Origin of the sequence: Paraburkholderia sp. (assembly GCF_036488505.1) — a bacterium.
Classification (GTDB): domain Bacteria; phylum Pseudomonadota; class Gammaproteobacteria; order Burkholderiales; family Burkholderiaceae; genus Paraburkholderia.
This window is the reverse complement of the sequence record NZ_DASXHN010000210.1, coordinates 1-42,685: the sequence shown is the minus strand read 5'-3', so window position 1 is coordinate 42,685 and position 42,685 is coordinate 1. Positions and strand designations below refer to the sequence as shown.

Below are 42,685 nucleotides of genomic sequence, written 5' to 3'. Positions count from 1 at the left end.
GTCGTTCTTCATTTCGACGAGACGCTTGGCCTTCTCGATCACCATTTCGGCGACTTGCACGTGACGGGCGGCGGGTTCGTCGAAGGTCGAGGCGATCACTTCGCCGGCCACCGAGCGCTGCATTTCCGTCACTTCTTCCGGGCGTTCGTCGATCAGCAACACAAACAGAATGACGTCCGGATGGTTCTGCTTATCGCATGGGCGATATGCTGAAGCATCACGGTCTTGCCGGATTTCGGCGAAGCGACCAGCAGGCCGCGCTGGCCCTTGCCGATCGGCGCGATCATGTCGACGATGCGGCCCGTCACGTTTTCTTCGCCGCGCATTTCACGTTCGAGCAGCAGCACCTTGTTCGGGTGTAGCGGCGTCAGGTTTTCGAACATGATCTTGTGCTTCGAAGCCTCCGGCGGCTGGCCGTTGACTTTGTCCACCTTCACCAGTGCGAAATAGCGTTCGCCGTCTTTTGGCGTGCGCACCTCGCCTTCGATCGTGTCGCCCGTGTGCAGATTGAAACGGCGGATTTGCGACGGGCTGATATAGATGTCATCCGTGCTGGCGAGGTAGGAGGTTTCCGGCGAACGCAGGAAACCGAAGCCGTCTGGCAGCACTTCGAGCGTGCCGTCGCCGAAGATCGTGTCGCCAGCTTTGGCGCGTTTTTTTAGAATGGCAAACATCAGTTCCTGCTTGCGCAGGCGGTTCGCGCTTTCGATCTCGAGGCCATTGGCCATCTCGATCAATTCGGACACGTGCAGAGTCTTTAGCTCGGATAAATGCATACGGAGAACCCGCAGGAGAAGGTGCGACGAAATGGAATCTGGGAGGAGGGTGAGCGGAACGCTCAAAGACTTACACGTCTCTTCGACGTTTTGCGGATTCTAGCATAGCACACGCCAATTTCCGCCAGTGCGGCGGCGCGGCATCTTTATAGTAAAGCGTGTTGCCGACTGACAACACGCTTTTCGGCGAGCGCGGCTACTTCGTTCAGCTTGCGGCGCCCGGGGCGACGCGTTTGCAGGTCGCGCTGGATCCGCAACCGCCACAGCGCGTATTACAGATTGCCGTCAAGGAACGCGGTGAGCTGCGACTTCGACAATGCGCCGACTTTCTGTGCTGCAACGGCGCCGTTCTTGAACAGGATCAGCGTCGGGATGCCGCGCACGCCGAACTTGACCGGCGTCGACTGATGTTCGTCAACATTGATTTTCGCGACTTGCAGGCGATCCGCATAATCCTTCGCGACTTCGTCGAGGATCGGCGCGATCATCTTGCACGGACCGCACCACTCAGCCCAGAAATCGAGCAGCACGGGTTTGTCGGATTTCACGACGTCCTGTTCGAACGATGCGTCGCTAATATGCTTGATTTGTTCGCTCATTTATGAATACCTCTATTGGTTCGAGGCCCGCCTGAATTGCTCGCCACGATACATCAAAAACCGGGAAAAATTCCGTTCGCTTCCGCGCCCGGGAGCCCTGCCTCGCATGCCGCGTAGATCCCGAAAGAGCACGGATTTTCGCGGAATACGGCAGAAAGGCCCGCGTTTGCGGATCGTTCAGCAGTCAGTGTAGCTTAATTCGCTATGCGTTGCCGATGGGCGATAGTACTCGTCAAGGCAGTGGGGCCAATGGCTGCGGGTCAAGCACCGCCCGGTTTCCGTCTCGTCGTGACGCCGCGATGAGGCAAACATGGTGGCGGCTACGGTGAACTCAAGTGCCACGCCCAGTAGCCGCCGAAGTGCCCATGTTTATATCGGTGTGAAGAAGGCGAGAAGCAGGCGAGAAGTGGCCCCCGACGCTGGATCCGGCGTCGGACGCGCCTGGCTCGCATTAACAGTCGCGCGCTCGATCGAGCGATGATAGAATCTTTCGCGACGGGCCTCCTCGCATGGAGGGATGGTCAACCTGGTCAGGTCGGGAACGAAGCAGCCACAGCCGTTTTCCACCAGTGCCGAGGGTCGGGCTCGTCACCTTCCTCTTTTCTCCGCTTTCCCCGCACGTACTCCCAGCTTCGCCATCTATCGCTCGTTGTGTTCGTCCGTAACATTGTCGCGGCTCGGTCGTGGGCGCCTGATCGTCTGATCCATTGCGAACCGGTTTTCGCGTGCTCCGGCAACGCTGCAGCGCGCGTTCGCACGCGATCCCGATTCGGTTTTTCGTCCCATTGTTACTGATACAATTTCCGGATGACCTATCAAGTTCTCGCACGCAAATGGCGGCCGAAGGATTTCGCTTCGCTCGTCGGACAGGAGCACGTGGTGCGCGCGCTCACCCATGCGCTCGACGGCGGCCGTCTGCATCATGCCTATCTGTTTACCGGTACGCGCGGCGTCGGCAAGACCACGCTGTCGCGCATCTTTGCGAAGGCGCTGAACTGCGAGACCGGGGTGACTTCCACGCCGTGCGGCGTGTGCCGTGCATGCCGCGAAATCGACGAAGGGCGCTTTGTCGATTATGTCGAGATGGACGCGGCGAGCAATCGCGGCGTCGATGAAATGGCCGCGCTGCTGGAACGCGCGGTGTACGCGCCGGTCGATGCGCGCTTCAAGGTCTACATGATCGACGAAGTGCACATGCTCACGAACCACGCGTTCAACGCGATGCTGAAGACGCTGGAAGAGCCGCCGCCGCACGTCAAATTCATTCTCGCGACCACCGATCCGCAGAAGATTCCGGTCACGGTGCTGTCGCGCTGTCTGCAATTCAATCTGAAGCAGATGCCGGCCGGTCATATCGTGTCGCATCTCGAGCGCATTCTCGGCGAAGAAAACGTGCCGTTCGACGCGCAGGCGCTGCGTCTGCTCGCGCGTGCGGCCGACGGCTCGATGCGCGATGCGCTGTCGTTGACCGATCAGGCGATCGCGTACTCGGCCAACCACGTGAGCGAGGACGCGGTGCGCGGCATGCTCGGCGCGCTCGATCAAAGTTATCTGATCCGTTTGCTCGACGCGCTCGCGCAGGGCGACGGCGCCGCGGTGCTCGCGGTCGCCGACGAGATGGCATTGCGCAGCCTGTCGTTCTCGACGGCACTGCAGGATCTCGCGAGCCTGCTGCACCGCATCGCATGGGCGCAATTCGCGCCGTCGTCGGTGCTCGACGAGTGGCCGGAAGCTGCCGATCTGCGCCGGTTCGCCGACACGATGAGTGCCGAGCAGGTGCAACTGTTCTATCAGATCGCGACGATCGGACGAAGCGAATTGGGTCTCGCACCTGATGAGTACGCTGGCTTCACGATGACGCTGCTGCGCATGCTCGCGTTCGAACCGGCGTCTACAGGCGGCGCCGGCGCGACCGGGGCGGGTTCGCAGGCAGGCGCGTCCGGGGCCGCGGCGAAGCGCTCCGGCGCGCCGACGGTCGCCGCGCTGCGGGCGCCGTCGGGGGCGTCGGCAACGGCCGCGCCGCTGCCGCCAGTCGTAGCCGCAGCCGCACGCGCCGCGGCGCCCGACGCTGGGCCGGTCGGTGCGCCGCAGGCTGGCGATGCGGGCGTGGAGAAGGGTAATACGCCGAAAGTCGCCGCGCCGGTTCCCCGGCCCGCGGCGCCCGCTCGCGCCGATGCAGTGCAAGATAACGCGAGGCCCGAAGCGGCACATGACGAGGCGGCCAGCGTCGACCAGGCGGCACCGGCAGCCGACGATGCGAAGCCGGCGAGCGCCGAGCGCCCGTTGGCTCCATGGGAAGACGCACCGGCAAGTGAAGGTACCGCCGTTGCCGGCGCGAACGGGCTTGTCGTGAACGAAACGGCCGATGTCGCGCCCGCAACTGAACTGGCGTCACCGGCAACCGCCCCACGCGCGACCACGAAGCAAGCCGTCGAATCGCTGGCGCAAGACCGGAAGCCGCCGTCACCAGGCGCCGCGCCGCTGGCCCTGCAGCAGGACGCGGCGCCGCAAGCCTCCCCCGCGCCGGCCCAGAGCGCCCCCGCTGCGCGCCGCGCAGGCGGCGCGAGTGCCGCACTCGACGTGTTACGCAACGCCGGGCTCAAAACGTCCCCCGACCGCGGCCGCACAAACGCCGCTGCAGCCGCCAAACCGCCAGCGCCCGCGGCGCCGATCCCCGCCGCCGCGCCGCGCGCGCTAGCCCCGATACCGACACCGGTGCCTGGCGCGCCGCGCCGCGCGCCGCAAGACCGGGCTGGCGCCGCCACGCCGCCATCCCCGGCACGCGGTGCGGACAGCAGCACGCAACACAACGGCTCGTCGATGCCGCCGTGGGACGACATGCCGCCCGACGACGACTACATGCCGCCCTCCGCCGCGGACGACGGCTACTTCGGCGCCCCGGACGATAACTTCGTACCGGTATTCGACCACGGTCCCGACGATGTCCGCATGGACGGGTCGGGCGCGGCAACCAGGCCGGCTGCCGCACCGGCACCGGTGCTCGACACCCGCCCGCTGCCGCCCGCGGTGCCGCTCGATCCGCTCGGCTTTACCGGCGACTGGCCCACGCTTGCCGTCGATCTGCCGTTGAAGGGCATTTCGTATCAGCTAGCGTTCAACAGCGAATTGATCGCGCTGGAAGGCAGTACGCTGAAGCTGAATGTGCCGGTGCCGCAATACGCGGAAACGTCGCAGGTCGCTAAACTGAAAGCAGCGCTCGTCGAACGGCTCGGCCAAAACGTCGACGTGCAGGTCGAGGTCGGCCCGGCACGCCGGACCGCCGCCGCCCACGATGCGGCGCTGCGCGCGCGGCGCCAGCAGGAAGCCGAGCGCGAGATCAACGCCGATCCGTTCGTGCAGTCGCTGATTCGCGAGTTCGGCGCGACCATCGTACGCGACTCGATTCGCCCGATTACCCCGGACGCCGCCCCGAACGGCGCGTCGCCGGCCCACTGATCCACCGGTTTGCGGCGCCATCGCGGCGCGGCGCCGGAATCGAGATATCACGCTATCCAGAAGGAGCACGTCCATGATGAAAGGCCAACTCGCCGGGCTGATGAAGCAAGCCCAGCAGATGCAGGAAAACATGAAGAAGATGCAGGAGCAACTCGCGCAGATCGAAGTCGAGGGGCAGTCCGGTGCGGGTCTCGTGAAAGTGACGATGACCTGCAAGAACGACGTGCGCCGCGTGTCGATCGATCCGAGCCTGCTTGCCGACGACAAGGAGATGCTCGAAGACCTGGTCGCCGCCGCGTTCAACGACGCCGTGCGCAAGGCCGAGGCGACCGCGCAGGAAAAAATGGGCGGCATGACGGCTGGCCTGCCGCTGCCGCCGGGCTTCAAGCTGCCGTTCTAAATCGGTAATGACGGCAAGCGCCGCGGCGGTCATCGCCACGGTGGGGGCTGCTACGCAACGCGCGCAGGCTGACCGCACCGAAAGTATCGCAAGCACCGAAGAACGTGCAGGCCGAACGTGAGAGTGCGGCAACCGCGCTCGAGCGGGCCGAGCACCGCAGTCTGGTCCAACTTGCCTACTCGAGCACCATCCACTTCGACGCCGATCCGCATGAAACAACCTTCCGCCCTGTCGGCGCTCGTCGAAGCGCTGCGCGCGCTGCCCGGTGTCGGGCCGAAGTCCGCGCAACGCATCGCGTATCACTTGATGCAGCACGATCGCGACGGCGCCGAAAAGCTCGGCCGCTCGCTGCTGTTCGCGACCGAGCATCTGCGCCACTGCGAAAAGTGCAACACGTTTACCGAAGCGCAGATCTGCGAGGTCTGCCTCGATGACGAGCGCGATCCGTCGCTGCTGTGCGTCGTCGAAACGCCAGCCGACCAGATCATGCTCGAACAGACGATGACCTATCGCGGTCTCTATTTCGTGCTGATGGGGCGGCTCAGTCCGCTCGATGGCATTGGCCCGAAGGAGATCCATTTCGACCGGCTCGTGAAGCGCGCGTCCGATGGCGTCGTCAAGGAAGTCGTGCTCGCGACCAACTTCACCAACGAAGGCGAGGCCACCGCGCATTACCTCGGGCAAACGCTCAAGGCGCGCGGGCTATCGGTGACGCGTCTCGCGCGCGGCGTGCCGGTGGGCGGTGAACTGGAGTATGTCGACGCGGGTACGATCGCGCGAGCGATGCTCGATCGCCGTTCGATGTAGCGCATGTAGCGCATGCAGCGCGCTTGCAGGTGTTTGACCGCGGGTGCGGGCGCTGCCGAACAGGGGCGGTGGCCCGTTTGCTCGGTCGGCACCGTCAGGCCCGTAATCAGCGTGCCGCAAACGCCGCCCCATACGCGAGAATGCCGGAGCGCCGCAAGGCGAGAGCGTCGTCGGTACTACAACAAGGGAGACACATGAGCGTCACCTCCGAATCAGGCGCGAGCGCCGCGCCGCAACCCGCACGCGGCCCGCTCGCCGGCGTCAAGGTGCTGGAACTCGGCACGCTGATCGCCGGACCGTTCGCCGCGCGTTTTCTCGGCGAATTCGGTGCCGACGTGATCAAGATCGAGGACCCCAAGGGCGGCGATCCGCTGCGCAAATGGCGCAAGCTCTATCCGGAAATTGGCGGCACGTCGCTGTGGTGGGCCGTACAGGCGCGCAACAAGAAATCCGTGACGATCAATCTGAAAGCCGACGAGGGCAAGGAGATCGTGCGGCGCCTCGCGAAAGAGGCCGATATCGTCGTCGAGAACTTCCGCCCCGGCCTGCTCGAGAAACTGGGCCTCGGCTATGACGTGCTGTCCGCCGACAATCCGGGCCTCGTGATGGTGCGTCTGTCCGGCTACGGGCAGACGGGCCCGTATCGCGACCGGCCGGGCTTTGGCGCGATCGCCGAATCGATGGGCGGTCTGCGCCATATCACCGGCTATCCGGATCTGCCGCCGCCGCGCATCGGCATTTCGATCGGCGATTCGATCGCCGCGCTGCACGGCGTGATCGGCGCGCTGATGGCGTTGCATCACAGGCAGGTGAGCGGCGGCAAGGGGCAGGTCGTTGACGTCGCGCTGTACGAGGCCGTCTTCAACATGATGGAAAGCGTGGTGCCCGAATATGGGGTGTACGGCATGGTGCGCGAGCGCACCGGCGCGTCGCTGCCGGGCATCGTGCCGTCGAATACCTATCCGTGCCGCGACGGCAGCATCGTGATCGGCGGCAATAGCGATCCGATTTTCAGGCGCCTGATGATCGCGATCGAGCGCGACGATCTCGCGAACGATCCGGCGCTCGCGCATAACGACGGCCGCGTGCCGCGCACTGAGGAAATCGACGCCGCGATCGCCGCGTGGCTTTCCACCCGTACGATCGACGAGGCGCTCGCGGTGCTCAATGCCGCCGACGTGCCGGTGGGCCGCATTTACAGCGTCGCGGACATGTTCACCGATCCGCAGTACCTCGCGAGGCAGATGATCCAGCGTTTCAAGTGGCAGGACGGCAACGAAATCACGCTGCCGGCGGTCACGCCGAAACTCTCGGCGACGCCCGGCGAGACTCGCTGGCTGGGCCCGGAACTGGGTGAACATACCGATGAAGTCCTTCAATCACTAGGTTATGATGCTGACGGCATCGCCAGGCTGCGCGCGCAACAGATCATCTGACGCGCCTGCGGCGCGCCGTGAGAAGCAGTGGTGGCGTGAAGAAAATACGACACGAAAAAGCGGGAAAAGCGCGGCGACGAAGCAAGAGGCGAGAGGCGCGAGCCACGCCGCGCGATAGCGCGCAACAGCGCCGCAAAAAAGCCGGACCACAAAATCTGGAGACAACAGACCATGCAACGCAGAACCTTCCTCGCCGGCGGCGCCGCGCTCGCAGGCGCCACGCTGACAGCCACCCCGTTCGCTTTCGCGCAGGGCAAACCCGAGACCACCAAGGTCGCGATCGCGGTCGGCGGCAAGAACCTGTTCTATTACCTGCCGCTCACGATCGCGGAGCGTCGCAACTACTTCAAGGACGAAGGGCTCGACGTCGAGATTTCCGATTTCGCCGGCGGCTCGCAGGCGCTGAAAGCCGCGGTCGGTGGCAGCGCCGATGTCGTCTCCGGCGCGTTCGAGCACACTCTCCTGTTGCAGGCACAAAAGCAGTTTTTCCGCGAATTCGTGTTGCAAGGTCGCGCGCCGCAGATCGTCCTCGCGGTGTCGAAGAAGACCATGCCGAACTACAAGTCGATTGCCGATCTGAAGGGCAAGAAGATCGGCGTGACCGCGCCGGGTTCATCGACGTCGATCATGGCGAGCTTCGTGCTCGCGAAAGCCGGCCTGAGTCCGAAGGACGTCGCGTTCATCGGCGTTGGCGCGGGCGCCGGCGCAATCGCCGCGCTGCAGTCCGGGCAGATCGACGCGATCGCCAACCTCGATCCGATCGTCACGCGCCTCGAACGCGCAGGCGACGTGCGCGTGGTGTCGGATACGCGCACGCTTGCCGATACCCGTAGCGTGTTCGGCGGCGATATGCCGGCCGGCTGCCTGTATGCGTCGCAGGCGTTCATCACAAAGAATCCGAACACCACCCAGGCGCTCACCAATGCGATGGTGCGCGCGCTGAAGTGGCTGCAGAACGCAAGCGGCAGCGAACTGATCAACACCGTGCCGGAGAGCTATCTGCTCGGCGACCGCGCACTCTATCTCGACGCGTGGCAGCACGTGCGCGAAGCGATGTCGCCGGACGGCATGATGCCCGCGGACGGCCCGGCGACGTCGCTCAAGACGCTGAAGGCCTTCGATCCGGTCATCCAGAACGCGCACATCGATCTGTCGAAGACTTGGACCAACGACTTCGTGAAGAAAGCGCTGGCGACCGTCAAGGCGTAGGCGCGCCAAGCGTAGCAGCCGGGACGCGGACAGCGAGCGCACAACGCGCCATGTCCGCGGCAACCGCGGCGGCCGCCATCACCTCATTACGCTTTCCCCCAACCCGATTCCCGAAGCGAGCCGAACGATGACCGTTGCTGCCCTGGCGCTCGAAAACATTACCTGCACGTTTGCCGCGCGCGATAACCGATCGCAGCGCTACACGGCGGTCCAGGACACGACGCTACGCATCGAGCCGGGCGAGTTCGTGTCGGTGGTCGGTCCGACCGGCTGTGGCAAGTCCACGTTGCTGAACGTCGGCGCGGGTTTGCTGCAACCGTCGGCGGGCTCGGTCAGCGTGTTCGGCGAGCGGCTCGATGGCCTGAATCGCCGCGCGGGCTACATGTTCCAGGCCGATGCGCTGATGCCGTGGCGCTCGGCGTTCGACAACGTGGTGGCCGGCCTGTCGTTTCGTCGCGTGCCGGCCGCCGAGGCGCGCGCGAAGGCGGACGAATGGCTCAAACGCGTCGGCCTTGGCGGCTTCGGCGACCGTTATCCGCATCAGCTATCGGGCGGCATGCGCAAGCGTGTCGCGATGGCGCAGACGCTGATTCTCGATCCCGACATCATCCTGATGGACGAGCCGTTTTCCGCACTCGATATCCAGACGCGTCAGCTGATGGAAAACGAACTGCTCGAGCTATGGGCCGCGAAGCGCAAGGCGGTGCTGTTCATCACGCACGATCTGGACGAAGCGATCGCGATGTCGGACCGCGTGGTGGTGCTGTCGGCGGGGCCGGCCACCCATCCGATGGGCGAATTCAGGATCGATTTGCCGCGCCCGCGCGACGTTGCGGAAATCCGCTCGCATCCGCGTTTCGTCGAGTTGCATGCGCAGATCTGGAGCGTGTTGCGCGATGAAGTGCTGAAGGGTTATCAGCAGCAATTGACCGCTGTTTAAGCGCGCCGCGCGGCGACGCATGCGCGGCAACAAGAAAACGCAAGAAGACGCAACAACCCGCGTTCAATCATCGACGAAGGCAAACCAAGTCATGTGGAAGACGTTGCGCCCGAGCCGGGCGAATCTGGTGATCTGGCAATGGCTGCTGCTCGTGCTGTGCTTCGTGCTGTGGTACGTGCTGACGAGCCCGACGCTGCTGCCGCCGTTCTATTTCGATGACCCGAACAAGGCGGCGTTCTTCTTCGGCGAACCGCAGAAGGTTCTGCAGCGCATCTGGGAGTGGTTCACGAGCGGCGAGATTTATCTGCATCTGTGGATCACGCTCGTCGAGACTTTGCTCGCGTTCGCGCTGGGCACGGCGCTAGGGCTCGGCTTCGGGCTGTGGCTCGCGCTCGCGCCGCTCGCCAGCGCGTTATTCGATCCGTACGTGAAGGCCGCGAACTCGATGCCGCGCGTGATTCTCGCGCCGATTTTCGGCGTGTGGTTCGGCCTTGGCATCTGGTCGAAGGTCGCGCTGGGCGTCACGCTCGTGTTCTTTATCGTGTTCTTCAACGTCTACCAAGGCGTGAAGGAAGTCAGTCCGGTCGTGCTCGCGAACGCGCGAATGCTCGGCGCGAACCGTAAGCAGCTGCTGCGCTTCGTGTATCTGCCGAGCGCGATGAGCTGGGTGTTTTCGAGCCTGCACACGTCGGTGGGCCTCGCGTTCGTCGGCTCGGTCGTGGGCGAGTATCTGGGCTCCGCGCGTGGGGTCGGTTATCTGATCCTGCAGGCCGAAGGCACATTCGATATCGACACCGTGTTCGCGGGGATTCTGGTGCTGACCGCGTTCGCCCTGGTTCTCGACGGGATCGTCGGAATGGCGGAGCGGCGCCTGATGAAGTGGCAGCCGCGCAGTGGCGATACCGAGAAGCTGTGAGTTTTCGTGGCTTGAACATGCACCGGGTGCGAGCGGCGCCTGCTCGCGACCGAGCGCGATAAAGCGCGCCGGGGTCGACACGACCTCAATCACACACGGCGCGGAGTCTGAAACACAGTTCAGGCTTCGCGCCGTTTTTGCCATCAAGGCGTCACCACCACCTTGCCGATCACGCGGCGCTCGGCCATGTCGCGCAATGCACGGCCCGTGTCGTCGAGCGAATAGCGCGCGGACACATAGGGTTTCAGTTTGCCTTCGCGAATCCATCCAACCATCTGGTCGAACGCCGCGTGATTGCGCTGCGGTTCGCGCTTCGCAAAGTCACCCCAGAACACGCCCACCACGCTTGCCCCTTTGAGCAGCATCAGATTGAGCGGCAGCTTCGGAATCTCGCCGTTCGCGAAGCCGACGACCAGATAGCGTCCGCGCCAGCCGATGCTGCGAAAGGCCGGCTCCGCATAGACGCCGCCGACCGGATCGTAAATGACGTCGGGGCCTTTGCCGTCGGTGAGCGCCTTGATGCGCTCGCGCAGATCCTGGGTGCTGTAGTTGATCGTCGCGTCGGCGCCGTGCTTCACGCAGATCGCGAGCTTTTGGTCGCTCGATGCCGCCGCGATCACGCGCGCGCCGAGCGCCTTGCCAATCTCGACGGCAGCAAGTCCGACGCCGCCGCCCGCGCCGAGCACGAGCATCGTTTCGCCGGGCTGCAATGCGCCGCGATCTATCACCGCGTGATGCGACGTCCCATACGCGAGCGTGAATGCAGCCGCGAGTTCGAATAGCACGTCGTCCTCGAGCGGCACGCAGGCCGATTCGGGCGCGAGTGCCTGTTCGGCGAAAGCGCCCGAACCGGTGAACGCGGCCACGCGCGAGCCCGGCCTGAACCGCGTGACGCCCGCGCCGACCGCGCGCACGATGCCCGCTGCTTCCGAACCGGGCGTGAACGGCAACGGCGGCTTGAACTGGTATTTGTTCTCGATGATCAGCACATCCGGAAAATTGACCGCCGCAGCTTTCACGTCGATCACGACGTGGCCAGGCGGCGCTTCCAGTTCCGGCAGGTTTTCGACGACCAGGCTCTCGGGCGGCCCGTATTGCTTGCAGCGAATCGCGCGCATCGTGTCTCCATTCGTTCAGGGTTTGGTAACGGGCAATGCGTAAAGTGGCTCGCACGACCGTGCCATTTTTGCGCTGCAGATCGCGCATCGGACGGCGATGCAGCGCGCTCTGCTTGCGACCGGTGTTGCACAGTGCATTGAAACACGATCTTGCGGCGGCTTTGCATCGCGTGTTGCATAACACGGCACCGCGCGACGCACTTGGGCGAGGCAGCTTCGTCGACGGCTCGCGCGGCATCCGCATAACGGACGCTCGGATCGTCGCAGGCATTTTCGTCCGTGAAAAATGCCTGCGTGCGCGCCGCTCGCGTCTGTCGCTGGCGCGCGCCGGCGGTGTCGTTCGCGTGCCATCTTTCCTCGGTTACAATCGCCGCATGCGAATCCTACTCAGCAATGACGACGGTTATCTGGCGCCGGGCCTGGCCGCGCTCTACGAAGCGCTCAAGCCAATCGCGGACGTCACCGTGATGGCTCCCGAACAGAACTGCAGCGGCGCGTCGAATTCCTTGACGCTGTCGCGTCCGCTATCGGTTCTGCGTTCTGCCAACGGCTTCTATTACGTGAACGGCACGCCGACCGATTCAGTGCACATTGCGCTGACCGGCATGCTCGACCACACGCCGGATCTGGTCGTGTCAGGCATCAACAATGGCCAGAACATGGGCGACGACACGCTGTACTCGGGCACCGTCGCGGCCGCCACGGAAGGCATCATGTTCGGTGTGCCGGCTATCGCGTTTTCGCTCGTCGATAAAGACTGGGTGCATCTGGAAGACGCGGCCCGTGTCGCCGCCGAAATCGTCTCGCATTATCTCGAGCGGCCGTTGCCGGGTCACCCGCTGCTCAATGTCAATATTCCTAACCTGCCGTACGAACAACTGCGCGAGTGGCAAATTACGCGCCTCGGCAAACGGCATCCATCGCAGCCGGTGATCCGCCAAACCAATCCGCGTGGCGAGCCGATCTACTGGATAGGCGCGTCGGGCAGCGCGCGTGATGCGAGCGAAGGCACCGATTTTTACGCGGTCGCCAACGGCACTGTGTCGATCACGCCGCTGCAACTCGACCTGACCTACACGCAAATGCTGCCCACGGCGCGCGACTGGCTGCGTGCGGGCAGCGGCGCTTCATGAGCGGCGAGCGCGCGAAGCGCTTTCCGCTCGGCCTCGAAGATCTGGTGCGAGAGCCACGTCGTCCCGAAGGCCGTCCCGGTGAAATGCGCGCGGCGGCGCTTGCCGCAAGCGCGGCGCTGAATACGCGCCAGCCGTCGATTAAACAGACGCAGGGCGGCGCGCAGGGCCGAACCCAGGCGAGGGCGCCCGCTGGCGTGCAGAACGCGGTGGCGGCGCGATCCCAGGCGATTCCCCAGGCGAAGGCTCAATACGGCTCCGCAAGCGGCTCATTGACTAGCGCCGCAGCGGCCGGTGCGATGCCACCAAGGCCGCAGGCGGCGCCGATTGCAAGACCATCGGGGCCAGCGGCGACAGCGGGCGCTATGCCTGCTGGCACGTCGGCGCGCCAAGCGGTCACGCAGGCGCCGAAGCCGTCAGTCAAGCTACCGGTCAAATCGATCAAGTCCGCGACGCATGGGCGAGTTCCGAGCGTGCGCGCCGCGCCATTGCCATTGCCATTGCAGCCGCAGTCTCAGCCGGGCGGCAAGCCGGCTTCGCGCGCGAACGATCGCGGCACCGCGACGAATGCCGCGTTGAGCGGCCTGATCAGCGGCTCGACGAGCGGCTCGACCAGCAACGCGTTGGCGCTCACCTCGGAACGGGTTCGCGAACGGATGGTCGAACGCCTGCGCTCGAATGGCGTGACCGATCAGCGCGTACTGAATGCGATGGCCGCCGTGCCACGCCATCTGTTCGTCGATCCGGGCCTCGCAGCCCAGGCTTACGAAGATGCGGCGTTGCCGATCGGCCATCACCAGACGATCTCGAAGCCGTCGGTGGTCGCGCGGATGATCGAGCTGGCGGCGGCCGGCCGCGAACTGAACAACGTGCTCGAAATCGGCACCGGTTGCGGTTATCAGGCGGCGGTGCTGAGCCGGGTCGCACGCGAGGTCTATTCGATCGAACGCATCAAGCCGCTGTCGGAGCGCGCGAAGACGAATCTGCGGCCACTGCGCATTCCGAACATCCGGCTGCATTACGGTGACGGGCGGCTCGGTTTGCCGTCGGCGGCGCCGTTCGATGCGATCGTAATCGCGGCCGCCGGGCTCGACGTGCCTCAGGCGCTGCTCGAACAACTTGCGGTCGGCGGACGTCTGGTCGCGCCGGTCGGCTCGCAGGAAGGACAAAGCCAGGTGCTGACGCTGGTCGAGCGGGTCGGGCCCGCGCAGTGGCGAGAGTCGCGGCTCGATCGCGTTTTCTTTGTACCCTTAAAATCCGGAGTGATTTGACACCGATGAGTATGTTGCGCGCGATGCAGAGAACCACCCCGAATTCCTCAATGACCGTAACCCAGCGCAGCGTGTCCGTGCTCGCCTTGTCCCTGTTGATGACGGCCTGTGCGTCCCGGCTCGACCAGGCGCCGGTCGTCGACCGCTCTACCGGCGGCACGCTCGCCACCGTGCCGGGCGCCGCGTCGGAACCCGCGGTGCCGCTCGGCCCGCCGCCGCCCGGCTACTATCGCGTGAAGCCGGGCGACACGCTGTACCGTATCGCGCTCGAGAATGGACAGAATTACCGCGACATTTCGGCGTGGAACAATCTGACCAACCCGAATCAGATCGAAGTCGATCAGTTGCTGCGCGTGGTGCCGCCAGGCGCGAATACCGCGGCAACGACGCCGGGTGTCGCGACCGCGCCGATCGGCCCGAACGGCACCGTGCAAAGCGCGCCGCTCGCCAATGCGCCGGCCGCGGTCGGCGCCGCGATGCCGCCGCTGTATGGCGCGGGCACCAATGGCAGCCCCGCAAATGGGCTGGCCAACGGCGCGGCGCCGGCCAATTCGGGCGCGGCGAGCGACACCGGCAGCGCCGCGGCGGGCAACGTCGCGTTCGCGTGGCCGGTGCGAGGTCCGTTGCTCAACACGTTCAACGACACGACCAATAAAGGCGTCAATATCGGCGGCTCGGCGGGCGAGGCGGTCAAGGCTTCGGCGGACGGCCGGGTCGTCTATGCCGGAAATGGGCTGCGTGGCTACGGCAATCTCATTATCATCAAGCATGATGCAACTTATCTCACCGCGTATGCACACAACCGCGCTTTGATGGTAAAAGAGGGGGACGCGGTAACGAAAGGTCAGAAAATCGCTGAGATGGGCAATAGTGATTCCGACCGCGTGATGTTGCATTTCGAAGTTCGCCGGCAGGGCAAACCTGTCGACCCACTGAAGTATTTGCCGCCGCAATAAGCGATACGACCATGCCGAAATCGAAGCGCCGCCCGCCGCAAGCCGAGTCTGAGACGATCAGCGAAGCCACGTCCGCCGCAGTGGACGAAAGCGGCGCTTCGGAAGTGGAAGAAGAGAGCGCCGAAGAGCGCGATCTCGACGAGCGTCAGGGCGGCCTCGAAGAAGGCGAAGCCCCTGAGGCCCGGGAGGGTGCCGCCGAGCCGGTTCCCGACGCCGACGATTTTCGCGCGCTTTTGCAAGCCGAACTCACGGCCGACACCATCCAGCATTATCTGAATCGCATCAGCGTGAAGCCGCTGCTCACCGTCGAGGAGGAGCAGAAGTATTCGCGCCTTGCCAAGGCGGGCGAGTTCGAAGCGCGGCAGGTGATGATCGAGCGCAACCTGCGGCTGGTCGTCAGCATCGCGAAGGGTTATCTGAATCGCGGCGTGCCGCTGCTCGATCTGATCGAGGAGGGCAACCTCGGCCTGATGCATGCGATCGAAAAATTCGATCCGACGCGCGGCTTCCGTTTTTCGACTTATGCGACCTGGTGGATTCGCCAGAGCATCGAGCGCGCGATCATGAATCAGGCGCGCACCGTGCGCTTGCCCGTGCACGTGATCCGCGAGCTCAACCAGGTGCTGCGCGCGAAGCGCCATCTCGAGAAAAACTCGATGAATTCGGGTGAAGCGGCTGAGCGGCGCGATGCGAGCATCGACGACATCGCTTATCTGACCGGCAAGACCACTGACGAAGTTACCGACATCCTTGCATTGAACGAGCATACGGCGTCGCTCGACGCACCGCTCGATCTCGATCCGGCGAGCAGTCTGCTCGACCTGCTCTCCGACGACCAAAGCCAGTCGCCAGACGCCGAAGTCCAGCACCGCGAGCTCGAAACGCTGACGCGCGCATGGCTCGCGCGTCTGTCGGACAAGCACCGCCATGTGATCGAACGCCGCTTCGGCCTGAACCATATCGAGCCCGCCACGCTCGAGGAACTGGCCGACGAAATGGGCCTCACGCGCGAGCGTGTGCGCCAGATCCAACAGGAAGCGCTGGTACGGCTGAAGCGCTTCTTCGCGTCAAACGGTGTTCGCAAAGACGCCGTTCTATAATCCAGATGACACCGATTCTTGTTTTCGACATCGAGACGATTCCCGATGTCGCCGGCATCCGCCGTCTCGAAGATTTGCCCGCGTCGATGAGCGACGCCGAAGTCGCCGAGCACGCATTCGCCGCGCGCCGCGAAAAAACCGGCGGCGATTTCCTGCCGCATCATCTGCAACGGGTCGCGGCGATTTCCTGCGTGTTCCGCGACAGCAACGGCTTTCGCGTGCGCTCGCTGGGCACGCCCGAAGATGGCGAAGCCGCGCTCGTGCAGTCCTTCTATCGCGTGATCGAAAAGTATACGCCGCAGCTCGTGTCGTGGAATGGCGGCGGCTTCGATCTGCCGGTGCTGAACTACCGTGCGCTCGTCAATGGCATTCCCGCGTACCGGTTCTGGGATCTCGGCGAGGACGACCGCGATTTCAAATGGAACAACTACATCAGCCGCTACCACGTGCGCCACACCGACCTGATGGACGTGCTCGCGATGTACCAGGCCCGCGCCAATGCGCCGCTCGACGCGCTCGCGAAGATGTGCGGCTTTCCAGGCAAGATGGGCATGGACGGCAGTCAGGTGTGGCAGGCTTTCCAGCAAGGGCGCATCGAGGAAATCCGCAATTACTGCGAGACCGACGTCGTCAATACGTACCTGCTGTATTGCCGCTTCCAGTTGATGCGCGGCGGCCTCTCGCCGGCGGAGTATGCTGACGAAATCAATCTCGTCAAGAACGCACTCGCGCTCGAAACCGCGCCGCAGTGGGCCGAGTACCTGGCGGCCTTCGAGCAGTAAGTTCGCTGTGCGAGTCTGGTCATTGAGCTCGCGCGGCGATCCAATCGCCAGGCTCGGCGCCTCGCGCGGTCGGACCGTGCGCTGAGCGCGGGCCAGCCCAGCGCTTCGTCTACAATCTCGCCTTTCCCCTTCAGTCTGTCAGGAAGTCGCAGGTGTCCCGAACTGCCCCTCATCGTCGCTCGCCGAAGCGTCAGAAGCCCGCGCCGGCGCCAGCGCTCGTCATTACCGGCAACGAGCCGGTCATCGAAATCGTTTCGCTCGATATGGAAGCGCGCGGCGTGGGCCGCACCGAGAGCGAAGACGGCACGCCGGGCAAGGTGGTGTTCGTCGAAGGCGCGCTGCCGGGAGAACGCGTTAGCTATTCGACGCATCGCAGCAAGCCGAAGTTCGAGCAGGCCGAAGTCGTCCAGGTGTTGCGCGAAAGCGTGATCCGCACGACGCCGAAGTGCCGCCACTTCGACATCTGCGGCGGCTGCTCGATGCAGCATGTCGACGTGCGCGCGCAGGTGGCAGTCAAGCAGCGCGTGCTCGAAGACAACCTGTGGCATCTCGCGAAGCTGCGTCCGGAAACGGTTTTCCGGCCGATCCACGGGCCGTCTTGGGGTTATCGCTATCGCGCGCGTCTCGCGGTGCGCTACTTGCCCGAGAAAGGCGGTATGCGCATCGGTTTCCACGAGAAGAAGAGCAGCTATATCGCCGACATGAAAACGTGCGAGGTGTTGCCGCCGCATGTGTCGGCGATGCTGATGCCGCTGCGCTTCATGGTCCGCAAACTGTCGATCTACGATCGCATGCCGCAGCTGGAGCTCGCGGTCGGCTCGTCGGTGACGGCGCTCGTGGTGCGTAATCTCGAACCGCTCACCGCCGCGGACGAACAGGTGCTGCGCGAGTTCGCCGACGAACACCAGGTGCAGTTCTGGGTCCAGCCAGGCGGTCCGGACACAGTAACGCCGTTTTATCCGCTCGACGTCGAACTCGATTACACGCTGCCCGAGTACGGCATCCGCATGCCGTTCAAACCGACCGATTTCACCCAGGTCAATCACGCGATCAACCGTGTGCTGGTAAGCCGCGCGCTGCGGCTGCTAGCGCCGGCGCCGACCGACCGCGTGCTCGATCTGTTCTGCGGGATCGGCAATTTCACGCTGCCGCTCGCGCGGATGTCGCGGGAGGTGCTCGGCATCGAAGGCAGCGAGGTGCTGACCCAGCGCGCGCTCGCCAACGCCGAGCTGAACGGTGTCGCCGGGCATACGTCGTTCGCATGCCGCAACCTGTTCGAAGTCACCGCCGATGATCTGCGCACGCTCGGCCACTTCGACAAGTTCCTGATCGATCCGCCGCGCGAAGGCGCGCTTGCGGTCGCCAAGGCGCTCGCGGAGATCGCCCAGAGCGGCAACGGGCCGCTGCCGAAGCGCATCGTCTATGTGTCGTGCGCGCCGGCGACGCTCGCGCGCGACGCGGGCCTGCTCGTGCACGAGGCCGGCTACCGGCTGGTGGGCGCGGGCGTCGTCAACATGTTCCCGCATACGTCGCACGTGGAATCGATTGCGTTGCTCGAGCGCGATCGAGTCTAGCGTGGGTGGGACCCGCTGCGCACAAGCGAAAACGCCACGACCGGGGTCGTGGCGTTTTCGTTTTCAGGTAACCGTCTGACAGTGCCTGGCCGAGCAGCAGGCGTGCGTCAGAACTGCCACCAGGACCTGGCCGTGCCGGGCCGCGCGTGGCCGGTGATGTACGGACTGTCGGGGAACGTACCCGCGAGGATGCGGCGCGTATCGTCGGCGAGCTGCTGATTGTCCAGCCGCTGGTACGACAGGATCATGATGTGCAGCGCGTCTTCGATTGCCGGCGCGTTCTTGTATTCACGCAACGCCAGCTGTGCGCGGTTGATCGCGGCGACATACGCGCCACGGCGATAGTAGTAATCCGCCGCGTGCACTTCATGCGATGCGAGCGCGTTGACGATATAGCGCATGCGTTGCGCGGCGTCCGGCGCGTACTTGCTGTTCGGGAAGCGGTCCACCACGACCTTGAACGCGTCGTACGATTCGCGCAGCGACTTCGGATCGCGCTCGCTCATGTCCTGGCCTGAGAAGCGGCCGAACAGACCGAGGTCGTCGTTGAAGTGAATCATGCCCTTCAGGTAGTACGCGTAGGCGATGTCCGGGTGATCCGGGTGGAGCTGGATGAAGCGGTCGATCGCCTGGTCAGCGGCGGCGTTTTCGTTGTCTTTCCAGTTGCAGTACGCAACGTTGATCTGAGCCTGCTGCGCGAAGTGGCCGAACGGGTCGCGGCCCTCGAGCTGTTCGAAATATTTCGCGCATTTGCCGAAGTCACCACCAGTCAGCGCGTCGTTCGCCTCCGTATATAATTTGTTGTTATTCCACGTAGCCGTTTCGTCAGTCTTCTCCGGCAGGCCGTGGCAAGCCGCGACAGCGACGACGGCCGCGGCGCACGCGATATATCCGGCCACATTCCGGGCCGCCTTCTTGATGGCCGCCAAATTGATCGCCGCTTCAGTGATGGTGTTCAAGGCTCGCATTTTCCAGTCTAGCTTTACGTCCAGGTGACCCAGACTCAATGACCCGCTCAAATACTCCAGGCACCGCCGGCGCCGGGAATAGCAACGAAGATTATAGCGTAAGCGCCGACCCGTCCGACGCGTTGGGCGCCGATTCGCTGGACGACGATTTCAGCGCGGACGCGCTTGCCGCAAGCGGCGCGCAAGGCGCCGCCGCCGCCCCGCCGACGGTGCCGGGCCGCGCGGCCGACGAGACGCCGCGCACGGTCGTCGTGCCCGACGAACTGGCCGGCGAGCGCCTTGACAAAGTGCTCGCGAAGCTGTTCGCGGAGTTTTCGCGCAGCCGTTTGCAAAGCTGGATCGAAGCGCAGCGGGTGCGCGTCGACGGCAAACCCGCGAAGATTCGCCAGCCGGTGCCGCTTGGCGCCACCGTCGAACTCGTGCCCGATCTGCTGCCGGAACAACTGGCGTTCACGCCCGAGCCGGTGCCGCTCGAGGTCGTCTACGAAGACGACACGCTCGTCGTCATCAACAAGCCGGCCGGCATGGTCGTGCATCCGGCGGCCGGCAACTGGAGCGGTACCGTGCTCAACGGCCTGTTGCACCGCTATGGGCAGGCCGCGGCTGGCCTGCCGCGCGCGGGCATCGTGCACCGGCTCGACAAGGAAACCTCTGGCCTGATGGTGGTCGCGCGCACGCTCGAAGCGCAGACCGATCTCGTGCGCCAACTGCAGGCACGCACGGTAAAGCGGCGCTATCTCGCGCTCGTGTGGGGCAACATGCGCGACGAAGGCACGATCGACGCGCCGATCGGCCGCGACCCGCGTGAGCGCACCCGCATGGCGGTGGTGACGGGCGCGTCCGGCAAACCGGCGCGCACGCATTTCCGGCGCGTCGCCTCGGCGGTCTGGCAGCGTCAGCCGGTGAGCGCGATCCACTGCGATCTGGAGACCGGCCGCACGCATCAGATTCGCGTGCATTGCGCGCATATCGGGCATCCATTGCTTGGCGATCCTGTGTATGGGCGCGCGCGCGGCCAGCGCTCGGTCACGCCGCTGCCCGGCGGCTTCGCGCGCCAGGCGCTGCACGCGTGGCGGCTCGGGTTGATTCATCCGAAGACGGGCCGCGCGCTGCAGTGGCGTGCCGCGGTGCCGGCCGATATCGAGGCGCTCGCAGAGGAGCTCGGTCTCGCGCGCGACGACGCGGGCGAGTTCGGCGACGGGTACGGCGACGGGTACGACAACTACGACAATGAGGATGACGACGCATCGCTCGACGCGGCCGATTACGATGACGCCGCCGACGCCACGCTCGCCGGTTACGAAGAAGACGACGGCCACGACGACAAAGAGGACGATCGCGCATGACCACACACTTGCCGGAACTGAGTTTCGCCGATGTCGTACAACCCGCGTGGAACGTGTCGCCGCGCGTGCGTGCGCTCGTGACCACGCGCGACGGCGGCGTGAGCGGCGCGCCGTTCGGCCGCTGGCACGCTGGCGCGGATCTGCCCGGCGGCCTTAACCTGGGCATGAAAAGCGGCGACGATCTGGCCGCCGTCGCGAGCAATCGCGCGCGGCTGCTCGCGCTGACTGGCGTTCGCGACGCCGCATGGCTGGAGCAGGTCCACGGCGCCGGCATCGTGCGCGCCGAAGATGCACTCGCGCACGCACGCGAACGAGGCACGCCGATGCGCGCCGACGCGAGCGTCACCGATCGCCCCGAACTCGCGTGCGTCGTAATGGTCGCCGATTGCATGCCGGTGCTGTTGTGCGACGAGGCAGGCCGCGCGGTCGGTGCCGCGCATGCCGGCTGGCGGGGGCTTGCCGCGGGTATCGTCGAGCAGACCGCGCAGCGTGTCGCGGCGCTCGCCGGCGTGCAGGCGAGTGCGCTGCATGCGTATCTGGGACCGGCGATCGGGCCGCGCGCATTCGAGGTCGGCCCTGACGTGCGTGACGCGTTCATGGACGGCGTCGACGGCGCGCAACGCGACGCGAGCGCTGCTGCATTCGTCGCACACCCGACGAATCGCGGCAAATATCTCGCGGATCTGCCCGCCCTGGCGCGTTTGCGGCTGCGACGGCTCGGCGTGACGCGCGTGAGCGGCGGCGACCTGTGCACCGTCACGCTGCGCGAGCGTTTCTACTCTTACCGCCGCGACCGCGACACTGGCCGCATGGCCGCGCTGATCTGGCTCGACGATCGGGCGCAGACGCTCGCCGACTGACGGGGCGAGGCCTGCCCATCGTCATACGATTGCAGTCGAACGGCGCGTTATTTTCGCGGCAAGCGCATCTGAAGTTTCGCGACCACTTCTGGCGACCACGCGCGCCGTTGGCCGCATCGTTTGCAGCACTTGCTGTCGCGCCGTTTTGAAGACCGTGTCCAACACGGCCGAGACCTTGGCGGACCGTTCGTGCCTGCGCTCATTCACGCTGTCGGCGCGCCGCGCCGGACATTTTTTGCTGCGCTGCCGGAGTGTTCGCGGGACCGCGAATCGAATCACGCGGTGTGCGCGCGCAACGTATAAGGAAATCCCTAAAAGCGGTGCGTCGTGCCGCTTTTCTTCGGTTATCCGCGGTCCCGGTGAGTCGCGTCGTTGAATCGCGATTTGCTTACAGGGAAAACGATAATTAAAAAACTGTCGCACCGCGGCAAAATCGGGAACAAGCATTGACATGCCTTGTGATGGGGAGCAAGAATGTTCCTCCCGAGCTCCTCGTTGTAATGGGACAGGGCGTGACGAAGTCGTGAGCAATCGCCACGTGCGCACGAACCTGCCTCTCAACCCGTCCGTGAGGACTTACCGGTCAAAAGCAGGTATGGCTGCATCTCATTCCTCAGCTTCCTCCAGCACCGACTCCCCGAAGGAGCAAACGCAGCAGGCCGGTACGAGCGGCGCATCGTCAGCCGCGGGCGTGCAGCAGCTTCTCGACGCCTGGATGAACGCATGGCGTTCATTCGGGGTGCCGGCAGCCGGCGCGCCGTTCCAGGTTCCTTCAGTGCCACAGACGCCCGGTATGCCGCCGCTCGCGCAGATGCCGTTCACGGCGCCGGCGGGATTCCCGCAGATGCCGTCGTTTCCCGGCATGCCCGATTTCAGCAAGCTGGCCGCTGGCGCGATACCGTCGCTGCCGTCGTTCCCGGCGTTCAACATTCCCACCGCCGCGATTCCGCCCGAGCGTCTACAAAAGCTGCAGACCGACTACTCGCGCGACGCAATGGAGTTGATCCAGCAGGCCACCACGTCGGCCAGCAACGCGCCCGAACTCAAGGACCGGCGCTTTAGCGCGGAAGCCTGGAGCGCGACGCCGGCCTATGCATTTACCGCCGCGTGGTATCTGCTGAACGCGCGCTATCTGCAGGAGATGGTCGACGCGCTCGACACCCAGCCGAAAATGCGCGAGCGCATCCGTTTCGCGGTCCAGCAGTGGACCGCCGCGGCATCGCCCAGCAACTTCTTCGCGCTCAATCCGGAAGCGCAGAAAACGCTGCTCGACAGCAAGGGCGAGAGCCTGCGCCAGGGCGTGCTGAATCTGCTCGCCGACATGCAGCGCGGCAAGATCTCGCAAACCGATGAATCGCGTTTCACGGTCGGCGACAATCTCGCGAATACCGAAGGCTCGGTAGTGTTCGAAAACGATCTGCTGCAACTGATCCAGTACAAGCCGCGCACCCCGACCGTGCGCGAGCGGCCGCTGCTGATCGTGCCGCCTTGCATCAACAAGTACTACATCCTCGACCTGCAACCCGAAAATTCGCTGGTTCGGCACGCGCTCGATTCGGGTCACCAGGTGTTCCTGATTTCGTGGCGCAACGCGGATCAATCGATCGCCCACAAGACGTGGGACGACTACGTCGGCGAGGGCGTGCTCACCGCGATCGACACGGTGCGCAAGATCAGCGGGCGCGAGCAGATCAATACGCTCGGCTTCTGCGTCGGCGGCACGATGCTCGCCACCGCGCTCGCGGTGGCCGCCGCGCGCGGCGAACATCCGGCCTCGTCGATGACGCTGCTCACCGCGATGCTCGACTTCTCCGACACCGGCGTGCTCGACGTGTTCGTCGACGAAGCGCACGTGCAGATGCGCGAGCAGACCATCGGCGGCAAGAACGGCGCGCCGCCGGGACTGATGCGCGGCATCGAATTCGCGAACACGTTCTCGTATCTGCGGCCGAACGATCTCGTATGGAACTACGTCGTCGACAATTACCTGAAGGGCCGCACGCCGGTGCCGTTCGACCTGCTGTACTGGAACAGCGACTCCACCAGCCTGCCGGGCCCGATGTACGTCTGGTATCTGCGCAACACCTACCTCGAGAACAAGCTGCGCGAGCCGGGTGCGCTAACCACCTGCGGCAAGCCGATCGATCTGTCGAAGATCGATGTCCCCACCTTTATCTACGGCTCGCGCGAAGACCACATTGTGCCGTGGCAAACCGCGTATGCGTCGGTGCCGCTGCTGTCCGGGCCACTGAAGTTCGTGCTCGGTGCGTCCGGTCATATCGCGGGCGTGATCAATCCGCCGGCGAAGAAAAAGCGCAGCTTCTGGACGCTCGAGACCGATGAAAAGACGCTGCCGGAAACCGCCAGCGAATGGTTCGACGCGTCGACCGAAGTACCCGGCAGCTGGTGGCCCGAATGGACCACGTGGCTCGATCAGTACGGCGGCAAGAAGGTGAAGCCGCGCGCCGCGGCCGGCTCGGATGAGTTCCCGGTCATCGAACCGGCGCCGGGCCGCTACGTGCAGCAACGGGAGTAAGCGGCGATAGCTGGCGATAAGCGCCAACGATATGCGGTGCGCTACGGCGCGATGGCTGTTTTGGCAGGTGAATGAGCGTCTCGTTATGAAAGCGCGCGATGAAAGCGCGATCAGCGCGCAAACGGACGCGCAAGGGCAACGGAATTTTTAACGTAGCGGGCTGCGGCGCGGTTGGCCGAGGTGCCCGGAGGATATCGAAATGACTGATGTTGTGATCGTATCGGCCGCTCGTACTGCAGTGGGCAAGTTTGGTGGTTCGCTGGCCAGGATTGCCGCGCCTGAACTCGGCGCGTTGGCAGTGCGCGCCGTACTCGAACGCGCCGGCGTGAAGCCGGAGCAGGTAAGCGAAGTCATCCTCGGCCAGGTGCTGACGGCAGGCTCCGGCCAGAATCCCGCGCGTCAGTCGCTGATCAAGGCCGGTTTGCCATCGTCGGTGCCGGGCATGACCATCAACAAGGTGTGCGGTTCCGGTCTGAAGGCCGTGATGCTCGCGGCCAACGCGATCATCGCGGGCGACGCGGACATCGTCGTCGCCGGCGGCCAGGAAAACATGAGCGCGGCGCCGCACGTGTTGCCGGGCTCGCGCGATGGCTTCCGCATGGGCGATGCGAAGCTGATCGACTCGATGATCGTCGATGGCCTGTGGGACGTGTACAACCAGTATCACATGGGTGTAACCGCCGAGAACGTCGCGAAGGAATATGGGATCACGCGCGAACAGCAGGACGCGTTCGCCGCGCTGTCGCAGAACAAGGCGGAAGCCGCGCAGAAGGCCGGCCGTTTCGACGATGAAATCGTGCCGGTCGAGATTCCGCAACGCAAGGGCGAGCCGCTGCGCTTCGCGACCGACGAATTCGTGCGCCACGGCGTGACGGCCGAATCGCTCGCGGGTCTGAAGCCGGCGTTCTCGAAGGAAGGCACGGTGACGGCCGCCAACGCGTCGGGCCTTAACGACGGCGCGGCCGCGGTGCTGGTGATGTCGCTGAAAAAGGCCGAAGCACTCGGTCTCACGCCGCTTGCGCGCATCAAGGCGTACGCGAACGCGGGCGTCGATCCGAAGGTGATGGGCATGGGCCCGGTGCCGGCGTCGCGCCGCTGCCTCGAGCGCGCGGGCTGGACTCCGGCCGAGCTGGACCTGATGGAAATCAACGAAGCGTTCGCCGCGCAGGCGCTCGCGGTCCACCAGCAGATGGGTTGGGACACGTCGAAGGTCAACGTGAACGGCGGTGCGATTGCGATCGGCCACCCGATTGGCGCATCCGGCTGCCGGATCCTCGTCACGCTGCTGCACGAAATGCAGAAGCGCGACGCGAAGAAGGGCCTGGCGTCGCTGTGCATCGGCGGTGGCATGGGGGTCGCGCTGGCGGTCGAGCGCCTCTAACGGACGCCGGATATGCGGCGCCGGCAGTGCGGGTAGCCGCTCGCGCGGCGGCAACTCGCAATCAGCGTCGGGCGAGGCAACAGGTGGCCGGTGGGCACCTCGAAAACGATTAACGGAGTGTGGTTTATGACACAGCGAATTGCATACGTAACAGGCGGCATGGGAGGCATCGGCACGAGCATCTGCCAGCGTCTGCACAGGGAGGGCTTCAAGGTGATCGCCGGCTGCGGCCCGAATTCGCCGCGCCGTGTGAAGTGGCTCGACGAGCAGAAGGCGCTCGGCTACGACTTCGTCGCATCCGAAGGCAACGTCGGCGATTGGGAGTCGACGAGAGCCGCGTTCGACAAGGTCAAGGCCGAAGTGGGGGAAATCGACGTGCTGGTCAACAACGCCGGCATCACGCGCGACGTCGTATTCCGCAAGATGACGCACGAGGACTGGACCGCGGTGATCGACACCAACCTGACCAGCCTGTTCAACGTCACCAAGCAGGTGATCGACGGGATGGTCGAGCGTGGCTGGGGCCGTGTGATCAATATTTCGTCGGTGAACGGCCAGAAGGGTCAGTTCGGGCAGACCAACTATTCGACCGCGAAGGCGGGGATTCACGGCTTTACGATGTCGCTCGCGCAGGAAGTGGCGACCAAGGGCGTGACGGTCAACACCGTATCGCCGGGCTATATCGGCACCGACATGGTGAAGGCGATCCGCCCGGATGTGCTGGAAAAAATCGTCGCGACGATTCCGGTGCGCCGGCTCGGCCAGCCGGACGAAATCGGCTCGATCGTCGCGTGGCTGGCATCGGATGAATCGGGCTTCTCGACGGGCGCCGATTTTTCGTTGAACGGCGGTTTGCATATGGGTTGAGCCCGGGGTACGCCGCTCACGAAGCGGCGCGCCGTGGCTCAGAAGCTTTTCCGCCGGCGTCCCGGCTGTGCAATCGGATCCTCGCACGGCCTGGACGCCGTTTCCGCGCTTGCGTAACTCGAGCTTAAAGGCGTTACATGACTACTACTACAAAGAAAACGGCCGAACGACTGATCAAGAAATATCCGAATCGTCGGCTCTACGACACAGAGACGAGCACCTACATCACGCTGACCGATGTGAAGCAACTCGTGCTGGATCAGGAGGACTTCAAGGTTATCGATGCAAAAAGCAACGAGGACCTGACGCGCGCGATCCTGCTGCAGATCATTCTCGAAGAGGAAAGCGGCGGCTTGCCGATGTTCTCGTCGTCGATGCTCTCGCAGATCATCCGGTTCTACGGTCATGCGATGCAGGGGATGATGGGCACGTACCTGGAAAAGAATATCCAGGCCTTCATCGACATTCAGGCGAAGCTTGCCGACCAGTCGAAGAATCTCTATGAAGGCAAGGCGATGAACCCCGAAGTCTGGTCGCAGTTCATGAACATGCAGGCGCCGATGATGCAGGGCATGATGACCAGCTATATCGAGCAGTCGAAGAACATGTTCGTGCAGATGCAGGAGCAGATGCAAAACCAGGCGAAAACGATGTTCGCCACGTTCCCGTTCACGCCGGGCGGCGCAGTGAATGCCGGCAACGCGCCTGCCGCGCCGCAGGGCAATCCGGAAGCGGAGAAGAAGTAACGGCGCGAAAGCGCACGGTTGCCGGCGCGATACAATCGCGGCTTTGCCCGTGCGGGCACTGCGTTGCCGCAGCCAGATTCGTCGGGCGACGGAACATCCCCCGCCCGCGCCACGCCGTTACTGCGGCGGTCACTTCCGGGCCACCTCGCGGTTACGTCGCGGTTATCTTCCGGTTACATCCTCAGCGCTATGCGCCAGCTCCATTCCATGCTTGCTATCCTCTCTGTCATCCCATCCACGCCCGCGTCAATGCCTTCGCTCGCGAAGGCCGCATCGGCGAGCGCGAGCTGAGCCGCGCTTGGCTCGACACATTCCGATGAGCCGGCTGTTTCTCGCCCCGATGGAGGGGCTTGCGGATTACGTATTGCGCGACGTGCTGACGGGTGCGGGCGGCTTCGACGGCTGCGTGTCCGAATTCATCCGCGTGACGGGTTCTTTGCTGCCCACGCGGGTCTACGAGCGCGAAGCGCCCGAGATCCTGCACGCGAGCGTGACCGCAAGCGGCACGCCGATGGTGATCCAGCTGCTCGGCAGCGACCCCGAATGGATGGCCCGCAACGCCGCCTATGCGGCCACCTTGTCCCCGTATGGGATCGACCTGAATTTCGGTTGTCCGGCCAAAGTCGTCAATCGGCATGGCGGCGGCGCGATGCTGCTGAATGAACCGAAGCAGTTGAACCGGATCGTGACGGCCGTGCGTGCCGCGGTGCCGGCCGACATCCCCGTGACCGCAAAAATGCGCCTCGGCGTCGCCGATACGTCGCGGGCCATCGAATGCGCGCAGGCGCTCGCCGAAGGCGGCGCGGCGTCGCTCGTCGTGCATGCGCGCACCCGCGACGACGGCTACCGGCCGCCTGCGCACTGGGAATGGATCGCGCGTATCGACGATGCGCTCGACGTGCCGGTGATCGCGAACGGCGAAGTCTGGAGCGTGGCGGACTGGCAGCGTTGCCGCGCGCTCAGCGGATGCGCGGACGTGATGATCGGGCGGGGCGCCGTATCGGACCCGTTCCTCGCGCAGCGAATTCGCGGGCTGCTCGATCCGTCGCCGTCGGCGGGCGAATGGCCGCAGGTGCTGCGCGCGATCGAGGGTTATATGAAGAAGTTGCGGGCGCGCGCCACGTTGAGCCACGAGCACGGCCGCGTGAAGCAATGGCTCAGCTATCTGCGCCGGACCTGGCCGCAGGCCACCGAACTGCACGCGGCAATCCGGCGCCTGCAGGATTCCGATGAGATCCTCGCAGTGATCGGCCAGGCGTTGGCGGACGGCGGCTCGGTGCGGATGCGGCAGACTATCGCAAGCGCTGAAGACGACGAATCGACGCCATGCGAGCCGGGCCGAGCCATCGCCATTTGAAGTCCAGAATTCAAAGACTTACCAGCGGTAGCGGTGGCGAACCGCTACAATCCAAGGTTTAACGTCTTCAAGCGGTCCCCATGTCTTCCACCCTCCCGAACGCACCGGCCTCGCCCGGCGCCGCGCCGAAAGTCGGCTTCGTTTCCCTCGGCTGCCCGAAGGCCCTCGTCGACTCCGAACAGATCATCACGCAGCTGCGCGCCGAAGGTTACGAGATTTCAGGCACCTATGACGGCGCGGACCTCGTGGTCGTCAACACCTGCGGGTTCATCGACGAAGCCGTGCAGGAAAGTCTCGATGCGATCGGCGAAGCGCTCAGCGAAAACGGCAAGGTGATCGTGACCGGCTGCCTCGGCGCGAAGAAAAGCGCGAGCGGTTCGGGACTGATCGAGGAAGTCCATCCGAAGGTGCTCGCCGTGACCGGTCCGCACGCACTCGGCGAAGTGATGCTGGCGGTCCACAACCATTTGCCCAGGCCGCACGATCCGTTCGTCGATCTGGTGCCCGCCGCGGGCGTGAAGCTGACGCCGCGCCACTACGCATATCTGAAAATTTCGGAAGGCTGCAATCACCGCTGCACGTTCTGCATCATCCCGTCGATGCGCGGCGATCTCGTCTCGCGCCCGGTCGCCGACGTGATGCTCGAAGCGGAGAACCTGTTCAAGTCCGGTGTGAAGGAACTGCTCGTCATTTCGCAGGACACGAGTGCGTACGGCGTCGATGTCAAATACCGCACCGGCTTCTGGAACGGCAAGCCGATCAGGACGCGCATGACCGATCTGGTTGGCGCGCTCGGCGAGCTCGCCGCGCAATACGGCGCATGGGTGCGCCTGCACTACGTGTATCCGTATCCGAGCGTCGACGAAGTGATTCCGATGATGGCGGCGGGTCCGTACAAAGGTCACCTGCTGCCGTATCTGGACGTGCCGTTCCAGCACGCGCATCCGGAAGTGCTCAAGCGCATGAAGCGCCCGGCCAACGCGGAGAAGGTGATGGAGCGCGTGAAGGCCTGGCGCGAAATCTGCCCCGATCTGACGATTCGCAGCACCTTTATCGCGGGCTTTCCGGGCGAGACGGAAGAGCAGTTCGAGACGCTGCTCGATTTCATCCGCGAGGCGGAACTCGATCGCGTCGGCTGCTTCGCGTATTCGCCGGTCGAAGGCGCGAGTGCCAACGAGCTCGACGGCGCGCTGCCCGACGACGTGCGCGAGGAACGGCGCGCGCGCTTCATGGAAGTGGCCGAGCAGGTGTCGGCCAAACGCATTGCGAAGAAGGTCGGCAAGACGTTGAAGGTGCTGGTCGACGAACTCAACGCCGATGGCGGCATCGGCCGCACCGCGGCGGATGCGCCGGAGATCGACGGCGTCGTGTATATCGCCCCGTCGACCAAGGCATCGAAGCGCTACAAGGTCGGCGATTTCGTGTCGGTGAAAATCACCGGCGCGGACGGCCACGATCTGTGGGGCGAGGTCTGAGCGATGACGCTGAACGCGGCCTCACGGCCTGACAGCCCGACACCGCAGATCCTCGCGCTCGGCGAGGCGATGATCGAATTCAACCAGTCGGCGAAGGATCAGCCGAACTATCTGCAAGGCTTCGGCGGCGATACGTCGAATTTCTGCATCGCGGCCGCGCGCCAGGGCGCGAGCACCGGCTTCGTGTCGGCGGTCGGCGCCGATCATTTCGGCCGTCTGCTGATCGAGCTGTGGGAGCGCGAGCAGGTCGATACGTCGTTCGTGCGCGTCGATCCGCTCGCGTCGACCGGCGTCTACTTCGTGTCCCACGGCCCTCACGGCCACGCATTCGACTATCTGCGCGCCGGCTCGGCGGCGAGCCGCTACGCGCCGGCCGATCTGCCGCGCGAGGCGCTGCGCGCGGCAAGCGTCCTGCATCTGTCCGGTATCAGCCTCGCGATCAGCCTGAGCGCGTGCGATGCCGCGCTCGAAGCAATCTCGTATGCGCGCGCGAACGGCGTGCGCGTGAGCTTCGACACCAATCTGCGCCTGAAGCTGTGGCCGCTCGCGCGGGCGCGCGCGGTGATGCTCGAAGCGATCCGCGAGACCGACATCTGTCTGCCGAGCTGGGAAGACGTGACTGAACTCACAGGATTGACCGGTCGCGACGAGATCGTCGATTTTCTGTTGTCGCACGGCCCGAGCGTGGTGGCGCTGAAGCTCGGCAAGGACGGCTCGTATATCGCGACGCCGAACGAGCGGCGCGTCGTGCCGGGCCACGTCGTCAACGCGGTCGATGCGACCGGTGCGGGCGACTGCTTCGGCGGCGCGTTCGTCGCGCGCATCGTCGCGGGCGACGATCCCTTTACCGCGGCGCGTTATGCGAACGTCGCCGCCGCACTGTCGACGCAAGGTTATGGCGCGGTCGCGCCGATTCCGTCGCGCGAGACCGTCGAACGGGTGTTGGCGGGTTGAGCATCACGTCCGGCGCCTGATGGACGCGACAGCAGGATCATTCCGGAACACGAGACAAGGAGCGAGCGATGCAACGAGACGTGGTGGTGGTCAGCGGTGTGCGCACCGCAATCGGCACTTTCGGCGGCAGCCTGAAAGATATCGCGCCGACCGATCTGGGCGCGCGCGTCGTGCGCGAAGTGCTGAAGCGCGCGAGCGTGCCGGGTGACGAAGTCGGTCACGTCGTGTTCGGCAATGTCGTGCATACCGAACCGAAAGACATGTACCTCGCTCGCGTGGCGGCAATCAACGGCGGCGTTGCGCAGCACACGCCCGCGCTGACCGTGAACCGGCTGTGCGGCTCGGGCTTGCAGGCGATCGTGTCGGCCGCGCAGAGCGTGTTGCTCGGCGACGCCGATATCGCGATCGGCGGCGGCGCCGAAAACATGAGCCGCGCGCCGTACTCGATGCCCGCCGCGCGCTTCGGCCAGCGCATGGGCGACGCGCGCCTCGTCGACATGATGGTCGGCGCGCTCAACGATCCGTTCCAGTCGATCCATATGGGCGTGACGGCCGAGAACGTCGCGCGTAAATACGACATCTCGCGCGACGCGCAGGACGCGCTCGCGCTCGAATCGCACCGTCGCGCGGCCCACGCGATCACGAGCGGTTATTTCAAGGACCAGATTCTGCCGATCACGACCGCGTCGAAGAAGGGCGACATCGTGTTCGATACGGACGAGCACGCGCGGATGAACGCGTCGGCGGACGATTTCGCGAAGCTCAAGCCGGTGTTCGTGAGGGAAAACGGCACGGTGACGGCCGGCAACGCGTCGGGCATCAACGACGCCGCCGCGGCGGTCGTGCTGATGGAGCGCGGTGTCGCCGAACAGCGCGGCCTGAAGCCGCTCGCGCGGCTCGTGTCCTACGCGCATGCGGGCGTCGATCCGGCGTACATGGGTATCGGGCCGGTACCGGCGACCCGCAAGGCGCTCGAGCGCGCGGGGCTGACGATCGCCGATCTCGACGTGATCGAGGCCAACGAGGCGTTCGCCGCGCAGGCGTGCGCGGTCAGCAAGGAGCTGGGGCTCGACCCGGCCAAGGTCAATCCGAACGGCTCGGGCATTTCGCTCGGCCATCCGATTGGCGCGACCGGCGCGGTGATCACCGTGAAGGCGTTGTACGAATTGCAGCGCATCGGCGGACGTTATGCGCTCGTCACGATGTGTATCGGCGGTGGCCAGGGGATCGCGGCGGTGTTCGAGCGCATCTGACAGCGGGCAACGGCATCGGGCGGTGGTTCGGCAGTGATCCGGCAACAAGCAGGCAGCACCCAGGCAACATCCAGGCAGCACGCCGTCGGCAATCAGGCGGCAATCAGGCAGAACCAGCAACGAGGATGGAAACGATGCGGGAATCGAAAACGATGAAGGGGGCGGCTCTGCGCGTGGCAACCCGTGGTGTGCGGCTGCGCGCGGGCGCACTGGCTGGCGCGGCCGCGCTGCTGTGCGCCGGCGCCGGGCTGTGGCTGCCGTCGCACGCATGGGCGCAGAGCGCCGCGGTAAAGGAACTCGCCGCACCGCCGCCGATCCAGCTGCCGCTGAAGCCGAGCCCCGAATTCGCGAAGTTCCCGCGTTATACCGGCACGCTCGGCAAGCGTCCGATCGTGCTGCGGCTTGGCCGCAAGACCGATGACCCATCCGGTGTGCACGGCGAGTATCAGTACACCGACACCGGCGAGGTGATCCTGATTGCTGGCGATCGCGTCGACGATACGCTCGAAGTCGAGGAATCGAACGACGGCACCCATATCACCGGCAACTGGGTCGGCAAATTCGCGGCGGACGGCTCGCTGGAAGGCGACCGGATGAACGTCGATGACTCCGATCCGCAGCCATTCGATCTCCAGCCGCTGGCGGCGGGGCAGGCGGCGCCGGCGGCCGGTGCTACCGGTACTGGCGCGGCGCCCGCGGCTGGCGCGACGAAGACCGCTCCCGCTGTGCAGCCGCCCGCAGCGAACGGCGCGGCACCGGCCCCTGCGGCCGGCGGCCATGCAGTCGGCGGCGTCAGCAATCTGCAAACCGGCGATTGATGCTGACGTCGGCCACGCTTCGGCACTCACGCGGCATGAACGGCTCGCGCCGCGCCGTGGGGACGACGGTGCCGGCTACTTCACACGTGGTGGCGAGACAGCGCATCCGCCGAAACGGTGCGGCCGCGGTTTCCCTCATGCTTCCCTGTGCTTTTCAGCGAACCTCATCATGACCCAATCCAAACCCAAACGCGCTCTGCAAACCCGTATCGTGCGTGCCGAGGACCGGATCACGCCGGGCTTCGAATCGTTCTCGACGCCGGTCACGCGCGCGTCGACGGTCGTATTCCCCGATCTGGCGACGATGCGCGCGCTCGACTGGAAAAACGACGCGCAATGGCGCTACGGGCTGCACGCGACGCCGACCTCGATCGCGCTCGCGCAGCGGCTCGCCACGATCGAGGGCGGCAATCACGCGTTGCTGCAGCCGTCCGGTCTGTCGTCGATATCGAACGTGTATTTCGGGGTCGTGAAGGCGGGCGACGACGTCCTGGTTCCCGACAACGTGTACTCGCCGAATCGCGATCATGGCGACTGGCTCGCGCGCGATTTCGGCGTTTCGGTCCGCTACTACGATCCGCTGATCGGCGCGGGCATCGCCGACATGATCCAGCCGAACACGCGCCTGATCTGGCTCGAGGCGCCCGGCTCGGTGACGATGGAAGTGCCCGACGTGCCGGCTATCACGGCCGCGGCGCGCGCTCGCAACGTGATCACCGCGATCGACAACACGTGGTCCGCCGGTCTCGCGTTCCGGCCGTTCGATCATGGCGTCGATATCTCGGTCCAGGCGTTGACCAAGTATCAGTCGGGTGGCGGCGATGTGCTGATGGGCGCGACCATCACGGTCGATCGCGAACTGCATCTGAAGCTGAAGGCCGCCCGCATGCGCACAGGGATCGGCGTTTCATCGGATGACTGTTCGCTAATTTTGCGCAGCCTGCCGAGCATGGAGCTGCGCTTCGCGCAGCACGACCGCGCGGCGCTCGCGATTGCAACATGGCTGAAGAGCCGGCCAGAAATCGCCGCGGTACTGCACCCGGCGTTTGGCGACTGTCCGGGGCACGAGGTGTTCAAGCGCGATTTCACCGGCGCGGGCGGGTTGTTCTCTGTGGTGTTCGACGAGCGTTACAGCGCGGCTCAGATCGACACCTTCTGCGAATCGCTGGAACTGTTTTCGCTCGGCTGGAGCTGGGGCGGCGCGCATAGCCTGGCGATGCCCTATGACGTCGCGTCGATGCGCACGCAAGGGCAGTGGCCGTATCGCGGCACGCTGGTGCGCTTCTATGTCGGTCTGGAGGAAGAGGCGGACTTGCGCGCGGATATCGAGCAGAGTCTCGCGGCGCTGGCTTAACGCGCTCAGATCTCCGCGCTCTTATTCGCCGCTATATTGGAAAGCCCGTCGGGATGTGCTCCCGGCGGGCTTTTTTTACGATCGCTGATCGCTTGAATTGAGGCGCTCAACTGACCATTCGGTCGAATGGTCGAAGCCGTTGCGCGACGCTACGATGGTGCGCATTGCGACTACCGGTTGCGGCGAGCGGGGCGGGTTGGGATGAATCTTTCACGTCTCAAAACAGGCGCAATAACCCATCCAGTCCAACGTAGTTGAACGACACACTCGCTGCTTCGCGCACCACCGGTTTTGCGCGGAACGCAATGGACAGTCCCGCTTCAGCCATCATTTTCAGATCGTTTGAGCCGTCGCCCATTGCAATTGCGCGTGACGATTCAATACCGAGCGTCGCGCACGTTTCACGCAGCGTGCGCGCTTTCACCTCGGCGTTGACGATCTCGCCCGTCACCTTACCGGTCAGCTTGCCGTCCACGATGTCGAGCGTATTGGCGCGCGTGAAATCGAGACCGAGGCGCGCTTTCAGTTTTTCAGTGAAGAATGTGAAGCCCCCCGAGACGAGCAGCGTTTTCAGGCCCGCCTGTTTCGCGCCGGCAAGCATCCGTTCGGCACCCGGCGACAATTGCAGGCGCTCCTCATAAACCCGCTCGAGTGCGCTCGCGTCCAGTCCTTCGAGCAGCGCGACGCGGCGTGTGAGGCTTTCGTTGAAGTCCCTGATCTCGCCGCGCATCGCAGCCTCGGTGATCGCCGCGACTTGCGCCTTGAGCCCGCAGAAGTCGGCGATCTCGTCGATGCACTCGATCGTGATCAGCGTCGAGTCCATGTCCATTGCTACGAGGCCGTAGTCGCGCAACTCGCGGCCTGCCTGCACGAACGCATAGTCGAGCTGATGTGTGTAGCAATACACTTCCACGTCGGCACGCTGTGCGATGTCCGCATCGGCGATGCGAAGCGTGTGCGCGTCGATCACGACGGCCTGCGAACCGCGTGCGAGCGCGACGAGCGTTTTATGATGGTCGGTGCAAAGAGGCGCGATGCTCTGAATGACAAGGTTCATGGACGGCCGGTGACGCGGGGGAAAGGAACGCGGTACGCGTGGAAAATTTCGCTATTGTATCGGTTCCGCGCACCGCGCCGGCGCATCGGGCGGTCTGTCCGCCATGCAATCCGGCCTGCAATCCGCCGTGCAACGCGGCCTTGCCACAGGCCACCCAATCCGGCCGTGCAACGCGACGATGCGCGGCTCATACTGACGCGGCGAATCACGCCCACACGGAGACAACGCATGACCCAGGCGAGCGCCAACGATGCATCTTCCCTTGCCCGCGATTTCGATCTGCGTGACCTGAGCCCGGCGTTTCACGCCGATCCCTATCCGGTCTATCACGCGCTGCGCACGCACGAACCGATTAAACGCATGCCGGACGGCTCGATTTTTCTGACGCGCTTTCGCGACGTGCAGGCCGTCTATCGCGACCCAAAGACGTTCAGCTCCGACAAGACCGTCGAGTTCCGCCCGAAATACGGTGACTCGCCGCTCTATGCGCATCACACGACGAGCCTCGTGTTCAACGATCCGCCGCGCCACACGCGGGTGCGCAAGCTGATCGCCGGCGCATTGACCGCGCGCGCGATCGCGGCAATGGAGCCTGGGCTCATTCAGCTCGTCGACAGCTTGCTCGACGCGGCCGCGCAGCGCGGGCGCATCGATCTGATCGGCGAGTTCGCGTCGGCGATTCCGGTCGAGGTCATCGGCAATCTGCTCGACGTGCCGCATGCCGAGCGCACGCCGCTGCGCGACTGGTCGCTCGCGATACTCGGCGCGCTCGAGCCGTCGCTGACCGACGCGCAGCTCGCGCGCGGCAATCGCGCGGTCGACGAATTCGTCGACTATCTGCGCGGCCTCGTGGCACAGCGCCGGCGTGAGCCGGGTGACCCGCAACATGACGTGCTGACGCGGCTGATTCAGGGCGAAGGGCCGCAAGAGCAATTATCGGAGGCGGAGCTGCTGCAAAACTGTATTTTCATTCTGAACGCCGGGCATGAGACGACCACGAATCTGATCGGCAACGGGCTGGTCACGCTGACCGAATGGCCGGACCAACGCGAAGCGCTGTTACGCGAGCCGTCGCTGATCGGCACGGCGGTGGAGGAATGTTTGCGCTTCGAGAGTTCGAACCAGCTCGGCAACCGGATGACGACCGTCGACGCGGAAATCGGCGGCGTTGCGCTCGCGCGCGGCACACCGGTTACGTTGTGCATCGGCGCGGCTAATCGCGACCCGGAGCAGTTTCCGGAACCGGACAGTTTCGATATCCGCCGCGAGCCGAACCGGCATCTTGCGTTCGGCTTCGGCATCCATCAGTGCGCGGGCTTGTCGCTCGCGCGGCTCGAGGCGCGCATTGCGATTGGCCGCTTCGTGCAGCGTTTTCCGGCATACCGACTCGATGGCGAGCCGACGCGCGGCGGCCGGGTGCGCTTTCGCGGGTTTGCGGCAGTGCCGGTGGTGCTGGCGCCTTGACTGCGCTGTGGCAGTATCTTTTGCCGCCTGGTCGCAAGACTTACACCCCCATGACAGCTTCGTGCACGGTCCCCTCGAAGCCAGCCCACAGCGTGCCGCACATCGTCAGCGGCAACCGCCCGTGGCACGCTTGCTGCTTCGCTCGATATCTCAGGCCCACGGGAGCGTGCGATGGCACATATGATCTGGAAGGGCGCAATCAGTTTCGGGCTCGTTCACGTACCGGTGCAGTTGTATCCGGCGACGCAGTCGGAGAAAGTAGGCTTCAATCTGCTCGACAAGCGCACGATCGATCCGGTCGGCTACAAGCAGATCAACAAGCGCACCGGCAAGGACGTCAGCCGCGAGAACATCGTGCGCGGCGTCGAGTACGAGAAGGGCCAGTACGTCGTGCTGTCGGACGATGAAATCCGCTCGGCCAATCCCGAGTCGACGCAGACGGTCGACATCCTCGCGTTCGTCGATGCCCCCGACATCTCGTTCCTGTACCTCGACACCCCCTATTTCCTGACGCCGGATCGCAAGGGCGAGAAGGTGTATGCGCTGCTGCGCGAGGCGATGAAGTCGGCGGGCAAGGTCGGCGTCGCGAGCGTCGTGTTGCACAACAAGCAGCATCTGGCCGCGCTGATTCCGCTCGGCCCGGTGCTCGCGCTGAACACATTGCGCTGGGCCAACGAGGTGCGCAGCCTTGACGAATTCAAGGTGCCGCCCGAAGGGATGAAAGCCGCTGGCGTGTCCGCGCGCGAACTCGATATGGCGAAGAAGCTGATCGACGATATGACCGACACGTGGGACCCCGAGCAATACCACGATACCTTTCGCGACGACATCATGGCGCTCGTCGAGCGCAAGGTTCGCGCGGGCAAGACCGAGGAGGTCACCGACGTCGAAACGCCGCGCGAGTCGCCCAGATCCGCCGACATTCTCGACCTGTCCGATCTGCTCAGGCGCAGTCTGGGCCGCGGCAAGGGCAAGCAGGGCGCCACGGGCCGCAAGCGCGCGGCGAGCGAAGAAGACGAGCAGGCCGAGAGCGACGCCGACAGCGATGGCGGCGAACAGGCTGCCGCGCCAGCGCGCAAGAAAACCCGCGCGGCGAGCGCGCCTCGCAGCCGCGGCGGCAGCGGGCGCGCTGCCGCGAAAACCGCATCGACTGCCCGCAAACGGCGCGCGGCGGCCTGAGCGCTTCGCGCTGCCTGCCGTGTCGCTCGCCGGGCCGGGCGGCGGCGCGCCGTAGTTAGCCTGACGCGCGTCGGCGCCACCGCCGATCATCGGGCGCCGCAGCGCCGCCCGCACGGGCAATCGAAGCGCAACCGCATTCGCAACCGGCCAGCCGGGCACCCACGTCAATCGCCAGCACGACAGTCATCGCCATGAACGACCGACTCGATCAATACCACCGCAAGCGCCGCTTCGACGACACGCCGGAGCCCGCCGGCGCGACGGCCCGCAAGCCCGCGGGCCGCAAAAGCGCGGCACGCGTTGCACCTGACGCGCTGTCGTATGTGATTCAGGAGCACGACGCCCGGCGCCTGCACTACGACTTCAGGCTGGAGTTGAACGGCACACTGCTGTCGTGGGCGGTGCCGAAGGGCCCGAGCCTCGATCCGTCAGTCAAACGGCTCGCGGTGCATGTCGAAGACCATCCGGTCGAGTACGGCTCGTTCGAAGGCGAGATTCCGCCCGGCAATTACGGCGCGGGCACGGTCATCGTGTGGGATCGCGGCACGTGGGAGCCGGTCGGCGACGCGGCCCGCGCATACGCGGCCGGCAAGCTCAAATTCCGGCTGAACGGCGAGAAGCTGCACGGCGGCTGGACGCTCGTACGCAGCCACATGCGCGGCAGCGGCGACAAGGAGCAATGGCTGCTGATCAAGGAGCGCGATGAAGAAGCGCGCGACGAACGCGAATACGACGTGCTGCAACAGCGTCCGGGCAGCGTGTTGGGCGATCGCGCGTCGACGGGCAAAGGCGCAAAAGGCGCGGCCGGCACAACGGCTCCACGAAAACGTGCCGGTCAAGCGGCCGGCAACGCGGCGCGCAACGCATCGGCGAAGCCCGCCGCCCGCGAAACCAGCGGCGCCAGCGCGCCAGCCGTGGCACAAGGCGCTGCATCGAGCCGCGCCGACCCCAAGCGTCCCGACATCGTCGCGACCCGCACTGCTCAGTCGCTACGCGAACTGGCGGCGTCGCCATCGATAGAAGGCGCCGTCAAAGCCCGTTTGCCCGCGAGCTTGAAACCTCAACTGGCGACCCTCGTCGACGCAGCGCCGCCGGGCAGCGACTGGCTTTACGAAATCAAATTCGACGGCTACCGCGTGCTCACGCGTATCGAACACCAGGCCGGAGCAGCCAGCGCCCGAAGCACGAAAAGCGCGAAAAGCAGGAGCAGCGGCAGGAACCCCGCTGAAAGCACGCAAAGCAGCGCGGTCAGCGTGTTCACGCGCGCCGGCAACGACTGGACGGCGAAGTTCAGCAAACAGGTGCCGGCCTTCGATCAACTCGACCTCCAGAGCGCGTGGCTCGACGGCGAAGCGGTCGTGCTCGACGAGCGCGGTGTGCCGAACTTCCAGGCGCTGCAAAACGCGTTCGACGCGCACCGCCCGCAGGACATCGTGATCTATCTGTTCGACCTGCCGTTTCTGAACGGCTACGACCTGCGGGGTGTGCCGCTCGAACAACGGCGCGCGCTGCTGCGCGCGCTGCTCGAAGGCGTCGACGACCGCGTGCTGCGTTTCTCGAACGACTTCGCGTTCGGCGCCGATGAACTGCTGAAGAGCGCCTGCGACATGGCGCTCGAAGGCATCATCGGCAAACGGCGCGACAGCGGCTATATGTCGGGCCGCTCGTCGTCATGGATCAAGCTCAAGTGCCGGCGCCGTCAGGAGTTCGTGATCGGCGGCTATTCGGAACCGAGCGGCAGCCGCGCGGCGTTCGGCGCGTTGCTGCTCGGCGTGTACGACAGCGCGGGCCGGCTGCAATACGCGGGACGCGTCGGCACCGGCTTCGACGCCGCGTTGCTGCGCTCGGTCAAACAGGCGCTCGACGCGCACGCCAGCCGGCGCATGCCGTTCGCGAGCGCGCCGCACGAGCGCAGCCGCACGCCGGTGCATTGGGTCGAACCGGTGCTCGTCGCCGAGTGCAACTTCGCCGAATGGACCGGCGACGGTATCGTGCGCCAGGCGTCGTTCGTGAGCTTGCGCGAAGACAAACCGGCGCGCCAGATCGTCAGGGAAACCGCCACACAAGGAGCCGACGTGCAACAGCAAACCGATATCGCATCTGACGACGCACCGCGCAAAAGCGCGTCGAAAAAGCGCGCGGCGAGCAAACCGGCGGCCAAAGAAAACGCGGCCGCGCAGAGCACCGCTGGCAGCGCCACCACGCCCGGCAGCAAGCGCTCGCGCGCGCAGGCCGAAGTGGCCGGGGTGCGCGTGTCGCACCCCGATCGCGTGATCGACAAAAGCACGGGCATCAGCAAGCTCGACCTGGTGCGCTACTACGAATCGGTCGCCGAATGGATGCTGCCGCATCTGCGCGACCGGCCGGTCGCGCTCGTGCGCGCGCCCGAGGATATCGGCGGCGAGCTGTTCTTCCAGAAGCACAGCCAGAAGCTGTCGATCCCGAATATCACCCAGCATCCTGGGCTCGATCCCGGTCATCCACCGCTGATTACCGTCGAAACGCTCGCCGCGCTGGTCGGCGCCGCGCAAATGGGCACCGTCGAATTTCATACGTGGAATGGGGTTGCGTCGAATATCGAAAAGCCCGATCGGATGGTGTTCGACCTCGACCCGGACGCGTCGCTCGGCTGGGACCGCATGATCGAGGCCGCGCAACTGACGCGCTCGCTGCTCGACGAGCTCGGTTTGGAGTCGTTCTGCAAGACCAGCGGCGGCAAGGGGCTGCACGTGGTCGTGCCGCTCGCGAAGCACGCCGGCTGGGACGAAGTGAAGGAGTTTTCGCAAGCGGTCGCGCAGCATATGGCGGCCACGCTGCCGCAGCACTTCAGCGCGAAGATGGGCGCGCAGAATCGCAAGAAGAAGATATTCATCGATTATCTGCGCAACAACCGCGGCTCCAGCACGGTGGCCGCATTCTCGGCGCGCGCGCGACCGGGCCTCGGTGTATCGGTGCCGCTCGCATGGGATGAGGTGGCGGGCACGACCGCCGGCGATCAATGGAATATCACCAACGTGCATGAACGTCTTGCCGCGCTGCGCAGCGACCCGTGGGCGGGGTACGCGAAGACGCGCCAGCGCATCACCGCGGCGATGAAGAAACGTCTGGACGGCGCGCAGTGAGCGGATACCGCGCTCACGGACGCGCTAACCCAACCGCAAACCCAACAAGCGAAGGAGCACGTGATGAAGACCTCTCCGCAATCGACTGACGGCGACAAGAGCGCCGATCCGCACGCGGAAAAGAATCCCCGTTCATTGCAGGAAGCCGCGGCGCCACTGCCGCACGAAGCCGATCAGGATGCGGAGTCGCAGCAGGAGGGCCATCCGCGCCAGGTTGGCCAACAGGCGCATCAGGACCTCGAACGCGGACTGGAAGACACCGATCGGCGGGGCGGCGGCGAGTATCAGGAACGCACGCAGAACGATGCGCATAGCGACGTCAACTCCGATCGCAAGCAGTCGGCGGAACAACCCGGCAAGCGCTGATCGACGCGGGCCGCTACCGCGGCACCCGAGCGTCATTGCGGACCGTCACCCGGCACGCGTCACCGTTACGCGCCACCGCTCACCGCTCACCGCTCACCACGCTCATCCGGCGATCGGTCCCAATACGGCGGATCGCCGAAATGCGCGGCGAGAAAATCGATCAACGCGATGGTTCTGGGTGGCACGAACGCGCGGCTCGGATAGACCGCCCAGATCGCGACATCGTCCGCGAGCGGATAACTGTCGAGCACGCGGACCAGTGCGCCGCCGCGCAGATAGCGCGCGACGTCCCACGTCGACTTCAGCGCGATGCCGAACCCGGCGAGCAGCGCGTCGCGGATCACCTCGCCGTTGTCGGTGACGAGCCGGCCGCCCACGCGCACGTCGAGCGCGCCGGCCGGCGTGATGAAGCGCCAGTCGCGCTGATCCGACAGGACAATGCATTCGTGGCGCGCAAGCTCCGACGGATGATGCGGCGTGCCGTGCGCGGCCAGATAGGCGGGCGCCGCGCACAGCACGCGGCGGTTCACCGCGAGACGCCGCGCGACCAGCGACGAATCCTTCAGCGCGCCGATCCGGATCGCGACGTCGATGCCCGCGTCGACCAGATCGACCAGTTGATCGGTCAGCCGCAGGTCGACGCTGACACCCGGGTAGCGGCGCAGGAACTCACTGATCACCGGCGATACATGCTGACGCCCGAACGACGACGGCATTGACACGCGCAGCCGTCCCTGCGGCTCGGCCTGCGCGCGGCCGACCGACGCGCGGGCGGCCGCGGCCGCGTCGAGCAGCGCCTCGGCGCGGGACATGAACACCTCACCGTCCTGCGTAAGGCTGATGCGGCGAGTGGTCCGATGCAGCAGCCGCGCGCCGAGCAGTTTTTCCAGCTGCGCGATCCGCGAACTCGCGACGGCCGCCGACAGACCGAACTCGCGCCCGGCCGCCGATACATTGCCCAGCAGTGCGGCGCGCACGAACAAAGCGACGTCGAGCAGATCGAGGCGTTCGCGCTCGTTGGGCAACATGCGGCCGCCAGCGTCGGGCAGGTTCATTATTCTGAAAACCCAAAAGATGTTTCGGTCATCATGGCGGTCTCAAAAGAATAACGA

At 65.1% G+C, this 42,685-nt stretch carries 35 protein-coding genes, 1 other RNA gene and 1 pseudogene; 30 read left to right on the top strand and 7 right to left on the bottom strand.

Annotation, left to right across the window (positions count from 1 at the left end; genetic code table 11):
- Both rho and trxA read right to left on the bottom strand, forming a co-directional pair.
- Window positions 1-776: pseudogene (rho, locus tag VGH68_RS12815) on the bottom strand (transcription termination factor Rho); the annotation flags it as partial.
- A gap of 272 nt (window positions 777-1,048) precedes the next feature.
- Entirely contained in the window at window positions 1,049-1,375 is a 327-nt protein-coding gene (trxA, locus tag VGH68_RS12810) for a thioredoxin TrxA (protein ID WP_013089343.1), read from the bottom strand.
- Window positions 1,376-1,869: 494 nt separating this feature from the next.
- On the opposite strand from trxA, the gene ffs reads away from it, so the two are divergent.
- The 8 genes from ffs (at window position 1,870) to VGH68_RS12770 (ending at window position 10,539) form a co-directional block, all read left to right on the top strand.
- Window positions 1,870-1,968, top strand: an RNA gene (gene ffs / locus VGH68_RS12805) — signal recognition particle sRNA small type.
- A 214-nt stretch (window positions 1,969-2,182) separates the two neighbouring features.
- A complete protein-coding gene (locus VGH68_RS12800) occupies window positions 2,183-4,831 on the top strand; it encodes a DNA polymerase III subunit gamma/tau (protein WP_331603993.1) in 2,649 nt (882 codons plus the stop codon).
- 73 nt (window positions 4,832-4,904) lie between these two features.
- Window positions 4,905-5,231, top strand: a complete 327-nt coding sequence (locus VGH68_RS12795) for a YbaB/EbfC family nucleoid-associated protein (protein ID WP_331603992.1) — start codon at window positions 4,905-4,907, stop codon at window positions 5,229-5,231.
- Between the two features lie 210 nt (window positions 5,232-5,441).
- Window positions 5,442-6,038, top strand: coding sequence for a recombination mediator RecR (recR, locus tag VGH68_RS12790; protein ID WP_331603991.1), 597 nt, complete (start codon window positions 5,442-5,444; stop codon window positions 6,036-6,038).
- 194 nt (window positions 6,039-6,232) lie between these two features.
- Window positions 6,233-7,474, top strand: coding sequence for a CaiB/BaiF CoA-transferase family protein (locus tag VGH68_RS12785; protein ID WP_331603990.1), 1,242 nt, complete (start codon window positions 6,233-6,235; stop codon window positions 7,472-7,474).
- A gap of 171 nt (window positions 7,475-7,645) precedes the next feature.
- Window positions 7,646-8,683, top strand: coding sequence for an ABC transporter substrate-binding protein (locus VGH68_RS12780; protein ID WP_331603989.1), 1,038 nt, complete (start codon window positions 7,646-7,648; stop codon window positions 8,681-8,683).
- 127 nt (window positions 8,684-8,810) lie between these two features.
- The gene (locus VGH68_RS12775) at window positions 8,811-9,623 is read left to right on the top strand and encodes an ABC transporter ATP-binding protein (protein WP_331603988.1); all 813 of its coding nucleotides are present in this window, start codon (window positions 8,811-8,813) and stop codon (window positions 9,621-9,623) included.
- A 91-nt stretch (window positions 9,624-9,714) separates the two neighbouring features.
- A complete protein-coding gene (locus VGH68_RS12770) occupies window positions 9,715-10,539 on the top strand; it encodes an ABC transporter permease (RefSeq protein WP_331603987.1) in 825 nt (274 codons plus the stop codon).
- A 143-nt stretch (window positions 10,540-10,682) separates the two neighbouring features.
- Here VGH68_RS12770 and VGH68_RS12765 read toward each other — a convergent pair whose 3' ends face one another.
- Window positions 10,683-11,657, bottom strand: coding sequence for an NADPH:quinone oxidoreductase family protein (locus VGH68_RS12765; protein WP_331603986.1), 975 nt, complete (start codon window positions 11,655-11,657; stop codon window positions 10,683-10,685).
- Between the two features lie 374 nt (window positions 11,658-12,031).
- Between VGH68_RS12765 and surE the strand changes: the two genes are divergently transcribed.
- The 6 genes from surE to rlmD all read left to right on the top strand — a co-directional run bounded on the left by surE (window position 12,032) and on the right by rlmD (window position 18,470).
- Window positions 12,032-12,790, top strand: a complete 759-nt coding sequence (gene surE, locus VGH68_RS12760; protein WP_331603985.1) for a 5'/3'-nucleotidase SurE — start codon at window positions 12,032-12,034, stop codon at window positions 12,788-12,790.
- Window positions 12,787-14,058: a protein-L-isoaspartate(D-aspartate) O-methyltransferase gene (locus VGH68_RS12755; RefSeq protein ID WP_331603984.1), complete on the top strand. Its 1,272-nt coding sequence runs from the start codon at window positions 12,787-12,789 to the stop codon at window positions 14,056-14,058. The genes surE and VGH68_RS12755 overlap by 4 nt, the downstream gene beginning before the upstream one ends.
- Window positions 14,059-14,063: 5 nt before the next feature.
- Window positions 14,064-15,014, top strand: coding sequence for a peptidoglycan DD-metalloendopeptidase family protein (locus tag VGH68_RS12750; protein WP_331603983.1), 951 nt, complete (start codon window positions 14,064-14,066; stop codon window positions 15,012-15,014).
- Between the two features lie 11 nt (window positions 15,015-15,025).
- The gene (gene rpoS / locus VGH68_RS12745) at window positions 15,026-16,114 is read left to right on the top strand and encodes an RNA polymerase sigma factor RpoS (protein ID WP_331603982.1); all 1,089 of its coding nucleotides are present in this window, start codon (window positions 15,026-15,028) and stop codon (window positions 16,112-16,114) included.
- Window positions 16,115-16,119: 5 nt separating this feature from the next.
- On the top strand, window positions 16,120-16,896 hold the full coding sequence (locus VGH68_RS12740; RefSeq protein ID WP_331603981.1) for a 3'-5' exonuclease: 777 nt from the start codon (window positions 16,120-16,122) through the stop codon (window positions 16,894-16,896).
- 152 nt (window positions 16,897-17,048) lie between these two features.
- On the top strand, window positions 17,049-18,470 hold the full coding sequence (gene rlmD / locus VGH68_RS12735) for a 23S rRNA (uracil(1939)-C(5))-methyltransferase RlmD (protein WP_331603980.1): 1,422 nt from the start codon (window positions 17,049-17,051) through the stop codon (window positions 18,468-18,470).
- A 107-nt stretch (window positions 18,471-18,577) separates the two neighbouring features.
- Here rlmD and VGH68_RS12730 read toward each other — a convergent pair whose 3' ends face one another.
- Window positions 18,578-19,438: an outer membrane protein assembly factor BamD gene (locus tag VGH68_RS12730; RefSeq protein ID WP_331603979.1), complete on the bottom strand. Its 861-nt coding sequence runs from the start codon at window positions 19,436-19,438 to the stop codon at window positions 18,578-18,580.
- A 38-nt stretch (window positions 19,439-19,476) separates the two neighbouring features.
- Between VGH68_RS12730 and VGH68_RS12725 the strand changes: the two genes are divergently transcribed.
- Together VGH68_RS12725 and pgeF are read left to right on the top strand one after the other, a co-directional pair.
- The gene (locus VGH68_RS12725) at window positions 19,477-20,784 is read left to right on the top strand and encodes an RluA family pseudouridine synthase (RefSeq protein WP_331603978.1); all 1,308 of its coding nucleotides are present in this window, start codon (window positions 19,477-19,479) and stop codon (window positions 20,782-20,784) included.
- Window positions 20,781-21,644, top strand: a complete 864-nt coding sequence (gene pgeF, locus VGH68_RS12720; RefSeq protein ID WP_331603977.1) for a peptidoglycan editing factor PgeF — start codon at window positions 20,781-20,783, stop codon at window positions 21,642-21,644. The genes VGH68_RS12725 and pgeF overlap by 4 nt, the downstream gene beginning before the upstream one ends.
- Window positions 21,645-21,665: 21 nt before the next feature.
- On the opposite strand, the gene VGH68_RS12715 is transcribed toward pgeF, so the two are convergent.
- Window positions 21,666-22,091 carry a hypothetical protein gene (locus tag VGH68_RS12715; protein WP_331603976.1) on the bottom strand — a complete coding sequence of 142 codons (426 nt, stop codon included), beginning with the start codon at window positions 22,089-22,091 and terminating at the stop codon, window positions 21,666-21,668.
- A 244-nt stretch (window positions 22,092-22,335) separates the two neighbouring features.
- On the opposite strand from VGH68_RS12715, the gene phaC reads away from it, so the two are divergent.
- The 10 genes from phaC (at window position 22,336) to VGH68_RS12665 (ending at window position 34,385) form a co-directional block, all read left to right on the top strand.
- Complete coding sequence (gene phaC, locus VGH68_RS12710; protein ID WP_331603994.1) at window positions 22,336-24,180, top strand: class I poly(R)-hydroxyalkanoic acid synthase; 1,845 nt, start codon at window positions 22,336-22,338, stop codon at window positions 24,178-24,180.
- 199 nt (window positions 24,181-24,379) lie between these two features.
- On the top strand, window positions 24,380-25,561 hold the full coding sequence (locus VGH68_RS12705; RefSeq protein WP_331603975.1) for an acetyl-CoA C-acetyltransferase: 1,182 nt from the start codon (window positions 24,380-24,382) through the stop codon (window positions 25,559-25,561).
- 126 nt (window positions 25,562-25,687) lie between these two features.
- A complete protein-coding gene (locus VGH68_RS12700; protein WP_331603974.1) occupies window positions 25,688-26,428 on the top strand; it encodes a 3-ketoacyl-ACP reductase in 741 nt (246 codons plus the stop codon).
- Window positions 26,429-26,565: 137 nt separating this feature from the next.
- On the top strand, window positions 26,566-27,174 hold the full coding sequence (gene phaR / locus VGH68_RS12695) for a polyhydroxyalkanoate synthesis repressor PhaR (RefSeq protein WP_331603973.1): 609 nt from the start codon (window positions 26,566-26,568) through the stop codon (window positions 27,172-27,174).
- 316 nt (window positions 27,175-27,490) lie between these two features.
- A complete protein-coding gene (locus VGH68_RS12690; protein WP_331603972.1) occupies window positions 27,491-28,531 on the top strand; it encodes a tRNA dihydrouridine synthase in 1,041 nt (346 codons plus the stop codon).
- Between the two features lie 80 nt (window positions 28,532-28,611).
- Window positions 28,612-30,006, top strand: a complete 1,395-nt coding sequence (gene rimO, locus VGH68_RS12685) for a 30S ribosomal protein S12 methylthiotransferase RimO (protein ID WP_331603970.1) — start codon at window positions 28,612-28,614, stop codon at window positions 30,004-30,006.
- A 3-nt stretch (window positions 30,007-30,009) separates the two neighbouring features.
- Window positions 30,010-30,960, top strand: a complete 951-nt coding sequence (locus tag VGH68_RS12680) for a sugar kinase (RefSeq protein ID WP_331603969.1) — start codon at window positions 30,010-30,012, stop codon at window positions 30,958-30,960.
- Between the two features lie 68 nt (window positions 30,961-31,028).
- On the top strand, window positions 31,029-32,213 hold the full coding sequence (gene bktB, locus VGH68_RS12675; RefSeq protein WP_331603968.1) for a beta-ketothiolase BktB: 1,185 nt from the start codon (window positions 31,029-31,031) through the stop codon (window positions 32,211-32,213).
- Window positions 32,214-32,347: 134 nt separating this feature from the next.
- On the top strand, window positions 32,348-33,031 hold the full coding sequence (locus tag VGH68_RS12670) for a hypothetical protein (RefSeq protein WP_331603967.1): 684 nt from the start codon (window positions 32,348-32,350) through the stop codon (window positions 33,029-33,031).
- 169 nt (window positions 33,032-33,200) lie between these two features.
- Entirely contained in the window at window positions 33,201-34,385 is a 1,185-nt protein-coding gene (locus VGH68_RS12665; RefSeq protein ID WP_331603966.1) for a cystathionine beta-lyase, read from the top strand.
- A 217-nt stretch (window positions 34,386-34,602) separates the two neighbouring features.
- Here the strand turns inward: VGH68_RS12665 and serB are convergent, their stop codons facing one another.
- Window positions 34,603-35,442: a phosphoserine phosphatase SerB gene (serB, locus tag VGH68_RS12660; protein WP_331603965.1), complete on the bottom strand. Its 840-nt coding sequence runs from the start codon at window positions 35,440-35,442 to the stop codon at window positions 34,603-34,605.
- A 228-nt stretch (window positions 35,443-35,670) separates the two neighbouring features.
- On the opposite strand from serB, the gene VGH68_RS12655 reads away from it, so the two are divergent.
- The 4 genes from VGH68_RS12655 (at window position 35,671) to VGH68_RS12640 (ending at window position 41,573) form a co-directional block, all read left to right on the top strand.
- Window positions 35,671-36,906, top strand: a complete 1,236-nt coding sequence (locus VGH68_RS12655) for a cytochrome P450 (protein WP_331603964.1) — start codon at window positions 35,671-35,673, stop codon at window positions 36,904-36,906.
- Between the two features lie 171 nt (window positions 36,907-37,077).
- The gene (locus VGH68_RS12650; protein ID WP_331603963.1) at window positions 37,078-38,085 is read left to right on the top strand and encodes a Ku protein; all 1,008 of its coding nucleotides are present in this window, start codon (window positions 37,078-37,080) and stop codon (window positions 38,083-38,085) included.
- A gap of 191 nt (window positions 38,086-38,276) precedes the next feature.
- A complete protein-coding gene (gene ligD / locus VGH68_RS12645) occupies window positions 38,277-41,207 on the top strand; it encodes a DNA ligase D (RefSeq protein ID WP_331603962.1) in 2,931 nt (976 codons plus the stop codon).
- A gap of 63 nt (window positions 41,208-41,270) precedes the next feature.
- Complete coding sequence (locus VGH68_RS12640; protein WP_331603961.1) at window positions 41,271-41,573, top strand: hypothetical protein; 303 nt, start codon at window positions 41,271-41,273, stop codon at window positions 41,571-41,573.
- Between the two features lie 86 nt (window positions 41,574-41,659).
- On the opposite strand, the gene VGH68_RS12635 is transcribed toward VGH68_RS12640, so the two are convergent.
- Window positions 41,660-42,601, bottom strand: a complete 942-nt coding sequence (locus tag VGH68_RS12635) for a LysR family transcriptional regulator (protein ID WP_331603960.1) — start codon at window positions 42,599-42,601, stop codon at window positions 41,660-41,662.
- Between the last annotated feature and the right edge of the window lie 84 nt (window positions 42,602-42,685).

What these genes read in the sequence shown, in the direction of transcription:
- trxA (WP_013089343.1), bottom strand. Translation starts at nt 1,375, where the DNA reads ATGAGCGAACAAATCAAGCATATTAGCGACGCATCGTTCGAACAGGAC.
- VGH68_RS12800 (WP_331603993.1), top strand. Translation starts at nt 2,183, where the DNA reads ATGACCTATCAAGTTCTCGCACGCAAATGGCGGCCGAAGGATTTCGCT.
- VGH68_RS12795 (WP_331603992.1), top strand. Translation starts at nt 4,905, where the DNA reads ATGATGAAAGGCCAACTCGCCGGGCTGATGAAGCAAGCCCAGCAGATG.
- recR (WP_331603991.1), top strand. Translation starts at nt 5,442, where the DNA reads ATGAAACAACCTTCCGCCCTGTCGGCGCTCGTCGAAGCGCTGCGCGCG.
- VGH68_RS12785 (WP_331603990.1), top strand. Translation starts at nt 6,233, where the DNA reads ATGAGCGTCACCTCCGAATCAGGCGCGAGCGCCGCGCCGCAACCCGCA.
- VGH68_RS12780 (WP_331603989.1), top strand. Translation starts at nt 7,646, where the DNA reads ATGCAACGCAGAACCTTCCTCGCCGGCGGCGCCGCGCTCGCAGGCGCC.
- VGH68_RS12775 (WP_331603988.1), top strand. Translation starts at nt 8,811, where the DNA reads ATGACCGTTGCTGCCCTGGCGCTCGAAAACATTACCTGCACGTTTGCC.
- VGH68_RS12770 (WP_331603987.1), top strand. Translation starts at nt 9,715, where the DNA reads ATGTGGAAGACGTTGCGCCCGAGCCGGGCGAATCTGGTGATCTGGCAA.
- VGH68_RS12765 (WP_331603986.1), bottom strand. Translation starts at nt 11,657, where the DNA reads ATGCGCGCGATTCGCTGCAAGCAATACGGGCCGCCCGAGAGCCTGGTC.
- surE (WP_331603985.1), top strand. Translation starts at nt 12,032, where the DNA reads ATGCGAATCCTACTCAGCAATGACGACGGTTATCTGGCGCCGGGCCTG.
- VGH68_RS12755 (WP_331603984.1), top strand. Translation starts at nt 12,787, where the DNA reads ATGAGCGGCGAGCGCGCGAAGCGCTTTCCGCTCGGCCTCGAAGATCTG.
- VGH68_RS12750 (WP_331603983.1), top strand. Translation starts at nt 14,064, where the DNA reads ATGAGTATGTTGCGCGCGATGCAGAGAACCACCCCGAATTCCTCAATG.
- rpoS (WP_331603982.1), top strand. Translation starts at nt 15,026, where the DNA reads ATGCCGAAATCGAAGCGCCGCCCGCCGCAAGCCGAGTCTGAGACGATC.
- VGH68_RS12740 (WP_331603981.1), top strand. Translation starts at nt 16,120, where the DNA reads ATGACACCGATTCTTGTTTTCGACATCGAGACGATTCCCGATGTCGCC.
- VGH68_RS12730 (WP_331603979.1), bottom strand. Translation starts at nt 19,438, where the DNA reads ATGCGAGCCTTGAACACCATCACTGAAGCGGCGATCAATTTGGCGGCC.
- VGH68_RS12725 (WP_331603978.1), top strand. Translation starts at nt 19,477, where the DNA reads ATGACCCGCTCAAATACTCCAGGCACCGCCGGCGCCGGGAATAGCAAC.
- pgeF (WP_331603977.1), top strand. Translation starts at nt 20,781, where the DNA reads ATGACCACACACTTGCCGGAACTGAGTTTCGCCGATGTCGTACAACCC.
- VGH68_RS12715 (WP_331603976.1), bottom strand. Translation starts at nt 22,091, where the DNA reads ATGCTTGTTCCCGATTTTGCCGCGGTGCGACAGTTTTTTAATTATCGT.
- VGH68_RS12705 (WP_331603975.1), top strand. Translation starts at nt 24,380, where the DNA reads ATGACTGATGTTGTGATCGTATCGGCCGCTCGTACTGCAGTGGGCAAG.
- VGH68_RS12700 (WP_331603974.1), top strand. Translation starts at nt 25,688, where the DNA reads ATGACACAGCGAATTGCATACGTAACAGGCGGCATGGGAGGCATCGGC.
- phaR (WP_331603973.1), top strand. Translation starts at nt 26,566, where the DNA reads ATGACTACTACTACAAAGAAAACGGCCGAACGACTGATCAAGAAATAT.
- VGH68_RS12690 (WP_331603972.1), top strand. Translation starts at nt 27,491, where the DNA reads ATGAGCCGGCTGTTTCTCGCCCCGATGGAGGGGCTTGCGGATTACGTA.
- rimO (WP_331603970.1), top strand. Translation starts at nt 28,612, where the DNA reads ATGTCTTCCACCCTCCCGAACGCACCGGCCTCGCCCGGCGCCGCGCCG.
- VGH68_RS12680 (WP_331603969.1), top strand. Translation starts at nt 30,010, where the DNA reads ATGACGCTGAACGCGGCCTCACGGCCTGACAGCCCGACACCGCAGATC.
- bktB (WP_331603968.1), top strand. Translation starts at nt 31,029, where the DNA reads ATGCAACGAGACGTGGTGGTGGTCAGCGGTGTGCGCACCGCAATCGGC.
- VGH68_RS12670 (WP_331603967.1), top strand. Translation starts at nt 32,348, where the DNA reads ATGCGGGAATCGAAAACGATGAAGGGGGCGGCTCTGCGCGTGGCAACC.
- VGH68_RS12665 (WP_331603966.1), top strand. Translation starts at nt 33,201, where the DNA reads ATGACCCAATCCAAACCCAAACGCGCTCTGCAAACCCGTATCGTGCGT.
- serB (WP_331603965.1), bottom strand. Translation starts at nt 35,442, where the DNA reads ATGAACCTTGTCATTCAGAGCATCGCGCCTCTTTGCACCGACCATCAT.
- VGH68_RS12655 (WP_331603964.1), top strand. Translation starts at nt 35,671, where the DNA reads ATGACCCAGGCGAGCGCCAACGATGCATCTTCCCTTGCCCGCGATTTC.
- VGH68_RS12650 (WP_331603963.1), top strand. Translation starts at nt 37,078, where the DNA reads ATGGCACATATGATCTGGAAGGGCGCAATCAGTTTCGGGCTCGTTCAC.
- ligD (WP_331603962.1), top strand. Translation starts at nt 38,277, where the DNA reads ATGAACGACCGACTCGATCAATACCACCGCAAGCGCCGCTTCGACGAC.
- VGH68_RS12640 (WP_331603961.1), top strand. Translation starts at nt 41,271, where the DNA reads ATGAAGACCTCTCCGCAATCGACTGACGGCGACAAGAGCGCCGATCCG.
- VGH68_RS12635 (WP_331603960.1), bottom strand. Translation starts at nt 42,601, where the DNA reads ATGTTGCCCAACGAGCGCGAACGCCTCGATCTGCTCGACGTCGCTTTG.